This window comes from Salinimonas profundi, from assembly GCF_014750655.1.
Classification (GTDB): domain Bacteria; phylum Pseudomonadota; class Gammaproteobacteria; order Enterobacterales; family Alteromonadaceae; genus Alteromonas; species Alteromonas profundi_A.
Genome location: NZ_JABBXD010000004.1, coordinates 115343 through 173013, shown reverse-complemented (window position 1 = coordinate 173013; position 57671 = coordinate 115343). Strand labels below are relative to the sequence as shown.

50 protein-coding genes and 1 riboswitch (2 of these 51 running past the window's edge) are annotated in these 57671 nt (G+C 49.2%); of the genes, 27 read left to right on the top strand and 23 right to left on the bottom strand.

What is annotated here, in order from left to right:
• The 3 genes from HHX48_RS09660 to HHX48_RS09650 form a co-directional block, all read left to right on the top strand.
• Positions 1 to 1397 carry the 3' portion of a hypothetical protein gene (locus tag HHX48_RS09660; protein ID WP_191024566.1) on the top strand. Its footprint begins 31 nt before the window's first position, so 1397 of the gene's 1428 nt are visible here — the last part of the coding sequence; the start codon falls outside the window, past its left edge; it ends in the stop codon at positions 1395 to 1397.
• Between the two features lie 230 nt (positions 1398 to 1627).
• Entirely contained in the window at positions 1628 to 6157 is a 4530-nt protein-coding gene (locus HHX48_RS09655; RefSeq protein WP_191024564.1) for an EAL domain-containing protein, read from the top strand.
• Between the two features lie 18 nt (positions 6158 to 6175).
• Positions 6176 to 7660 carry a GAF domain-containing protein gene (locus tag HHX48_RS09650; RefSeq protein WP_191024562.1) on the top strand — a complete coding sequence of 495 codons (1485 nt, stop codon included), beginning with the start codon at positions 6176 to 6178 and terminating at the stop codon, positions 7658 to 7660.
• On the opposite strand, the gene HHX48_RS19060 is transcribed toward HHX48_RS09650, so the two are convergent.
• Entirely contained in the window at positions 7633 to 8856 is a 1224-nt protein-coding gene (locus HHX48_RS19060; RefSeq protein WP_191024560.1) for a GGDEF domain-containing protein, read from the bottom strand. The genes HHX48_RS09650 and HHX48_RS19060 overlap by 28 nt on opposite strands.
• Before the next feature lie 173 nt (positions 8857 to 9029).
• On the opposite strand from HHX48_RS19060, the gene HHX48_RS09640 reads away from it, so the two are divergent.
• Together HHX48_RS09640 and HHX48_RS09635 are read left to right on the top strand one after the other, a co-directional pair.
• Positions 9030 to 9707, top strand: coding sequence for an HAD family hydrolase (locus HHX48_RS09640; protein WP_191024558.1), 678 nt, complete (start codon positions 9030 to 9032; stop codon positions 9705 to 9707).
• Between the two features lie 86 nt (positions 9708 to 9793).
• Positions 9794 to 11086, top strand: a complete 1293-nt coding sequence (locus tag HHX48_RS09635; RefSeq protein WP_191024556.1) for a hypothetical protein — start codon at positions 9794 to 9796, stop codon at positions 11084 to 11086.
• A gap of 1 nt (position 11087) precedes the next feature.
• On the opposite strand, the gene HHX48_RS09630 is transcribed toward HHX48_RS09635, so the two are convergent.
• Positions 11088 to 11396 carry a hypothetical protein gene (locus tag HHX48_RS09630; RefSeq protein ID WP_191024555.1) on the bottom strand — a complete coding sequence of 103 codons (309 nt, stop codon included), beginning with the start codon at positions 11394 to 11396 and terminating at the stop codon, positions 11088 to 11090.
• Between the two features lie 111 nt (positions 11397 to 11507).
• On the opposite strand from HHX48_RS09630, the gene HHX48_RS09625 reads away from it, so the two are divergent.
• Entirely contained in the window at positions 11508 to 11699 is a 192-nt protein-coding gene (locus HHX48_RS09625; RefSeq protein WP_191024553.1) for a hypothetical protein, read from the top strand.
• Here HHX48_RS09625 and epmB read toward each other — a convergent pair.
• Complete coding sequence (gene epmB / locus HHX48_RS09620) at positions 11690 to 12727, bottom strand: EF-P beta-lysylation protein EpmB (RefSeq protein WP_191024551.1); 1038 nt, start codon at positions 12725 to 12727, stop codon at positions 11690 to 11692. The two genes, HHX48_RS09625 and epmB, sit on opposite strands and share 10 nt — an antisense overlap.
• A gap of 36 nt (positions 12728 to 12763) precedes the next feature.
• Here epmB and efp point away from each other — a divergent pair, with 36 nt between their 5' ends.
• The 5 genes from efp to HHX48_RS09595 all read left to right on the top strand — a co-directional run bounded on the left by efp (position 12764) and on the right by HHX48_RS09595 (position 18302).
• A complete protein-coding gene (gene efp / locus HHX48_RS09615; protein WP_191024549.1) occupies positions 12764 to 13333 on the top strand; it encodes an elongation factor P in 570 nt (189 codons plus the stop codon).
• A gap of 54 nt (positions 13334 to 13387) precedes the next feature.
• The gene (epmA, locus tag HHX48_RS09610) at positions 13388 to 14365 is read left to right on the top strand and encodes an elongation factor P--(R)-beta-lysine ligase (RefSeq protein WP_191024725.1); all 978 of its coding nucleotides are present in this window, start codon (positions 13388 to 13390) and stop codon (positions 14363 to 14365) included.
• A 195-nt stretch (positions 14366 to 14560) separates the two neighbouring features.
• Positions 14561 to 17050 (top strand): TonB-dependent receptor, encoded by a 2490-nt coding sequence (locus HHX48_RS09605; protein WP_191024547.1) that lies wholly within the window; start codon positions 14561 to 14563, stop codon positions 17048 to 17050.
• Positions 17051 to 17158: 108 nt separating this feature from the next.
• Positions 17159 to 17794 carry a gamma-glutamylcyclotransferase gene (locus HHX48_RS09600; RefSeq protein WP_317983498.1) on the top strand — a complete coding sequence of 212 codons (636 nt, stop codon included), beginning with the start codon at positions 17159 to 17161 and terminating at the stop codon, positions 17792 to 17794.
• A complete protein-coding gene (locus tag HHX48_RS09595; RefSeq protein ID WP_191024545.1) occupies positions 17787 to 18302 on the top strand; it encodes a GNAT family N-acetyltransferase in 516 nt (171 codons plus the stop codon). Before HHX48_RS09600 ends, HHX48_RS09595 begins: the two co-directional genes overlap by 8 nt.
• A gap of 11 nt (positions 18303 to 18313) precedes the next feature.
• Here HHX48_RS09595 and HHX48_RS09590 read toward each other — a convergent pair whose 3' ends face one another.
• Both HHX48_RS09590 and HHX48_RS09585 read right to left on the bottom strand, forming a co-directional pair.
• Positions 18314 to 18910, bottom strand: a complete 597-nt coding sequence (locus HHX48_RS09590) for a peptidylprolyl isomerase (RefSeq protein WP_191024543.1) — start codon at positions 18908 to 18910, stop codon at positions 18314 to 18316.
• A gap of 13 nt (positions 18911 to 18923) precedes the next feature.
• Positions 18924 to 20129, bottom strand: coding sequence for a methyltransferase (locus tag HHX48_RS09585; RefSeq protein WP_191024541.1), 1206 nt, complete (start codon positions 20127 to 20129; stop codon positions 18924 to 18926).
• Between the two features lie 30 nt (positions 20130 to 20159).
• Between HHX48_RS09585 and HHX48_RS09580 the strand changes: the two genes are divergently transcribed.
• From HHX48_RS09580 to HHX48_RS09570, 3 genes are read left to right on the top strand one after another with little or no spacing between them, the layout of a single operon-like run.
• Entirely contained in the window at positions 20160 to 20798 is a 639-nt protein-coding gene (locus HHX48_RS09580) for an alpha-ketoglutarate-dependent dioxygenase AlkB family protein (RefSeq protein WP_191024539.1), read from the top strand.
• Between the two features lie 14 nt (positions 20799 to 20812).
• Positions 20813 to 21130: a BolA family protein gene (locus HHX48_RS09575; RefSeq protein ID WP_191024537.1), complete on the top strand. Its 318-nt coding sequence runs from the start codon at positions 20813 to 20815 to the stop codon at positions 21128 to 21130.
• A gap of 40 nt (positions 21131 to 21170) precedes the next feature.
• Positions 21171 to 21470 carry a CPBP family intramembrane glutamic endopeptidase gene (locus HHX48_RS09570; protein WP_223858230.1) on the top strand — a complete coding sequence of 100 codons (300 nt, stop codon included), beginning with the start codon at positions 21171 to 21173 and terminating at the stop codon, positions 21468 to 21470.
• Positions 21471 to 21502: 32 nt separating this feature from the next.
• Here the strand turns inward: HHX48_RS09570 and HHX48_RS09565 are convergent, their stop codons facing one another.
• On the bottom strand, positions 21503 to 22435 hold the full coding sequence (locus tag HHX48_RS09565) for an AEC family transporter (protein WP_191024535.1): 933 nt from the start codon (positions 22433 to 22435) through the stop codon (positions 21503 to 21505).
• Positions 22436 to 22531: 96 nt separating this feature from the next.
• Here HHX48_RS09565 and HHX48_RS09560 point away from each other — a divergent pair, with 96 nt between their 5' ends.
• Positions 22532 to 23230 (top strand): phosphatase PAP2 family protein, encoded by a 699-nt coding sequence (locus HHX48_RS09560; RefSeq protein ID WP_191024533.1) that lies wholly within the window; start codon positions 22532 to 22534, stop codon positions 23228 to 23230.
• Between the two features lie 20 nt (positions 23231 to 23250).
• Here HHX48_RS09560 and HHX48_RS09555 read toward each other — a convergent pair whose 3' ends face one another.
• The gene (locus HHX48_RS09555; protein ID WP_191024531.1) at positions 23251 to 23535 is read right to left on the bottom strand and encodes a hypothetical protein; all 285 of its coding nucleotides are present in this window, start codon (positions 23533 to 23535) and stop codon (positions 23251 to 23253) included.
• 277 nt (positions 23536 to 23812) lie between these two features.
• On the opposite strand from HHX48_RS09555, the gene HHX48_RS09550 reads away from it, so the two are divergent.
• From HHX48_RS09550 to HHX48_RS09540, 3 genes are all read left to right on the top strand, one after another.
• Entirely contained in the window at positions 23813 to 25378 is a 1566-nt protein-coding gene (locus HHX48_RS09550; RefSeq protein ID WP_191024529.1) for a SulP family inorganic anion transporter, read from the top strand.
• A gap of 120 nt (positions 25379 to 25498) precedes the next feature.
• Complete coding sequence (locus HHX48_RS09545; protein ID WP_191024527.1) at positions 25499 to 26488, top strand: glycosyl transferase family protein; 990 nt, start codon at positions 25499 to 25501, stop codon at positions 26486 to 26488.
• 91 nt (positions 26489 to 26579) lie between these two features.
• A complete protein-coding gene (locus HHX48_RS09540; RefSeq protein WP_223858229.1) occupies positions 26580 to 27482 on the top strand; it encodes an aldo/keto reductase in 903 nt (300 codons plus the stop codon).
• Positions 27483 to 27539: 57 nt separating this feature from the next.
• Here HHX48_RS09540 and HHX48_RS09535 read toward each other — a convergent pair whose 3' ends face one another.
• The 10 genes from HHX48_RS09535 to ccoG all read right to left on the bottom strand — a co-directional run bounded on the left by HHX48_RS09535 (position 27540) and on the right by ccoG (position 38717).
• Positions 27540 to 28772, bottom strand: coding sequence for a permease (locus HHX48_RS09535; protein ID WP_191024525.1), 1233 nt, complete (start codon positions 28770 to 28772; stop codon positions 27540 to 27542).
• A gap of 75 nt (positions 28773 to 28847) precedes the next feature.
• Positions 28848 to 29438: an HD domain-containing protein gene (locus HHX48_RS09530; RefSeq protein ID WP_191024523.1), complete on the bottom strand. Its 591-nt coding sequence runs from the start codon at positions 29436 to 29438 to the stop codon at positions 28848 to 28850.
• Positions 29439 to 29509: 71 nt separating this feature from the next.
• Positions 29510 to 30136, bottom strand: coding sequence for a thiol:disulfide interchange protein DsbA/DsbL (locus HHX48_RS09525; protein ID WP_191024521.1), 627 nt, complete (start codon positions 30134 to 30136; stop codon positions 29510 to 29512).
• A gap of 98 nt (positions 30137 to 30234) precedes the next feature.
• Complete coding sequence (locus tag HHX48_RS09520) at positions 30235 to 31254, bottom strand: LLM class flavin-dependent oxidoreductase (RefSeq protein WP_191024519.1); 1020 nt, start codon at positions 31252 to 31254, stop codon at positions 30235 to 30237.
• A 118-nt stretch (positions 31255 to 31372) separates the two neighbouring features.
• Positions 31373 to 31744: a hypothetical protein gene (locus tag HHX48_RS09515; RefSeq protein WP_191024517.1), complete on the bottom strand. Its 372-nt coding sequence runs from the start codon at positions 31742 to 31744 to the stop codon at positions 31373 to 31375.
• A 261-nt stretch (positions 31745 to 32005) separates the two neighbouring features.
• Positions 32006 to 33511: a sensor domain-containing diguanylate cyclase gene (locus tag HHX48_RS09510; RefSeq protein WP_191024515.1), complete on the bottom strand. Its 1506-nt coding sequence runs from the start codon at positions 33509 to 33511 to the stop codon at positions 32006 to 32008.
• Between the two features lie 147 nt (positions 33512 to 33658).
• Positions 33659 to 35572, bottom strand: coding sequence for a TonB-dependent receptor plug domain-containing protein (locus HHX48_RS09505; protein ID WP_191024513.1), 1914 nt, complete (start codon positions 35570 to 35572; stop codon positions 33659 to 33661).
• Positions 35573 to 35630: 58 nt separating this feature from the next.
• Positions 35631 to 35847: riboswitch (cobalamin riboswitch) on the bottom strand.
• A 30-nt stretch (positions 35848 to 35877) separates the two neighbouring features.
• On the bottom strand, positions 35878 to 36303 hold the full coding sequence (locus HHX48_RS09500; RefSeq protein ID WP_191024511.1) for a YqaA family protein: 426 nt from the start codon (positions 36301 to 36303) through the stop codon (positions 35878 to 35880).
• A gap of 5 nt (positions 36304 to 36308) precedes the next feature.
• A complete protein-coding gene (locus HHX48_RS09495; RefSeq protein WP_191024509.1) occupies positions 36309 to 37280 on the bottom strand; it encodes a serine/threonine protein kinase in 972 nt (323 codons plus the stop codon).
• A 6-nt stretch (positions 37281 to 37286) separates the two neighbouring features.
• Positions 37287 to 38717 carry a cytochrome c oxidase accessory protein CcoG gene (gene ccoG / locus HHX48_RS09490; RefSeq protein WP_191024507.1) on the bottom strand — a complete coding sequence of 477 codons (1431 nt, stop codon included), beginning with the start codon at positions 38715 to 38717 and terminating at the stop codon, positions 37287 to 37289.
• A 246-nt stretch (positions 38718 to 38963) separates the two neighbouring features.
• On the opposite strand from ccoG, the gene HHX48_RS09485 reads away from it, so the two are divergent.
• The 4 genes from HHX48_RS09485 to HHX48_RS09470 all read left to right on the top strand — a co-directional run bounded on the left by HHX48_RS09485 (position 38964) and on the right by HHX48_RS09470 (position 46868).
• The gene (locus HHX48_RS09485; RefSeq protein WP_191024505.1) at positions 38964 to 39326 is read left to right on the top strand and encodes a hypothetical protein; all 363 of its coding nucleotides are present in this window, start codon (positions 38964 to 38966) and stop codon (positions 39324 to 39326) included.
• 168 nt (positions 39327 to 39494) lie between these two features.
• Positions 39495 to 40019, top strand: coding sequence for a DUF3016 domain-containing protein (locus HHX48_RS09480; protein WP_191024504.1), 525 nt, complete (start codon positions 39495 to 39497; stop codon positions 40017 to 40019).
• 196 nt (positions 40020 to 40215) lie between these two features.
• A complete protein-coding gene (locus HHX48_RS09475) occupies positions 40216 to 44634 on the top strand; it encodes an ExeM/NucH family extracellular endonuclease (protein ID WP_191024502.1) in 4419 nt (1472 codons plus the stop codon).
• A 176-nt stretch (positions 44635 to 44810) separates the two neighbouring features.
• Positions 44811 to 46868 carry a glycoside hydrolase family 97 protein gene (locus HHX48_RS09470; protein ID WP_191024500.1) on the top strand — a complete coding sequence of 686 codons (2058 nt, stop codon included), beginning with the start codon at positions 44811 to 44813 and terminating at the stop codon, positions 46866 to 46868.
• A 101-nt stretch (positions 46869 to 46969) separates the two neighbouring features.
• On the opposite strand, the gene HHX48_RS09465 is transcribed toward HHX48_RS09470, so the two are convergent.
• Entirely contained in the window at positions 46970 to 48730 is a 1761-nt protein-coding gene (locus HHX48_RS09465) for an acyl-CoA dehydrogenase family protein (RefSeq protein WP_191024498.1), read from the bottom strand.
• A gap of 265 nt (positions 48731 to 48995) precedes the next feature.
• Here HHX48_RS09465 and HHX48_RS09460 point away from each other — a divergent pair, with 265 nt between their 5' ends.
• Entirely contained in the window at positions 48996 to 49211 is a 216-nt protein-coding gene (locus tag HHX48_RS09460; RefSeq protein ID WP_191024496.1) for a TIGR02450 family Trp-rich protein, read from the top strand.
• A gap of 25 nt (positions 49212 to 49236) precedes the next feature.
• Here the strand turns inward: HHX48_RS09460 and HHX48_RS09455 are convergent, their stop codons facing one another.
• The gene (locus HHX48_RS09455; RefSeq protein ID WP_191024494.1) at positions 49237 to 50100 is read right to left on the bottom strand and encodes an alpha/beta hydrolase; all 864 of its coding nucleotides are present in this window, start codon (positions 50098 to 50100) and stop codon (positions 49237 to 49239) included.
• Positions 50101 to 50999: 899 nt separating this feature from the next.
• On the opposite strand from HHX48_RS09455, the gene HHX48_RS09450 reads away from it, so the two are divergent.
• Both HHX48_RS09450 and HHX48_RS09445 read left to right on the top strand, forming a co-directional pair.
• Complete coding sequence (locus HHX48_RS09450) at positions 51000 to 51851, top strand: serine hydrolase domain-containing protein (protein ID WP_191024492.1); 852 nt, start codon at positions 51000 to 51002, stop codon at positions 51849 to 51851.
• Between the two features lie 5 nt (positions 51852 to 51856).
• Positions 51857 to 52846, top strand: a complete 990-nt coding sequence (locus tag HHX48_RS09445; RefSeq protein ID WP_191024490.1) for a hypothetical protein — start codon at positions 51857 to 51859, stop codon at positions 52844 to 52846.
• Between the two features lie 62 nt (positions 52847 to 52908).
• On the opposite strand, the gene HHX48_RS09440 is transcribed toward HHX48_RS09445, so the two are convergent.
• Positions 52909 to 53334, bottom strand: a complete 426-nt coding sequence (locus tag HHX48_RS09440) for a Dabb family protein (protein WP_191024488.1) — start codon at positions 53332 to 53334, stop codon at positions 52909 to 52911.
• A 187-nt stretch (positions 53335 to 53521) separates the two neighbouring features.
• On the opposite strand from HHX48_RS09440, the gene HHX48_RS09435 reads away from it, so the two are divergent.
• The gene (locus tag HHX48_RS09435) at positions 53522 to 54271 is read left to right on the top strand and encodes an SDR family NAD(P)-dependent oxidoreductase (protein WP_191024486.1); all 750 of its coding nucleotides are present in this window, start codon (positions 53522 to 53524) and stop codon (positions 54269 to 54271) included.
• Positions 54271 to 55125 (top strand): amidohydrolase family protein, encoded by an 855-nt coding sequence (locus tag HHX48_RS09430; RefSeq protein WP_191024484.1) that lies wholly within the window; start codon positions 54271 to 54273, stop codon positions 55123 to 55125. The genes HHX48_RS09435 and HHX48_RS09430 overlap by 1 nt, the downstream gene beginning before the upstream one ends.
• On the opposite strand, the gene HHX48_RS09425 is transcribed toward HHX48_RS09430, so the two are convergent.
• The 3 genes in view from HHX48_RS09425 to HHX48_RS09415 are tightly spaced (at most 2 nt apart) and all read right to left on the bottom strand, a layout consistent with a single transcriptional unit that may run on beyond the window.
• The gene (locus HHX48_RS09425; RefSeq protein WP_191024482.1) at positions 55115 to 56482 is read right to left on the bottom strand and encodes a TrkH family potassium uptake protein; all 1368 of its coding nucleotides are present in this window, start codon (positions 56480 to 56482) and stop codon (positions 55115 to 55117) included. The genes HHX48_RS09430 and HHX48_RS09425 overlap by 11 nt on opposite strands.
• Positions 56479 to 57135 carry a potassium channel family protein gene (locus HHX48_RS09420; protein ID WP_191024480.1) on the bottom strand — a complete coding sequence of 219 codons (657 nt, stop codon included), beginning with the start codon at positions 57133 to 57135 and terminating at the stop codon, positions 56479 to 56481. The genes HHX48_RS09425 and HHX48_RS09420 overlap by 4 nt, the downstream gene beginning before the upstream one ends.
• 2 nt (positions 57136 to 57137) lie before the next feature.
• Positions 57138 to 57671: the 3' portion of a response regulator transcription factor gene (locus HHX48_RS09415; protein WP_191024478.1), read on the bottom strand. Its footprint extends 162 nt past the window's final position; 534 of the gene's 696 nt are visible here — the last part of the coding sequence; the start codon falls outside the window, past its right edge; it ends in the stop codon at positions 57138 to 57140.

Below are 57671 nucleotides of genomic sequence, written 5' to 3'. Positions count from 1 at the left end.
AAAATTATTTCGGGCTTTCTGGCAGGGAAAGAGAAGTGTTGGTTGAAACCTTGATCAACAAGCGCCTGATTTCAGTTGATAGCGCGGGGTTATTGAAACCATCGCCATTACTAGCAAAACAAGCTAGCAACTTTAATGAAGGTACTTCTTTCATTGAATATGAGGAACGCAACGAGTCAATCATTATTGATCTATTAACTTATCAACTATTACGCAGAAGAACTTTAGACCAAAGTCGTTTTGGACTACCAGAGATAACACTCGACGAAAACGCTATGCCTACCAAGGATGATGTTTGTTTACACTTTTCACGACAGTATCGGGCACATTTGGAATTTACTCGTTCAAGTTTATTTGAAGCACAAAGGACTAGGCTGTATAAAATCACATCAACAGCTCCCGATAGAATTGCGCAGATTCCTGTAGATGTAGACATTCAAATTGGTGTTTCTGATCAGGGACAGTTAAAAGTATATAGAACTGCATTAGAAAAGATTGGTGAAACCCGTTCGAATACTTTATCAAATGCTCTTGAAGCTAAAGTTGCTGACTACTTTGCAACGTTGAAGATTTCCGAGTCTGGAATGAGCTTCAAAGGGTTTTGTGACTTCGTTGAAGATGATGTGCTAACCAAGTTTATAAAAAACGATGAGTTTGATTTTGCGAGCTGGTTGTTGGCTAGAGCGGAACGTAAGACAGGTTATGGAAGCCGTGATACAACAGCAATGTTGGGCCCCATTTATTTACCCGAAAATAGAACAGAAATCTTTGACCTAATAAGGGCTTCCAGAAGGGATTGGAATCCTCAAGAAGCTAAGTTAGCTATCTGGGTGTCCGCTGACGTACCTCTTTGGGCGGCTTCTGCGGAGCTTCTTTCAGAGTTTAGCAGGAAATTAGAAATAGAACTTGGCGAGAGCCGAACTGTAAGAGGCACTCTAACAACAGTCTTACCAATTGACCTTGATTTAAGTCATGCCGAAAAAAGAAATATTTCAGAAAGGTATAAAAATAGAATACCCAACGGAGTAGGTACCGCGAGCAGTCCTTTTATGGGTAAAACCGAATTTTTCGTCATCCCCGGTGTGTTGGCGGTTTGTCAGTACCATATTCAAGTAAGTAAAAATAGCGGCATAACGGTGCCAATAGGTCACATCACAACAAACTGCGAAAAAGTGGACAGAATATATACTGGAATTGCAGAAAGTCTTATTAACTCTGATGTCGTTGAATTGTGGAGTCGGGCTGATAAAGGTGCAGCTGATCTTCTATTTGGGGCAGCTGACACATCAGGGCTCACTGATGTTCCACATTCCGAGATCAAAAATGAGAACCTGTCAGGCCGAACAAATATAAAACCGACGAGGCGGATCCTTAGTCTTAAACGAAAAGACTTATAACTTAGTTTGTCACTTTATGGTTTATTTTTAGTGTTTTTTTGTCACTTTATGCTTAAATCTGAAATTTGCGAGAATCAGCAATGCGTTATATGGTCAAGGTTTCTGTGGTTTGTTTTTGTCATCTTATGGTTTAATCAACACATCTGATGAATTAATACGCATACAATTATGTGCAAAAATTATCGAGTCTGCGTCAGGCAGCGAAAGGCGAGTAACCGGAATAAATGAACATGGCAAAACAAGAGTCATCTGAGACAGACAGCACTGCAGATAGCCCTTTCATTGTTGGCGTAGGATCGTCAGCAGGGGGTATTGAGGCGCTGATCAGTCTTGTTTCAAATCTGCCTAAAGATGTAAATGCCAGCCTGGTTATCGCGCAGCATTTATCGCCCAGTCATAAAAGCCAGATGTCAGATATTCTGGCCAGAGAAACCTCCTTTGATGTCAAAGAAATTTCAAATGACATCAAGGTAGAGAAAAATACTATTTATGTCGGGCCGCCCGGGCATCATATTGTGTTTCGTCAGGGGCATCTTAAGCTGGAGCAAAAGCCTGAAGATGTGACGCCTAAGCCGTCAGTAAATATACTGTTTGAATCACTGGCTGAAGAGCTGGGAGACCATAGTATTGGTATTGTATTGTCCGGCACAGGCAGCGATGGTTCCCGTGGCCTGAGAAATATTAAAAGTGCTGGTGGCTTTGCCATTGTGCAGAGTCCTGAAACCGCCAAGTATGACGGCATGCCTACTGCGTCGCTTAAAGCAGTAGATGTTGATCGGGTTCTGATCCCCGAAGATATGGGGCAGGAAATTGCGTCGTTCACCAGTAACATCGTTGAAAACTTCTTTCCTGATTCTGAAGAAGCTCGCAATAAGCTGATGAATGAAATGTACGACGTCGTGCGTGAAACTACGAAAATCGATTTTAGCTTTTACAAACAGGCTACCTTGCTGCGGCGTGTGAACCGCCGCCTCATTGCGACTGACAAAGATAATTTAAAAGACTACCTGAAGCAGCTTAAAAAAGATCCCGACGAAGTGCAGGCATTATCGAAAGAACTGCTGATTTCGGTTACAAACTTTTTCAGAGATAAAGATGCATTCAGCTCAATACAGCGTTACATCGCAGATACCGTAGAGGGCAAAAAACGCGGCGAAAATATCCGGGTCTGGGTGGCTGGGTGTGCCACAGGCGAGGAAGCCTATTCCATCGCTATTCTGTTTCTTGAAGAGATTAATAAGCAGGATAAAAATATTAACTTACAGGTGTTTGGCACAGATATCGATGAGAATGCGCTGACCATTGCCCGTAAGGGCAGTTACTCATCGCATTCGGTAAGTAGTGTGGAATCTGAGCTAGTAGAAAAGTATTTTCGCTTTGAGGATGATGCGTACCAGCCGAAGAAGAACCTGCGAGATGTCATTACGTTCTCGCGCCAGGACATTACCCGCGATCCCCCTTTTCTGCATCTGGACATGATTTCGTTCAGAAACGTGATGATCTACTTTAATACCGAGCTTCAACAGCGTGTATTGTCGCTGTTTCGCTACTCACTGGTGGATGCCGGTATTCTGTTTCTGGGTAAGTCTGAATCCATCGGGCTTAAAGAAGAGTACTTTGTCGCTGTGGATCGGCGTAGCCGGATATTCAAGGTCAGCGAAGGCTCTAAACGTCCAGCTGTCCCTCGCATGCTTAAAGGCGTGGTGACACCAACCCGTGTCAAAGAGTCCACGTCTAACAGCTATGAGCGTCTGTTTAATGAAACGTTGGTCAGAGAATTTGGCCCGAGCATTCTGATTAACTCGCGCTTCACCATTTTGCATTCACGTGGTGATTTACAGCCTTTTGTAAATTTCCCGTCGGGCTCTCCGGATCTGAATCTATCGAAGCTGATAGTGTCAGAGTTTTCGGCCGAGTTGTTATCCGCATTTAATAAAGTTAAGCGTGACGAAGACACGGCAATAAGCCGCCCACGGCAAGTCGAAAAGAAAAATCAGGAGCATTGGCGCCTGGCTGTCATCCCGCTGGAAAAAGAAGACTCCGACCTTTATATCGTCAATTTCCGCCAGGCGGATGATGAAAAAATTGTTACCAATGATGGTAACTACGATACTGAAAATGCGGATGTTGCAGAGCTTATCGCAGCTCGCGAGCAGCTTCAGACGCTGACCGAGGAAATGGCGGCATCGGCTGAAGAAATGCAGGCACTGAATGAGGAAGTGCAGGCCGCTAACGAAGAGCTTCAGGCCAATAATGAAGAGCTGGAAGCTACAAACGAAGAGCTTCAGGCGACCAACGAAGAGCTGATTAGCGTTAATGAGGAAAGCATGCGCAAGTCGGCAGAGCTCTCCTCAATTAACAGTGAGCTTGAGAGTGTATATGACACGCTCGACTTCCCGCTATTTATCTTTGATCAGGACTTGCGGTTAAGCCGCACCAATGAGGCGGCGGACAGAAAGTATCACCTCAATAGTGGTACACATAAGAAGCCTATTTCTCAGTTAAATCTGCCGGAATATTTTATTGATATTGATAGCAGGTTGAAATCCACAATGAAAAGTGGCGGCAAGCTGAATATCATTATCAAGCCCAGTGAACGGGAAACGCTGAACCTGTTCATCACGCCACTGTTAAACGCGAAAAACAAAGTGACCGGCGCTATTCTGGTTATTATTGATAACTCCGAGCTGGTTAAAGCACATGAAGATGTGGAAAAAAATCAGGATCAGTTGCTGTCGATCATGAACAACTCGCTGTCGGTCATTGCACTTAAAGACAGTTCCGGCCGCTATGAGTTTGTGAATGCCCGGTTTGAGGAAATCTTTAACCTCAGTGCGGAAGATGTCATTGGTAAAACCGATAATCACATTTTTGAAAAAGAGACGGCGCGCAGTCTGCGGGAAAAAGATTTAGATACCATGCGCTCGTTATCACCGGTCCGTTCCGTTGATGAGTTTGAAAACGAGCAGGGGCGTTGCGTACTGGATGCTGTGCGATTCCCGATTTTTGATAGCGATGGTACCGTTAAATCGATCTGTACACAGGCGAACGATATTACCCGGGCCAGACACGCGAATGAGCAGCTGAAGTTGGCGGGTAAACTTTTTGACCGTACCGGTGAAGCGATTCTGGTGACCGATGAATCCAAAAAAATCATTACCTCAAACGAAGCGTTCACCGAGCTGACAGGTTTTGACCTGCAATATCTGATTGGCAAAACACCGCGGGATTTGGCCGATGAGGAGCATTCTGAATCATTCTTTGCAGGTATCCGTGCGGTACTCGATGAGCAAAGTTACTGGCAGGGTGAAATCACTAACATTAATAGCCAGGGCAATAAAATCAGCTTGTGGCTGACTATCAACGTGGTGAAAGATGCAGACGGTAAGCATCTTAATTACGTGCTGACGTACAGCGATGTTAGTGAAATTAAGAATGTACAGCGCAAGATTGAGTTTTTGGCAACGCACGATGAGCTGACCCGCCTGCCAAATCGCAATGTGCTGATGGAGCGTCTGGAGCTGATGTTAAGCAACGCGCGTCGTCAGAAGCAGTTGTGTGCGGTACTGTTTTTCGATTTGGATGACTTCAAAAAGATTAACGACAGTTTGGGTCATAACATTGGCGACTTGTTGCTCAAACAGGTCACCCGCCGTCTGCAAAAGTGTGTGAGGGATACAGACATGCTGGCAAGGATGGGCGGTGATGAGTTTGTTGCCATTTTGCAGGCCGAAACGGTGGATGAAATTGATGAGGTAGCGAATCGCATCATCAATACCATCAATGCGCCATTTGAAATTAACGAACACACGCTGTTTGCCTCCTGTAGCATTGGTATCTCTGTGTTTCCTGAAGATGGCGAAGAAAACTTTACGCTGTTAAAGAACGCAGACACGGCGATGTACCGTGCTAAAGAGCAGGGGCGAAATCAGTATCAGTTTTTTACCGAAGAGATGAAAAAAGAAGCTGATGATAAGCTGGATATCGAAAAAGCGCTGCGCGACGCATTGAGAGACGACTTATTCTCTATCGATTTTCAGCCCCAAGTAGAAGTGGCTTCTGGTGCTATTGTCGGAATAGAAGCGCTGTTACGCTGTGATAGCGAAGCGTTGAAAGACACCTCAGCCCTGCGTTTTATTGAAGTGGCGGAAAAGGGCCGGTTGATTGAAGAAGTCGGCATACATGCCATTGAGCTGGTCTTTAAACAGATGAGTCAGTGGCGCAAAGAAAATGTCTCGATTCCGAAAATTGCCGTTAATGTTTCGGTCAAACAGCTTAAAGATTCGTCTTTCGTGAAGCATCTTAAGACGCTCATGGAAAAATACGGCATAAAGCCAGACACGCTGAAGTTTGAAATTACCGAAAGCGCGCTGGCCGAGCGACTGGATATTCTGGTTTCGGAGCTTAATAAGCTGGTGGAGCTGGGTATCACCCTCAGTGTTGACGACTTCGGAGTGGGTCATTCCTCATTATCGCAGTTACGCCAGTTGCCCATTCAGGAAGTGAAAATTGATAAGAGCTTTATCAGTGGCATTGCTGAAAATGACGATGACCGTGCTGTAGCCCTGGCGATCATTCGTATGGCCAGCGCAATGGGCTTACAGGTTGTTGCCGAAGGCGTAGAAACGGAGGAGCAGCTTGCTGTGCTTAAAGAAGAATCTTGTGAAATTGTTCAGGGCTTCTATCTTTACAAACCTAAAGGCAGTAACCAACTGACTGACATGTTATCGTCCCGCCCCAGTAATGCACTTGCCGAATAAATAAAAAAGGAGTCCCTGATGGATGTTGAAGAGTTACTAGCGAATTGTGAGAAGGAAAAACTTCATCTGTCAGGGCAGGTTCAGGCGTTTGGTGCACTGATTATTTTTGATGAAGAAAGCCAGACCATTACCCATGTCAGCCAGAACATCGGTGAATTTATCGGTCTTGAGGCGCAGGCGTTGCTGGGTGAGTCGATAGATAGCCTGGACTGGCTTGATGAGTCGATGCTCTCTGCGCTGGACAATCAACCAGGTGAGCGTAGTCTGCATTATCATCACAGTGTGGCCGATACCACATTACATATCCGGCTAATTCGTTCAGAAGGGGCGGTAGTGGTGGAACTTGAAAAAGATAATCCGCCTGAAAGCTTACCTTCCTATCAGTCCCTTGAAGCAGAGCTTTACCCTGACGCGCCGGGGAGCTGGGAAGCCACTGACTATTACCATCAACTGCTACAAACATTACACAGTATTTTGCCCTTCCACCGTCTGATGCTTTATCGCTTCGACAGTGACTGGGTGGGCGAAGTGGTTGCAGAAGCAACGTCTGACGACGATAACGGTTACATGGGCCTGAAGTTTCCTGCATCCGATATTCCTGCAATCGCGCGTCGATTGTATTTCCAGAACCCGTCGCGGATTATTCCCAATGTGGACGAGTCGCCGGTGGATATTGTTTCGCATCAACAGGAAATTCCGGACCTCACCTGGTCTGATTTGCGCAGCGTCTCTACCGTGCATATCCAGTATTTGAGGAACATGGATGTTGGCGCGTCTTTTTCAATTCCTTTGATTATATCAGGCAAGCTATGGGGCATCGTTGCCTGCCATCATCCCGAACCGCTATTCCTGGACTTACTTACGCGCAACACTGCTGAAAAGCTTGTCCGCCACTTTTGTACCGTATTTAATACATTCCGCTCCCGGCAGCGTCTGGCTCTGCTTAGCGACATTGAGAAGCAGGTTGATGAAATGGTGGAAAACCTGGCGGATAAATCCAGTCAGGACAGTTGTCAGTACCTTGCTGACATACTGCTTGAAGAGCTGGATGCCTCTTCCACCGCTTTGTATTTAAATGATACCTGGTATCAGGCAGGGCGCGAAATTGATACCAGTTTATTGAATAAGCTGGACCGTAAAGTACAGAACGATTTGTCAGATTATATTTTTCAGACGCAGAATGTGCTTAAACATTACGGTGAGGAGTATAGCGAAGATGCTATCAGAGGGATCCTTGCCATCAAGCCTAATTTTGAAACCCAGACATTACGGTGCTATGCCTTTCGTTTACCTGAAGCGCAGTACACTGAGTGGGCGGGTAATCCTGATAAGTCGGTACAGAAAACGGACTCGGCGGGGGTCCTGAGTCCTCGGTCGTCATTTAAAAAATGGACAGAAGTGCGCGGTGAAGCAAGTCGTGAGTGGACAAAAGAAAATCAGCTTCTGGCCAAAAAAGTACGGGCCGTCATCCTGCGTCAGGCTGACAAATTCTTACTAGCCTGATACTCGCTGCCGTTCGCTGCATGTTGTGGCGGGCGGCGTAAAACATCCAGCTGGGTCGTATTCCTGCCAGAGGCTTTCGCTTTATACAACGCGTTATCCGCTGCTTTAAGCAGCCCTTCCCATTCACCTTCGCCAGTTGCGGTAATAACCGCTACGCCCAGGCTGATTGAACAGTCAAGTGTGTTGTCTTCGTGAAGGTAGGGCGATGATTCCACGGCTTTTCTCACACGCTCCGCGACTGTCATTGCCTGCTTTTCATCGCAGTCGGGAAGCAGCAAAACAAACTCCTCACCACCCAGCCGGTAATGATACTCACAATCACGGGTGACACGGCGCATCTGGTGGCTGACATGAATTAACACCTCGTCGCCTACCGTATGACCGTAGGTATCATTGACCTGTTTGAACAAATCGATGTCCATCACAATACAGGCAAAGGGCTGACGATGATGACGGGTTAACGCAAACAGTTCCGGCATACGGTAGGTAAAATCACGACGGTTTAACCAACCTGTGAGTGTGTCTGTACGGGAGATTTTCTTCAGGCTTTGTTCCCGAACCCAGTTCACCAGGTAGGCTACACTCATGGCTAATGCCATAACGTAAAGCATCACTCCCAACGTCCCTGTATTGATAATCAGGCTATGGCTGAACACGTTAATACCAACGTTTTCCAACACCAGCGCGAAAAAGCGCAAGGCCAACTGGGCGGTGAAAGCACCCATCACAATGGTCAGAGGAAGTAGCCCGAATAACCGGGTCTGCCATTGACGACGACATAAGATCACAATGGCCGATAAGCAAATTGCTATGATAAGCGGATAGGTAACCAATATCCGGCTTTCAATGTTTTCATGCATAAAGGGGAAGAGGTGTACCAGAAACGTAATAGCGGCAATTGAGCAGACCAGGGGCCATTTGTGCTGACCATGGAGATATCGGTAAATACCACTGAATATCATGGCATTGCCTGCAACAAACAAGGTATTAGCCACTGCTGGCGTAAGCCAGTGATTTAACAGGTTTGCCGAGAGCGCCAGGCCAGCAATATTGGTAACAAAAAAGCAGCAAATTCCGCCCAGCCAGTCCAGAATAGACTTTTCAGACGGACTCGTGCGATAAAGCGCGACGAGCGTCACAATCATCATCGCGTTGATTATTGTAGTGCAAACTACGAGTGTAAAAGTGTCGAGCACGACAATTCCTTTGTCAGCAATCTCAAACTATACAATGCCAAAATGGCAGATTAGGCCCATAAACTGCATTAATATTGGTCTAAACGCAAGAAAATTAATTATTACAATAAATGTATTGAGTGAACCTGTTCTTAAGGGCAGGCCTGCATTTTATGCTCATCGGGGGAAAACTATTGCCTGAACAGTCAGTCATCACGCCATCCACAACACTTATTCTGTTTGACCATGATGGCACGCTGGTCGATTCAGAAGCTGTACATTTCTCTCTGTGGAAGTCCTTGCTGGATAACTATGGAATAGCACTGAGCGAATCATTGCATAACGAAATGCTGGTGGGGATGCCGGTCGCCCAAAACGCCATTGATGTGACACGCCATTTCTCGTTGTCAGCAAAGCCTGAGGATATTGCTGCGCAAAAACATCAGCTCACCCGCGATTACCTTAAAAATCGTGCATTCCCCCTGATAGAGGATGCCCGGCAGGCAATTATACGCTGCCATCAAGCGGGCTATCAGTTAGGGATTGTAACCGGGGGCAGCCAGTTATCCGTTGAGCAGACAATGCAGCATCATCATTTGCGCAAGTACATTAGTCTGACAGTCAGTGTAGAGGATGTTGAGCACAGCAAACCTCATCCTGAAAGCTATCACAAGGCACTGGCTATTGCCGGGTTGTCCGCCGGGCAAGCTGCAGCGGTAGAAGATACCATGCATGGGATGAAAGCCGCTGTTGCTGCAGGTATTCGCTGCGCGGTGATTCCTACGGCACAATCTGCAGCCCATGACTTTAGTGCTGCGCAGGCGTCATATCCAAGTCTTACCAAGTGGCTGGACAACGAATTAGCAACATGAGCCCCCGTTAAACGGGTTAAATGTCATTGAATTTATGCGCGTGATAGCCAAAAATACGCGTCTAACAGAAAAGTAGGTATTAAGGTTTGTCAGTCATACGTTTTTTGGGCGCACTGATCACAGGTTTGCTCGCGGCCATTGTGCTCCTGATTGTGTTGATTTTGGATACCAGCCCGTCCGTCAGTGCCAATGCTTCTGAGCAAATAGCTGACGCTGACACCGTAAAAAAGCTGTTGGCTCAAATTCGCCGCAGTATTAATGACCGTGAGCGTGGTCATGTCATCACAATCAGTGAACAACAGGTAGAAAGCCTGATTGGTTTCGTACAGCGAGCCGCCCCCTACATTCACGGTACGTCTGCCATCCACCCGGATCATGGCACCATTGAAGCAAGCGTCGCAGTGCCTGCAGCTGTTACCACCTTGTATTTAAATCTTGAAATTAAGGTGTTGCCAGCAGACAGGCTGGCTATCGATCATGTCCGGATGGGCAGTCTTAGCCTGCCGGGTCCCTTCGCGGTCGGGTTGGTAGAGTCTGCACTGAATATTTATACCGACAGTGAAATCGGGACGCAGGCGAAAGAACAGATTACGCGCGTGGCGATGACAGAAACACAGGTGGCTGTGACCTTACAGCCAATGGACAGCTTTTTAAGGCAGTTGAATGAAATTCGCGCTGGCTTTGATGAAGAAGAGCGCGATGAACTGACGAAGCTGACCGCCTACTACCTTCGCTATATCGCCGGGCGCGAGATTGCGCTGAAGAAAAAACCGCAGCCATTTAACGCGTATCTGAATCTGATAATGGCGCGAGCGCGGGAACAAAGTACCCAGGATAATGTGCTCCAGCACAACAAAGCAGCTGTGCTGGCGCTGGCTATTTTTATCGGTCACCACCGTATTGCTAATTTTGTCGGTGACGTACAGCCGGATGTTGAGCATGCGCTGAAGCCCGCTTCCTCGGTATTACTGCGGGGACGTTCTGATTTGTCGAAACACTTTATTATTTCTGCGGCACTGAAAATGCTCAGCGAACAGGATGTCACTGTAGCTATTGGTGAATTTAAAGAATTGATGGATCGCGGCATGGGCGGCTCTGGTTACAGTTTCGTGGATTTAGCCGCAGATTTGGCAGGGGTTGAGCTCGCCCGTGTCTTGGCTGATCCGGACACCGCATTGCGGGCGCAGAATACGCTGGCAAGCACACCCGATGAAAGTGTCTACATGCCTGAAGTTGACGGCTTGATCGAAGGATTATCCAAGCAGGAGTTTACCCGCCGCTACGAGAAGGTAGACAGTGAAGCGTATCTGCAGGAAGTCGAGCAGATCCGCGCGAAGCTGGCGCAAATGCCATTTTACAATCGCGAATCTGCCGGCTGATCTACTTTAGCGATTGCTGGAAGCGGGTGACCGTTTCCAGCGCTAACTGAAGCTTAGCCACCAGTTGCGGTAGCGCGATTTTGGCTTCATCTTCGTCCATATCTTTGAGCTGTTGCCAGTCTTCGGCAATTTCCTGCACGTAAGGTGTAAAGCGTTTGGACTTACTTCTGAATCCACTGTCTGTGCTAAACACTGCGGTAAATTTACCCTGTTGTGCCTGCTGTAACTGGTCGAGCTTATTATCCGCATCCACTGCTTTGCGATAAAGCGCCTGAATCGTTTCCTGTAATTGTGCGTGCACTGCTTGCATAATGGCCTCCGGAATTGACACTAAAGAATCGGGATGTCCGGCCGATAGCCAGAAGAAGCGGGCAATTCTGCCTGCTTTTTAGCGTTGCGACAAGCAACAAAGGAAACTGGTATGGATATACAAGGCGCAAACGCCTCTGCAACATCCGGTGCGGCGCTTGAATTAGTTTCTGCGAAGCTGGCAAAAAGTCAGCAGGAGCAGGAAGGCCAGGCGGCGCTTCAGTTGCTCAAATCAGCTGCTGACGTACCACAACCTGCATCTGCAAACCCGGCGTTAGGAGGTAGCGTTAATACCTACGCCTGATTGGCGGGTTGCAAATGCAAATCGACCGGCGTTTTACCGGGCTGTCCGCCGATCTCTCTGGCGAGCGTTGGCACCAGATAGCCTGGTAAGCGCTTTATCATTTGGGTCATGATCATTCTTGCCCTTTCTTCACAGACATCAAAATGCGCTGCACCCTGCACTTTATCCAGCATAAACAGGTAGTAGGGCAGGATACCCGCTGAAAACAGGGCTTCGCTTAATGCGACCTGCGCCTCCGCGCTATCATTGATCCCTTTTAAGAGCACTCCCTGGTTTAACAGGGTAACTCCAGCCTGACGAAACACCCGAAGCCGCTCAATCAGCGTATCGCTGATTTCATTAACGTGGTTGATATGAAGCACCAGTACGGTATTGAGTCGTGTCGATGTCATCCATTCCAGCATGGAATGTTCCAGCCTTTCTGGTAACACCACCGGCAGACGCGAATGCACGCGCAGACGCGTAATTTGTGGTAGCGCAGCCACTTGTTCGGTCAACCAGTGCAAAAAATCGTCTTTGGCCATGAGTGGGTCGCCGCCAGAGTAGATGACCTCATTGACATCAGGGTGCTGGCGAATGTACTCAAGTGCGTCTTCCCATTGGTGACGACTGACCGCATTATCTGCATAAGGAAAATGACGCCTGAAGCAATAACGACAATTGACAGCGCAGCCTCCCCGTACGATAAACAGCACCCGGCTCTGGTATTTGTGTAAAAGGCCTTTGCCAGCGGTATCCTGCTCTTCAAGCGGGTCGGTGCTGTATCCTGGTGTCTGAATAAATTCGCTGTCCAACGGCATGACCTGTTGCAGAAGTGGATCCTGCCAGTTACCTTTTTCCATCAACGACGCGAAATGGCGTGGTACGCGCAAGGGAAATAAAGCCCTGGCTTCACCATGATGTTTCAGCGCGTTTACATCTAATTCAAGGTATTCAAGCAGCTTTACCGGGTCGGAAAAGCTCATGGCTAACTCTTTTTGCCAGTTATGCTCTACAGTCATCGGTTTTTTAGGTATTATTTGCGCCACTTGTATTTTTACACCTTATGTTTTATCAGAGGATTTATGGCTAATTACAGCACCAACGAATTCAAAGGTGGCCTGAAAATTATGTTGGACGGCGAGCCTTGTAATATTTTAGAAAACGAATACGTCAAGCCGGGCAAAGGCCAGGCCTTCAACCGCGTAAAAATTCGTAAACTGATTTCCAATAAAGTACTGGAAAAAACATTCCGCTCCGGTGAAACCGTCGAAAGTGCTGATGTACTGGATACCGAACTGGCGTACCTGTACACCGACGGCGAATTCTATCACTTTATGAATAACGATACATTCGAACAAATCGCTGCCGATGAAAAAGCGGTAGGTGATAACCTAAAGTGGCTGGTTGAAAATGATGTTTGCACAATTACGTTGTGGAACGGTACGCCGATTACCGTCACACCGCCTAATTTTGTTGAGCTGGAAATCACGGAAACAGACCCGGGTCTGAAAGGCGATACTGCTGGCACAGGTGGTAAACCTGCAACACTGAGCACCGGCGCTGTAGTACGTGTCCCACTTTTTGTTCAGACTGGTGAAGTCATCAAGGTCGACACCCGCTCTGGCGAATACGTCTCCCGCGTACAAAAGTAAGTGGCTTTGCAGACAGCCCGTCCGGGTTGTCTGCCCACCATTCTTATCTTAGTGATGACATCCTCAGCTTCTTGGCAACCTACTACCACGCCCTGTGCCCGGCAAGCCCGTGCGCAACTGCTCCGGCAGATCCGTGAGTTTTTTTACGCACGTAATGTGCTGGAGGTGGACACACCGCTGCTGAGTCAGGGGTCGGTCACTGATGTGCACCTAAACGCCTTTGAAACAGACTTTACTTACGGTCACTTAGGAAAAGCGCAGTCGTTGTATCTGCAAACCTCTCCCGAATATGCCATGAAACGTCTTTTATGTGCACAAAGCGGTCCGATTTATCAGTTATGCAAAGCGTTCAGACATGAAGGGGCCGGGCGCTGGCATAATCCGGAATTTACCATGCTCGAGTGGTATCGCCCTGACTTTGATCACCTCATGCTGATGGATGAGGTCGATGCACTGTTACAGCATACCCTTGGCACGGATTCAGGTGAACGCTTCACCTACCAGCAAATTATGGTAAGGCATACAGGCCTTGATCCGTTAACGGTTACCCACGCTCAGCTTACTGATGCGCTGCCAGGCCTGGGCATTGATATTGATGCGCCGGAAAGTCTTAGCCACGATGATTTGCTTCAACTGATTTTTGCGATGGTTGTAGAGCCACGCATTGGTCAGCATCGTCCGTGTTTTGTGCATGGTTTTCCTGCTGGGCAGGCAGCACTGGCCAGAATCAGTACACAGGATCCGCGTACCGCAGACAGGTTTGAGGTGTATTTTAGAGGTGCCGAGCTGGCAAACGGCTTCTTTGAGCTTGCTGATGCTGATGAGCAGCGCAAACGCTTTGAGCAGGATAATCAGACGCGAAAGCAAATGGGAATGCCCTCAATTGCCATTGATGAACATTTTTTGCAGGCGCTCGATGCAGGCCTGCCAGATTGTGCCGGTGTTGCGCTGGGTGTTGACCGCCTGTTAATGCTGAAGACTGGCGCCACCCATATTGAACAGGTCATTAACTTTCCGGTCAGCCGCGCGTGAAAAACTGACTGTTTTCCTCAAATTGATATTATCTGGCTGTCCATTCCGCCTGACTTCTTAGTGAACTTAAAATCCGGTATCTGACTGTTTTGATGAATAACCTGACAACACGATGACTTACCGTTGACATTGTCCTGTAAAATCGTAAAAATGTTATAACATAACATTAGGCAAAACCAGAAACGAAGGACTCACATGTTTTCACGCTCGATACTGACCGCTGCTATTTTATCTGCCTTTTCAGGCGTCGCGCTGGCGAATGATATTACCGGTCAGGTTACTGATGAGAAAGGCAATCCGATTGCCGGTGCTAAAGTTACTGTGGAAGGCTCCAGAAAAGTCGTCACCACGGATGAGCAAGGCCGCTATACCTTGCTGGATGTGCCAGCTGAAGATGTCCATATCCATGTTTCATCAGACAAGTACCTGCACGGTGACAAAGATCTGGGGCCCGTCACAGGTAATCCGGAAGTGAACTTTACTCTGGCCGCTTCTTCAGTTGAAAACATTCTGGTCACCGCCACCGCGATGCAGGCATCCGTGCTTGAATCGGTAACACCGGTTTCGGTGCTCGGCCAGGCAGAGTTAAGACGCCAGCAGGCGCCTACACTGGGTGAGACACTCAATAATACACCAGGGGTGCACAGTACCTATTTTGGACCTGTATCCAGTAGCCCGGTTATTCGGGGTAACGATGGTCCGCGGGTAAAGATTGTGCAAAATGGTCTGGATGTGTCTGATGTCTCTCGCATTGGACCAGACCATAATGTCGCTACCAGCACTTCAAGCGCGACGCAGGTTGAGATTTTACGGGGGCCGGCCACCTTGCAGTATGGCAGTGGTGCGATAGGTGGGGTGGTCAACGTAGTGGATCGCCGTATTCCGTCGGAAAAGCCACTGGGTATCGAAGGCGAGGCCGAAGCGCGTTATTCAACAGCCGATAACGGTAAATTCGGTAAAGTGGATGTCACCGGTGCACAGGGTGATATTGCCTATCACGTTGATGGCTTTAAGCGTAAAACAGACAATGTGGACATTCCCGGCTACGCCTCTGTAGAGCCTGATGAGGATGAGCCCTCCGGTGTGCTTGAAAACAGTCAGATGGATACCACCAACATCACAGCGGGCTTAAGTTATATTCAGGATGAAGGTTTCATCGGTTTTGCCGTTGAAAAACTTGATAATGAATACGGCGTTCCCGGTCATCATCACCACCATGAAGAAGAAGGTCATGAACATGACGAAGAGCATGAAGGTGAGCATGAAGACGAGCATGCAGAAGAAATAGCTGAAGAAAGCGGCACACGCATTGACGTGGATATGACCCGCTATCAGATGGCCGGCGAGTGGCATTCACCAATCAAAGGGCTGAATAATATCAAGTTTGGCCTGGCGCACACTGATTATGAGCACGTTGAATTAGAGGGCGGCGTGACCGGCACGCGCTTTACCAATGACAGTACCAATCTTCGTTTAACAGCGAATCACGTTAAGATTGATGGCTGGCATGGTGTGATTGGTGTGCAGGCAAGCACCAGTGAGTATACCGCGGTGGGGGATGAGGCATTCACGCCGCCCACTGACACTGACACGATGGCGCTGTTTTTAGTGGAGCAGAAACAGTTTGGTGATCTGACGGTTGAATTAGGCGCACGAATTGAAAATACCCAATACGATGTGGCTGATACCCAACTGAATTTAGATGCAGGCCACGAAGAAGATGTGCATCATGATGACCATGCCGATGAACTCCCCGGCGAGCATGAAGAGCACGACGAAGCGATGCATACCTATTCCTTCTCCGGGTACGACTTCACCTCTGCCTCACTGTCAGCTGGATTTAACTGGGAATATGAAGACGGGTATTCCTTGGCTTTCACAGCTTCTCGTAATGAACGGGCACCAAGTCAGCAAGAGCTTTTCGCCGGTGGTCCGCACCTGGCAACACAAACCTATGAAGTGGGTCTGGTCTATGGTCTGGATAACGACGGTGAGTTGGCAGAAGACCTGCAATCCGTAAATGAGGAAGTCAGCAATAACATCGATTTGACGTTCCGTAAATTCACCGGCGACTGGGGCTATACGGTCTCATTTTTCTATAACCAGTCTGATGACTATATCTACCAGAGTGGAACGGGATTGCTAGCCGCTGATGGCCATGACGAGCACAAAGAAGAAGCCGTCGAGCCAGAGCATGATGAACATGCAGGAGAAATAGAAGAGGCGCACGAGGAAGGGCTTGAAGTCTTTAGCTTTCGCCAGGCCGATGCCGATATTTACGGGATGGAAGCGCAGGTGTATGTGGACCTGAATACCGAATGGCGGGTTGAAGTCTTTGGCGATATGATCCGCGCTAAACTGGATAACCAGGACTTGCCCCGCATTCCACCGCTTCGGGTCGGATCAACATTGTCCTATGAACATCAGGGGTTGCGCGCTGATGTGGGCTTTACCTTTAACGATGAGCAGGACTATGTTGCGCCTTATGAAACCACCACGGATAGCTACACGATGGTGAATGCCGGGGTTGAATACGAGCTGCCCGGTGCTGGTGCGGACTGGGTGGTCTTCGCTAATGCAGACAACCTGTTAGATGAAGAGGCCAGAGTGCATACCTCTTTTCTGAAGAATCAGGCACCGCTGCCAGGCCGTAATTTCACAGTGGGTGTTCGCGCACTGTTCTGATCATAGGTATATGAGGACTCACCCTGATGCGTCTGTGCTAAGGGTGAGTCATTGCCGCTTACCTGATACACTGTGTAACAACATCATAGTTATCAGGAGGTTGTCAGTGTGACTCTGACACAGCTTAAAAACTGGTTCGCAACGTTCGATTATTCCCACCTCGTGCTGGGCTATGGTTCACTGATGAACGCCGACAGTCGGCAACGTTTTTCTGATATACAACATCAGGGTGTAATGGTAACGGTCGAGGGCTTTTACAGAGCCTGGGTAACACGTAGCTGGCAGGAGCAACAAACCTACGTTGGCGCATTACCTGAAGCCGGGGCTACCCTGAACGCGCAACTCATCCCTACGCCGTTGAGCCCGGCGCTGGCAGAGCGCGAAAAAGACTATACCTTCGCGCAGGTCTCTGCCGACGCTATTGCCACTGACTTTACCCCCGACGCTCACGACTACTTACTTAACCGGCTTGCTGATAAGCAGCTATGGATATGCCAGACCCTGGATGTGCATCCTGCAGCGCCAGAGTTTCCCGTTTCACAAACCTATATTGATACCTGTCTTGCCGGATGCCTGAGTCATGGGGGGCAATCTCAGGCTGAGGCGTTTGTACGTCTTACACGTAAATGGCCTGCCCACATTAAAGCTGATCGCGAGATGCCTTCTTATCCGCGTCCCGGGCGAGTCAGTGAAGATGAGCAAAAACAGATAGACCAGCTTTTACGTGAGGTGTCACATGACTGACGTTACCATGACCACCGGCCGACTGACGCTCAGGAAGCCGGCGTCCCACGATGCGCAATGGATATACGAGCTGAACAATGATCCGGTCTGGGTGCGTTTTATCGGTAATCGCGCCGTGCACTCGGTGCGTGACGCGCGCCGTTATATCGACAACACGCTTGCGCACTTCGATAAGTGGGGATACGGCCTGTGGGTGATCGAAAGATTGGATAATCGCAAACCACAAGGTATGTGTGGATTACTGAACAGGGATATTTTCACCTGCCCCGACCTTGGCTTTGCGCTGCTAAGCGATGCCAGGGGGAAAGGCTACGCACAGGAGGGCGCAGAAGCGGTACTGCACTGGGCTGGTGAGCACTTTGATTTTGATTACATTACTGCGATGGCGCACCGCGACAATAACAGTTCGCGCAAGTTATTAGGGCGTCTCGGTTTTGAACAACGCGGCACGATTTTTATGGCCAATGTTGAGCGCCAGGTGTTTTACTGGCGCGATATGGCAGAATAAAAGTAATAGCCTCAGGTCGCAGGTAATACCGTCGCCTTTTCTAACACGATGGGCTCAACAGGGCTGTTGGGCTCGCGCAGGCGCATCTGATATTCAGTTTCAACTTCCATCATTTTATCAACCACTTCCTGGCCCTCTACCACCATGCCAAAGACGGCGTAACCCCACTCTTTTCCGGGATCCAGACTCGGATTATCGTTCACATTAAAAAAGAACTGGCGGGTGGCAGAATGCGGCTCATTTTGTCGGGCCATCGCCACTGTGTACAGTTCGTTTTTCATGCCGTTACCCGACTCGTTAAAAATCTCCGGATAACTGGGTTTTTGCTCAAAGTCTTTATTATAGCCTCCCCCTTGTACCACAAAGTTAGGGACCACCCGGTGAAACAGCGTACCGTTGTAACCGTTTTTGCTGACATAGCGCAGAAAGTTGTTGGTCGTGATTGGCGCACGCCGACGGTCCAGCTCAACCACTATTTCACCCATTGAGGTTTCAAGTTTCACTCTGGGGTAGTAGTTGTCCGGCTGGACATTTGAACCATCATCTTTGTCCTTGGCCATTGTCTGGCTGGCCACAAGAATAAGTACAAAAAGTAGATAGCGAAACATAAGAGCTCCTGATTTATCGCTTTGCTGCGCTTAAAATAACGAATTTACGATTGCTTGCAAGCACTGTCACACCTTTGAACAGACGCTTAAGTGTTACGTGGTAGCCCAGATGTCGGTTTGCTACCACAATCAGGTGACCACCGCGACGAAGTATCTCTCGGCTGTCATGGAACATCTGCCAGGCAATGTGATCTGTCACTGCATTTTGCTGATGAAACGGCGGGTTGCAGAGCACCTTATCAGCGGTACCAGCTTCGCCCTGTTCCAGCAGTGTTTCAAGGCAATTATCGGCCTGGAAGCGACAGCGGGGCAGTGCATCGGGAAAGGTCGCCTCAACACTGTCACGGGCGCTTTGCAGTGCCATAAATGACTCATCAGCAAAGGTTACCCACGCCTCCGGTGCCAGCGCCAGGGCATTTAATCCCAGCACACCATTGCCACAACCTAAATCGATAACACGCTCATTATTGGTCACAGCCATGTGGTCAAGTAAAAGCCGCGCACCAATATCCAGAGACTGGCGGGAAAACACATTGGCATGATTTACCATTGTCATTGCCTGACCGTTTGACGCCGCCTGCTGCCAGATAGTGGGGTAGGGCGACGCGGGATGATTGGCCAGTGTTTTTGAGTCCGGCTCACAAAAAATCAATCGTGATTTCTTTTTCGCCAGCGAGGTGGACGTGCCCCCGATATATTTTTCGAATAGGGCCAGCACAGTACGGGTGATGTTTTTCACTTTGCCCGCAGCAATAACCATCGTTGTAGGTGTCACCAGCGAACTCAGTGTAATTAACTGCTCTTCGAGCAACGCCAGGGTGCGGGGGATTTTGATAATAACCAGCGTCGGGTAAGCGGATAACTCTGAAAGACTGGTGCACGCGGTGACAGGCTGACTCAGTGTGCCGGATGTATCAAACGTGGTCTCACAGTCATTTGCCTGCAGGTTTTTTGTCAGTGACCGGTGGGCAACCCAGGAGTCGCTGTACCACACCGGCTTGATGGCATCTGGTGCACAGGCATACCATGTGCCCAGTGCGCCGAAATCGTCGTTGAGTATGATACACTTTGACGTATCCAGGTCGGTCTGGTTTGCATTGATGTGTTCGATAATTAACTCATCAGCGCTGTCCCAGGCTTGCAGGCTTTTATGCTGATGCTTTTCTGGATACCTGGCCAGATATAACTGACGTTCCAGCAGTGAAAAAGTGGTATTCATAACTTTTGTTCAGTTGAGGTGGAAAGACGCATGCAACCTGATTTATTTGATAACAGCAGCGCCGTACAGCCACAAATTTTACCCCTACCCGATGCAGATGTGACCTACTACCCCGGCTGGTTATCAGCCGATGAAGCGTCACGTATCAAGCAACAGCTGGAAGGTGAATTAGAATGGCATCAGGATACCATCAAAATCTATGGCAAGCTGGTAAAAATTCCCCGGTTGCAAGCCTGGCACGGTGATCCCGATGCACAGTATAGTTATTCCGGCCTGTCGATGACCCCGGCGCCCTGGACCAACACGCTAAGGGATTTGCGTCGACAACTGACGGCGCATTGTCAGGCGTCGTTTAATAGTGTTCTGGCCAACTGGTATCGCAATGGGCAGGATAGCATGGGCATGCATGCCGATGATGAGCCCGAACTGGGCAGTGAGCCTGTTATTGCCTCGCTCACACTGGGGCACGCACGGCCATTCGTTTTTATGCACAAGCGGTCAAAACGAAAAAGCAAAGTGATGCTGGAGCATGGCAGCTTGCTCGTTATGAAGGGTACAACCCAGCAATGTTACCAGCATGGCATAGCGAAGACCGCGCGTAAAATCGATGATAGAATTAATCTGACCTATCGGTATATTTACGCTTCCGAGCAGCCCAACAACGCATAAGCAGGTGTACAGACATGCAAGTAAAATCCTATATTGAGCAGCAGCTTAACGCGCACCTGACCCCGGCCTTTCTCGAGGTGCAGGATGAAAGCCATATGCATAATGTCCCCGAAGGCGCGCAGAGTCACTTTAAAGTTACCGTTGTCAGCGAGCAGTTTGAGGGTAGCCGGCTGATTGGCCGTCACCGTCAGGTGAATACGCTGCTGGCAGAAGCGCTTGAAGGGCCGGTGCACGCATTAGCGTTGCATACCTATACGCCAGCAGAATGGGAAAAACGGGGCGGCGTAATCAATGTTTCACCCCAGTGTCGCGGCGGTGATAAATCTATCTGACTCAGTCATGATGAGATAATGCAAAAGCATTCGCATCGTTTTGCTTTTCCTGACCGTCGTTATCATTGCACCAGTCAGTGAAGAGGTCATCTTCAGAGGCGTCGCTTTTTACCGGCTCAAAGAAACACGTATAGGTGTGACTGGCGCTATCATCATTCCCAGCGTGTTATTTTCACTTATTCACTTACAATATGAGCAGCCAATCATATTTGTCATACTGTTTTTAGCGGCGGTGATGTTCGGTGTTATTCGGCATATCACCGGTAACCTCTGGTATTGCATTGTTAGCCACATGCTGATGAACCTGATCGTATTTATCCAGTGTATTTTGCTTCTATAGGTGTAGTTACATTTTGCAGTGGCGGCGGGCGTTTAAAGTAGGTTGGCAGAAGCAAGTGCCGAGAATGCCAGCGCAGTCACAGGTAATGAAACGATGGTAGTCAGTGCGATAATACTGGCTGCAAGTCTCGGATCACCGCCAAGATTACGGGCCATGATATAACTGGCAGCAGCGGTGGGTGCAATACTCAACAACATGACGATACCCAGTTCCATATGCCTGAAGCCCACCCAGTACGCGCAACCCGTCAAAAAAAGCGGGTAAAGTAAGCACTTGCTTACCGTGGCGATAATAAGGTTTCTGCTATCACCGGAGAACGACCGGAATTCCAGCGTGGCGCCAGTACAAATGAGCGCCAGCGGCAAGGTCAGCTGAGCAAAATATTCGCCGGTGGATTCAATAAAATCGGGCAAAGACACTTTAAAATAAGAAAGTGGCAGCGCACAGGCGATGGCAACAATGAGCGGATTAGTCAGAATGCCGCGGATATGCTGTGACACTGAACGTTCACCATCAAGATAAAAATTAAGCACAAAGACCGAAAGAATATTAAACAGGACGGTAACGCCGCCTAAGTAAACCGATGCCACGGCTAGCCCCTGCGAACCATAGGTATTGGCACAGTAGGCCAGCCCGATGATCCCCATGTTTGCTCTGAACCCACCCTGAATCACTACGCCGCGCGCATTTTCAGGCGTGACGAAGAAATGGCTGAACGCCATAAGCGCCAGAAAATAGGTGAAGGTGCATACGATACCCAACACAATGAGGTGGGGGTTTGCAGCTTTTGAAAAGTCGGCGGTGGCTATTGCCAGGAACAATAAGGCAGGTAATGCCAGGTTAAAGACAAGTTTTGAACCTGTTTCGATAAATGTATCGTTGAGCATGCCACGCCGATAAAGCAGGTAGCCCATCATCAGTAGCACCAGAACAGGGCCCAGCGTATTGGTTATAAATCCGTACATAATGAGGTAAACAGGAAAAAAAACGTAGTCTATCAGATAGAAGGTGACGATGGGCTAATCTCTGACGCGGGATAGGCAGTATTCATTGATAACGGAATGAACAAGTTTGCGGTGCCTATGTCTCACAGTATGTATTTTAAAAAGCCGAGTAACCAGCAGTTATTCTGGACAGCTACACTATCTTTGGTCCTGTTTGGTCTGCTGGCTGTCTGGGTAACCATGGATCATACCCCTGCCATTGATACTATCATTATCAAAGGCCTGCGTGTTGACGGCAATCTTGCAGATCCGCTGGGCCCGGGCTGGCTCGAGGAAGGCATGCGGGACATCACTGCGCTAGGCAGCAACTGGGTGCTGCTTTATCTGACTGGCCTTGGGGCGTTATTATTATACCTGGTGGGTCGCACAAAGCTGGCGGTGCAAATGGTGGTGGGGATATTGCTGGCGCTGGCCGTCACCTTTGCCCTGAAACATGGTTTTACACGCCCACGTCCGGATCTTGTGGGACACGGGACCCGGGTTTTTACCAGCAGCTTCCCGTCTGCGCACGCTATGATGTCAGCGATTACTTACTTCACACTGGCGGCTGCCAGTTTGTGTGTGACCAGTTTAAGAAAGGTGCGACGTCTGTTTTTCATCGTGGCGGGCATCACCACACTGTTCATCGGCTTTAGCCGCGTCTATCTGGGAGTACACTGGCCCACTGATATTCTGGCGGGCTGGTTAGGCGCCACAGTGTGGGTCGTTATCTGGTATCGCATTGCTGTACAAAATAATAAGGCTGAGAAAAGTTAACGGCAGGCGAGTGCAGTCCGCTATCGAACCGCACGTAAGAACCAGCCAACAAAAATCGAAATCAACAGGCCGAAAAAGGACACCAGGCCCGTGACCAATAGCAAAGAATCAGTGATGTCTGCGCTTTGTCCGGTTTCTTCACTGACCAGTAACCCTGAAGACTGAAAAATGAAAAGCGCAGCAATTGACAGCAGCAAGATTGTTGCCGTTGAAGTCAGTGTTGCGCGCCAGAACGCATGCGGTGCGCTCCAGTGAATTACACCGGCTACCAGTACCGACAGACCGGTTAATAAATAAGGTACCACGGGCCATCCCCTTTATTGAAAATTGTATCTGTATGCCTGATTGTGCAAACGGCAAAAACAGGCTAAAAGCGTTAGTGTGCCTTTACTGCGGACGGTATGCAATGGTCTCTGGGGCACCCGTGCGACTGATCATGTAGAAATCGGATTACCACTATACTGGCAAGATACCATCGGGCTTGCCAAAAACATCAGGTTTAACATTCTGTTAAAGGACTTTATCCACAGATGGTGATAGAATCGCCGCCCGATTTTTAACCATTCATCTCATTGGAAAGTCATGTTTGATTTGATTAATAACAAAGACAGCAATGTGAAAAATGACGTGCTATCCGGAATTACAGTTGCACTTGCACTGGTTCCCGAAGCAGTCGCTTTTGCATTTGTTGCAGGTGTGGAGCCGATGATAGGCCTTTACGCCGCATTTATGATGGGACTGATTACCTCTGCCATCGGCGGTCGGCCGGGCATGATATCAGGTGCAACGGGCGCGATGGCCGTGGTGACGGTTGCGCTGGTGGCCGAGCACGGTGTGCAGTATCTGTTTGCCGCTGTGGTCCTGGCCGGTGTACTGCAAATTCTTTGTGGTGTTTTCAGGTTAGGCAAGTTTATCCGCTTGGTCCCTTACCCGGTCATGCTGGGCTTTGTAAACGGGCTGGCAATTGTCATCTTCCTGGCCCAGTTGGGGCAATTTAAAGTGCAGAATGCTGTAGGTGAATGGCAATGGATGGAAGGCACCATGTTATACATGATGCTGGGGCTGGTAGGCCTGACCATGGCTATCATTTATCTGCTGCCTAAGCTGACCAAAGCGGTACCTGCCTCTTTGGTGGCGATTATTGTGATTACTGTACTGGTTCACAGCATGGGGCTGGAAGCTCGCACGGTTATCGACTTTGTCAGAGACTTGCTACCGGCAGATCAAAAAGCCACGGCAACACTGGCCGGTGAACTGCCTAGCTTTGCTGTACCCATGGTTCCGCTGAACTGGGAAACTGTCATGATTGTACTGCCAACCTCGGTAATTTTGTGTCTGGTTGGCCTGATTGAATCGCTACTGACACTGACCCTGATTGATGAGATGACAGATACCCGGGGCAGAGGAAACCGCGAGTGCGTCGGTCAGGGTGTCGCAAACAGCGTAAATGGCTTCTTCGGTGGTATGGGTGGTTGCGCGATGATTGGTCAGAGCATGATCAACATCAACTCCGGCGGGCGCGGACGCTTATCGGGTATAACAGCAGCACTGGTTCTGTTGGGCTTTATACTGTTTGCTGCGCCGCTGATTGAGATGATCCCTCTTGCTGCGTTGGTCGGCGTTATGTTTGTGGTGGTTATCGCAACATTCGAATGGGCATCATTCAGAATAGTACGTGGTGTGAACCGCGAAGATGCGTTTGTGCTGTTTCTGGTGACCGGAGTAACAGTAATCGCCGATCTGGCCATTGCCGTTATCGTTGGTGTTATTGTTTCTGCTCTGGTTTTTGCCTGGAAACATGCGCGACATATCGGTGCGAAAACGCATATCGATAATGATGGCTGGAAAGTTTATGAGCTGGACGGGCCGCTCTTTTTCGGCTCAATCAGCCATTTTAAAGACTTGTTTGATGTGGCTAACGATCCGCAGGATGTGGTGATTGATTTCAACAAAAGCCGTGTCTGGGACTCATCCGGTGTGGATGCGCTGGACACCCTGGCGGATAAATATGAGCAACAGGGGAAGAAGTTGCATATCCGTCATATCAGCAGTGACTGCCGTGAGCTGTTGAAAAAAGCCAATAAATTTGTAGAAATCAACGTTGTTGAAGATCCGCGATATAAAGTGGCTTCTGATCAACTGGGCTAGCTAGTGTCGATAGTCATATAAACAGCCCGCTTCGGCTTTGGTCGCAGCGGGCTTTTTTATCACTACTGTTTATTGATAATGGTTGATACAGTAATTATTCACATCGGGTAGGGGAACAGCTTGTCGGCAATATTCAGTCAATATATAAAAATCATCGGGAAAGGGCAGAAAGGAAGTCGCAGTCTGACGCAGCGTGAAGCGTACGATGCGATGAAAATGGTATTGGCAGGACAGGTTACCGGCGAACAGCGTGGTGCCTTTTTAATGTTGCTTCGCACCCGAGAGGAAACACCAGAAGAGATTGCTGGTTTTCTGCAGGCATGCAGAACGTTAATTCATCATGATGTTGCTGCGCTTGACAGCTCGCTGGATGTTGGCTGTTATGCAGGCAAGCGACGCCAGCTGCCGTGGTATCTGCTTAGTCTGGCCTGCCTGGCCGGCGCCGGATATAAGGTATTTATGCATGGCGCACATGAGCCGGGTTCCGGGCGCCTGTACGCCAGTTATGTGCTGCCCGAACTTGGTTTGCCACAGGTTATGTCTGTGGAGCAGGCCAAGCAACAGCTGCAGCAGCAAAACGCGACCTACCTTGACCTCTCCGTAGTGTTAAAGCCGCTGGATGACATTATAAAACTCAGGGAAGTTTTTGGTTTACGCTCGTGTGCGAACACGCTGGGACGATTATTAAATCCAACGCAAAGTATGTTCAGTGTTCAGGGCGTATTTCATACTGGTCTGGATGAAAAGCATGCACGCGTTAATGAACTCTTCGGTGACTACGATGCGCTGTGCTTTCGCGGCGACGGGGGAGACCCGGAGGTCAACCGGGAGCGGGATACCGTGTTGCACATCACCCGTAAAGGAGCAACCGAGAAGGTGAACTTTGCAGCGTTTAATGGCGACTGGGCCCTCAAAGAACGATACATGACGGCAGACACCATGCTGGCTGTGTGGTCAGGGGAGCAGTCCCACCGCTATGCCGGGCAGTCAATAGCAGGCACGTTAACCGCTTTGCTTATGTTGCGGGAGTCGTTGGATTTGGTGACCGCGCAACAACAGGCTGAAGCGTTGTGGGCGCAACGTGATAAAAGCGCATTGCCCTTTGCCTGACGCATTTGTGAACTGATCTTCTGCCTTACGCATCCCTTATCAAACAAAGCACGACAGAAGTGCGGTTTATCTGTCAGGCAGGTGCTCAATCATGTCTGAAAATAAGGAGAACGCGATGCAGAATATTCATTTACGCGACGGGCGATCAATCCCCCAGGTGGGCTTTGGTACAGCTGCAATCGGCGAAATGCATCAGGACGACGGGTATGTTAAAGATACTATCCTGAAGGCTATTGATGCCGGTTACCGTCATATTGATACCGCCTCTTTTTACGGTAATGAACGTAGTGTCGGGCAAGCCATAGCCGAATCCAGGCTGCAGCGCGAACAGTTTTTTATTACCACCAAAGTATGGGATACCCAGCAAGGCTATCAGTCTACGTTTAAGGCGATGGATGAGAGCCTGGAGCGACTACAGATGGACTATGTTGATCTGTATCTTGTCCACTGGCCTTATCCGGAAAAGACCAGACCCACCTGGCAGGCGATGGAAAAGCTACATGCGGAAGGTATTGCCAAATCTTTGGGTTTGTCGAATTTCAGAAAGCAGGATATTCAGCAGCTCTTTGAAATCGCTGAAATTAAGCCGGTCTATAATCAAATTGAATTACACCCGTATCTGACACAAAAGACCCTGGTTGAATACTGCGAGAGTAAGGGTATTGCGGTTTCATGCTGGTCACCTTTAGGTTCTGGTTCCTGGAGCGATGTGAAAGCGGAAGATAAACCGGTTGCGGAAAACGTGATCAAGGAGATGGCAGAGAAATATGAGGTCTCGACAGGCCAAATTATTCTGAAATGGGATATCCAGCAAGGGCGCATTGTTATTCCTAAATCGGAAAGCGATAAGCATATTGCGGCGAACCTAGCACTGGATGGCTTTACGCTTACAGATGATGAATTGCGTGCTATTGATAACCTTAACAAAGATCTTCGCTTCGGTGGCGACCCGGATAACGCGTGGCAGGAAAATCTGGAACGCCCCGTTCCCTGATTCGCCCGAACGCGATAAAAACGCCCCTTGGCAGAATTGCTCAGGGGCGTTTTTTTATCAGCGGGCCAGTAGCAACCCCCCACCAATCACAAGCCAGATGATACAGCCGGCGACCAAAATAAGATTGAGCCACTCACTCAGTGAGCGCGATTGCTTTGTGTCACCATGATCGTGTCCGTGAGACTGATGACTTTTTTTCGCCGCGCGCCAAAAGTAGATAAGTACTGCACTTAACACGATAAAGATAAGATTCAGCACGAAGCCATAATCTACTGCGAACATGTCCCGATCGCTGATACTGCCCGACGACGTTGAATCTGGCAAAAAACCCAGCAGATTAAATCCGTAATGGAGCAGCAGCGAGGTAGCAACGAGCGCAGCCAGTAGCAAGCCCAGAATATAAAGTGCCATCTTCCACCCGTAGTAACGGGCATTTATGCGTAGAACCGGATAAACAACCAGATCTGAAAAGATAAAGGCCATAACGCCGGCGAAGCTAACACCTTTGTCAAAGAGCAGTGCCGCCAGAGGAATATTTCCCATTGATCCGATAAAGGTAAAAAACGCTGCCAACGGACCGACCAGCGTTTGCAGAAGTATCTGCCAGAATGGCAAAGGCGCATCGCTGCCGGTGCCGACAAAGAGCGATTCGAAAAATGCATCGGGGACAAAAGCGGCAATAAGTCCAGCCACCGTAAAGCCGATAAGCACATCCTTCCAGATCATTTGCCATTCCATAACATATTTCATGCCGAGCTTTTGCCAGCCAGATTTGGATGTTATGAGTTCACCGAACGAGGGAGGATTGTCTCCATTGTTATCACTGTTGTCGGACAGCCGTTGCCGTACCTTCTTAATAAGCTTATCGGGCCGGGTCAGCCAAACAAACAGCCATACACTCAGAATCAGCAGGATGCCACCCACATATTCAGCAACCACGAACTGCCAGCCCAGAAAAATAGCGATGACAAACCCCAGTTCGATGACCAGGTTGGTAGAGGCCAGCAAAAACGCCATGGCAGGGATGAACCCTGCTCCCTTGGCGAACAGCGCCCGGGTGGTAGCAAGTGCCGCAAAACTACAGGAAGAGGAAATGAAGCCGAAAAATGTGCCCAGCGATACACTTTTAGGATCGCCGCCATGCATCACTTTCTGCATTTTTTCGCGGGTTACCAGCAGTTGTATCAGGCTGGAGATGACGTAACCAAGAGCGAACGCCCACAGCGCCATCCAGAAAAAGCCAAGGCTGGTGCGGGCAGCCTCAGCCCATCCATTAAGAAAACTTTCCATAGCAATACACAAGTTAAATGCAAACCAATGACTATTGCTACCCACCAGTGACTAAGCTGGTTCAGAATAATGGTTTCAGGATGCCAGCCAGCCGTTGCTCTCTGCAATATCCAATTGTTCGTTGACGTACTGCCATAGCAGTGGTGCAGCGGTTTCCAGCATCTGGTTTCTGTCCAGAACTTTTTGTTTTGTCACCTTGTGACGCGCCCAGCTTCCGCCGTTATTTTTCATATTCTGAAACAGAGGTAAAATACGATCCATCGCTTTGGCAAAACGGGCGTCGTTGGTTTCGGCGGCTTCAAATTCCAGCCACAGCGTCAGATACTGCTGACCCTGTGATTCATTAAGCAGCCCGAAAATACGTTTTGCCGCAGCCAGTTCTTTGAGTTCCTGCTCGGCATGATCCTGCTCATCGGCGAAAGCGAACATATCGCCGGCGTCGATTTCAACTAAATCGTGTAGCAGTATCATTTTGATGACACGGTCAATGTCTACCGGATGTTCGGCATAGTCTTTTAGCATCAGGGCAGTGAGCGCGACATGCCAGGAATGCTCGGCACTGTTTTCCTGACGATTGTCTTCATCGGGTAAAAGCATCTGGCGCTTCACCGCTTTAAGCTTATCCAGCTCATTGATAAATGTCAGTTGGGAGAGGGATACAGTCATTTTTCACTCCATTTTCATACCACAAACAAAAAACGCGCCCATTGGGCGCGCTTTATAAACGGTTGCCAGAATTAATCCTGCTTGCTCAACCACACGATCAACTCAACGATATCATCTTCTGACATATCGGAGGTAAACTGTGCCTGATAACGACCATTGACAATAAAGTTGGGTACACCGCGTACATACTGGCGGTAATCTTCCAATACTTTATTGTTTCTTTTCATCATGTTGTTCACGCCAAAGCTGTTAGAAAGTTTATCAAACTCAGCTTTATCAACACCGTTCACAACAAAGATATTCCGCAGATCTTTGATTCCGGTGACACTGGCGCGTTGCTTGTGGATATAATCAAAAATGGCAGCGTTCAGTGCATCTTCCTGTTTCACCGCGCGCGCCACCATCATGGCACGGGTCGCATCGTCCTGGATGCTTTGCTCGGTAAAGCCCATGAAGTTTACATGGATTTTTTTAAACTCAGTATTATCAGAAATTTTCGATTTTATTTCTTCTACCAGCGGCTCAAACTGATAGCAGTGCGGACACCAGAAAGAGAAAAACTCAAGAATCTGAGGCTGCTCGGTAGCCGCTTCATCCAGCACCCGATAGTGCTTTCCTTCTTCCCATTTCGCGTCTGCAGCGCAAGCCTGCAAAGGAAGCAAAATAGCCATAACAAAAAACAATGCGATTTTTTTCATGCAACATTTCCTTTATCCATATCTGTGGGTGAGGTTACCACAGCATTGTTACTTCGCCTAGTCGCTATCTTTTCCCCAAGGCAGGCAATTGTAAACCCTCATGCCTGCCAGGACGGTGCGGCTTTAATGGCCTTCATCTCACCCACTAACCGGATAGACTCCAGACATTGTTTGTCGTCGTATACCGGAAATGACAAAATCACTTCATCGACACCCGTTGCAGCAATGAATTCGCTGAGCTGTTGCTCAACACTATCGGGTGTGCCTTTGACAGCGTATCGTAACGTCCGGTTGATGGTTTGCACTTCTGCTTCACTCAGGTGCTGATAGATATCATCTACCGGTGCCGGCATCGGGGCGTTTGCACCGCGGCGCAAATTAGCAAACTGCTGCTGTACCGAACTGAAATGGTAATTCGCCGCATCGTCGGTATCGGCAACCACTGCCATGACACCGGCCATCACATAAGGCTTATCGAGTTGCGCAGAAGGCGAAAAGTTCATTTTGTAAATATTGATAGCATCAAATAGCGCATCCGGTGCAAAGTGAGAGGCAAACGAAAAGGGCAGTCCCAACTTTCCGGCCAGTTGTGCAGAATAGAGGCTTGAGCCCAACAAATACAAAGGAACATGGCTGCCTGCACCTGGCACCGCGAGGACCTGCGCATCACCGCTGTCATCTGATAAGTAGCGCTGTAACAACTGAATATCGGCCGGATAATCGCCGACATTTTTGTTCAGATCGCGTCGCAACGCGTTAGAGGTTGCCGGATCGGTACCAGGAGCACGACCCAGACCCAAATCAATGCGTCCCGGATAGAGCGCATCCAGCGTGCCGTATTGCTCGGCAACCACTAAGGGCGAGTGATTAGGTAGCATAACGCCGCCAGAGCCCAGACGGATTGACTGCGTCAACGCGCCGAGGTTCGCCAGCAGGGTGGACGTGGCCGCACTGGCGACGCCGCGCATACCGTGGTGTTCAGCCAGCCAAAGACGCTCAAACTGGCTGTCTTCAGCCAGAACGGCAATAGCCTGACTTTTGGCCATGGCTTGTTGCACACTTTGACTCTCACCAATATGTGCAAGATCCAGAATTGAAAAAGGAATGGGAGATGTCATGTCGCCTCCGGTAATACTGTCATTAGCTGAAACGGTGGGGGCAGACACCCGATGAAACAAGTGACAACGTCACCCTAACACGCCGGGCAGAGTGTATGGCCCGACAAATGACATCAATTCAGACCGGCGAAGAGGACTGCGCCATGCGCGGTGCAAGTTGGGCAGCTTTGGGTGTCATCGTGCCTGCTATATCATAGCTGTTACGTTCAATGAATTGCCATGCATTATTGTGCTGGCTGAATGTAAATACCGTTAGCCGAAATGCATCTTCTATTTCGATTAGCACGTTTTCGTCCACATCGATATAACCGTAGCCGATGGTCTCATCGCTGAATGTAACTTTCACATACCCTTCGTCAGAAATCGTATCGATTTCCTGCACGCGCCGTTCAAACTTCTCACAAAACAATGACAGCACGGTAGTCACTTCCTGATTCAATAGTGCAGGGCGCTCAGAAAGATTATTCAAATGGGCCAGTAAGCGTTTCATAATTTTACCTCCGGTAATCGGATGGATATTACTTGCTGACTAGACAAGCGCGAATAGCGCAAAATTACCGATGCGTCTGATGCACATCTTCATATATGGCTGCAGTGAAACGATAACATATCTGTGTTTACATTTCAGGGGGCAGTGACCGCACCAGGCGTCGCATTTAACGACAAGAAACAGTGCCAACACCTCAATGGCAGTGAATTTGGAGTCTCTAGCGAGGCAAACTCGATGAATTAACAGATAGATGAATTTCTTCTATTTATAAACATCCGTAGCCACCTGGCTGGGGGATGCCAACTGTGTGGAAGGGAAGCGGACCACCTTGTTTCGGCCGGATTGTTTGGCATTGTAAAGTGCAGCATCAGCCTGGTTGATCAACGATTGCGGTGAGGTAGCACTATCGCTGTCAGACAGACCAATACTGACGGTCACCCGGTCAAAGTCTGCACAAGCCGAGAACTCGATATTAAGAGTGCTGATAGCACGCATAACCCGAAAGGCGGCCGTGATGGCCCTTTTACCCTGATGTCCGGGTAAAATAATGGCAAATTCTTCGCCGCCGTAACGTGCAGCCAGTCCGTTCAGGCTACTGGCAACATCGTCCAGCACACTGGCGATAGCCTGAAGCACTTCGTCGCCAGCCTGATGGCCGTAGCTGTCGTTATACTGTTTGAACGAGTCAACATCAATAATCAACAAACTGAGGCCATGATCGGTTATGTTTCGCCACTGCAAGTTAAGCGTCTCATCAAAGTGACGACGATTGGCAATGTGGGTGAGTCCATCCAGATTCACCAGCACTTTAAGCCGTGCGTTAGCCTGCAGTAGTTCCTGCTGCACCCGATGCAGGGATTGTCGTGTACTGATACTGGCAAGTGTTTCACTGACCATTTCACCGATGAGCTTCATTGACTTGATTTCATGATCCGTCCAACAATGCGTCCCGGTCAGAAAATCGCAGCCAATAAACCCGAACAGTTCACCGTTGACGTGAACAGCCACGCACAACACGGCGCGGATCCCTTCTCGCTGAAACTCTGCCTTTTCAAGCGCAGCACTGGCCGGAAGCTGGTTTACATCACTGACCACAAACGCGTGGTCCTGTTTAATGACGGTATTGAAATATGGTAACTGTTCTGCGACCGGTACGTGCTGCAGATCTTCTTTAAAGGGGGTAACGCCCTCTTCGACCCATTCATGGGTATTATCCATCAGTAAATTATCGTCAGAAAAGCAAAACAGGTAGCAGCGCTGGGCTTTTAAATACGCGCCAAACGTACCAAGACTTTGCTCAATAAGAGCGTCTGCCTCACTTGCTTTGACATTAATCAGTCGGGTAGAAATGGACGAAAGCATCATGCTGAAAGAAAGTTTTTCCTGCCAGTCTGACTGGCGGTGACGGGTCTGATCATGCTGCTCAAAGCTAATGTCTGTGATGATCCAGCGGGTACTTCTGTCATCGACAGTTTTGCTCTGCAACCGCGTGTAAAAGCGCTGGTCACCGGATTGCAGCACAACGTGCTGACATAAAGAGCCGGCACCCTGGGACAATGTAAGCGGTGAAGCATCACCGGTGAGCTCAACACCTGTCCGGGAACAATAGAACCGGACCGGGCAGGCCGCCTCATCTGAAAATGTGACCTGCGTCAGCTTCAGATGTTGAGCCAGCGTGTCAGACAGGTAAACCGTGCTGCTGTTGTGCTGTTTGTAAATCAAACAGGAGGGCAACTGTTGTAAAAGATTTTTATAATTATTCGTCATTTGGCCCGATAACCCCGTGCCAACGTCCATTGCAGGCATAGCGGATTTATTTTTTATAACTTCACACTATAGTCAGGAATTTCGGTTTATGACAAAAAAACGGGAATATTCTTTATTAATGCGTATTCCCGTTTATAGGTGGGGGAGTTAGCCTTGCCAGGTAACCGACAACACAGCGCGCCGCTCGCGGGCTGAAAAGCCGACAATATCCTGGTATTCCTCATCCAGCAGATTATCAACGCGCAGGGCGGCTGACCAATGCGCGTTAGCCTGATAATTCAGACTCAAATCAACCAGCGTATAGGCTGACAGAGCAACACGCTGTGCCGGCTGTGGGTAGGGCGGATAATAAATATCTTCCCGGCTGCCGGTATAAGCTGCTTTGGCATAAAAAGACAGGTTAGCAACAGGCAGCGGAGCAAGCACACTTACCGACGCCTGATGATTCGCCCTGCGCAGTTCATTAATACCATCTTCCTCACTGTTAACGTAGCTATAACCTGTACGTACCGTGACATCGTTTTGCTGATAGGTTAGTTCAGCCTCAACGCCTTCACGTTCACTCTCGGTGTCTTTATTTTTTGCAGTAGTGATAAAGGTTTCAGGATCATATACATAGCCATTGATTTCATCTTCCAGCTGCGTTGAGAAGATACTCAGCTGACCCTGCAGCGCTGACGTAAAGGTGGCCCGTGCGCCGGCTTCCCACTGCTGACTGGTTTCAGGCTGCAGATCAGGGTTACCCGTAAATGTCTGTGGATAATAGCCAAAGCGCTCGGTAAACGACGGAGTTTTCACCGCCTGACTGACACTGGCAAATACAGCATAACGCTCAGTAACCGGCCAGTTTACGCCCGCCCGATAACTCACCGCATCGTCAAATTCTGAATTGTCATCAAACCGGGCAGAAAGTGATACCAAAACATTGCCTGCAAGCTGTGTGGCTGTCTCTCCAAACACACTCATTGTATGGTCCTGCTGCTCCTGATTCGGGTCGCCAAAATTTACGATACCGCGCTGTCTGAACTGGCGTGTCAGGTATTCCAGCCCGCCGGCAAGCTGCCAGTCACCAATATCGTAGCGATTGAGCCAGGTCAGTTGAAAGCGCTCTCCGGTTGTGCCGCCATCAAAACGACCGCTGGCCGTACTGTTATTTTCATCTTTACGGTAGCTACCGGTCAGTGTGCTGCTGTAAGCCGTATCCTGTGGAGCAAAGTCCCATCCGACCAGCGCATTAATTTGCTTGCCGTCAGTGACATTATCCGCATCAACCGGCAGCCCGGTCACAATGCTGTCAATGGCATCGAAGTCACTGGCATAATCAACCAGGCGAAGATTGGCTGAAAAACGGTGTTGTGAATTTGCCTGCCAACGCAAAGCACCGCCTGTGGCGATATTCCGGTAACCGTCATCTTCATTCCCTGTCAGGGCAATATTATCGCCAGTGGTATTTAGCCAGTTTGCATAGGCATTATAAGACACCGACTTCTGCGTGCCGCTGGCCGATGCTGACGCGGAAGTTGTTCCCTGTGTGCCGACACCCGCTTCAACACGCACATTATCTTTTTGTCCTGCGCCAGCGATAGTGGTGATGTTTAATACACCGGCCACGGCGCCGCTTCCCCACAGCGCGCTTTGTGCGCCACGCAGCAATTCGATGCGGGCAATGTTGGCGGTGGTCAGATGCGCCAGATCAATGGTACTGCCCTGGCCAATGTCGTTGGCAATGACACCATCAATCACCACCAGTAAGTGATTTGTTTCGCTACCGCGTAAGCGTATTTCGGTGAGCGCACCGGTACTGCCGGATTGCGAAATAGTCACTCCGGGCAATGCACGTAGTAAATCGGTAATCTGCAGGGCGCCAGACCCCTCAATTTCTTGCTGATCAATGACGGTGGAAACTGCGGCAAGCTCTGAGCGACCCAGGGCAAGCCGTGAACCGGTTACCGTCAGGGTCTCTGCATCGTTGGGAAATGACACCGCAAATGCCGGTGAAAAAATGCCGGACAACGCGAATGCCGCCGACAACGAGGTCAGTGTAAAAAATTGGTTTTTCATGAAATGATTCCATAACAGCACTCCGCCCGAGTGCAGCTGATAGGAAAAGCTGATGTACTTGTCAGCCGCGTATCAGGCCGGTATCCGGGCTGGCTCGCTTCGTCGTATCGAAGTCATTTACGTCTTCCCATGAGTGCTCACAGTGACGTATAGCATTTGCTAATGTAAATGAAGATCTGAGATCTGAGCTTACCGTTGCGGGGGCAGCGTCAGCTTTTCACTGACTTCCCGTTTAACTTGTAATAAAAACAGGCACCTGAATAGCGCCGGAGTATACGTGATAGCAGGCACAAAACAAACCACCGTTATCCGGCTAAATGGGAGATAACGATATACCGTCCGGCCTTTCCTGCCGTAACCAGCACCACAAACCAGGCAAGACGGATGCGAAGTATGCCGGCAATAAAGGTTAAGGGGTCGCCGATCACAGGCACCCATGCCAGACACAGACTCCATCTGCCCCACAGGCGAAACTGGTTTTCGGCTTTGACAAGGCGATGTTCTGAAACGTTGGTAATGCGCATGATACCGGCCCGGCCATAGCGACGACCGAGCCAGTAATTCACCATTGAGCCGCCGACGTTACCCGCCGTGGCGGTAATAATGAGAGGGACGACGGGGTAATCAGCGTAAAGCAGAGCAAGTAATACCGCTTCAGAGCCTAGCGGCAGAAGGGTCGCAGCCAGAAAGGCGCTGACAAACATGCCGACCAGCCCGGCTTGTGCTAACATTGCTGTTACATGCCTAGTGTCAGCGGCGGCTCCTGCAGGGCGGACATTTGCTCTTTTAACGCCAGAATCTGGCCTTCCCAGTATTTATCGTCGGCAAACCATGGGAACGCCCGGGGAAACGCAGGGTCCTGCCAGCGCCGCGACAGCCAGGCCATATAGTGAATCATCCGCATAGCGCGCAGCGGTTCAATCAATGCCAGTTCACGCTTGTCCAGCGAATGAAATTCTTCATAAGCTTCAGCCAGGATATCTAACTGCAACAACTGCTGCTGACGATCGCCGCTGAGCATCATCCATAAATCTTGTATGGCAGGCCCGCTGCGACAGTCATCCAAATCCACAAACATGGGGCCGTCGCGCCACAGAATATTGCCCGGATGACAATCACCGTGCAGCCTGATTTCACTGACAGGACGATAATGTTTTTTGGTCAGGTCAATAAGCGGCTCGGCAATTGCAAAAAACGCTGATTTGAGATGCTCAGGCAACAGCGCGCTTTGCTGCAATTCGCGATAAGGCATGTCCAAAAATGACTCGGTGCAGATAGCCGGGCGATGCGTAAAGGTTTCTGTCTGGCTGACCCGGTGCATCCGTCCGATGAAGCGGCCCATCCACTCAAGCTGATCAAGATTATCAATTTCAAACTGGCGTCCGCCTACAGAAGGGAAGACGGTAAACCGGAACCCTTGATACGTATGCAATGTTTGATTATCAATTTTTAGCGGTGCTACCAGCGGTATCTCCGCATCGCTAACCTGCCAGGAAAAGTCATGCTCTTCTTGTATCTGTGCGTTGGTCCAGCGGTCCGGGCGATAGAATTTAACCACCAGCCGGCGACCATCGTCAGCCTGAAACTGGTATACGCGATTTTCATAACTGTTTAGCGCAAGCAGTCCGGATTGTGGGTAAATGCCGCAAGCCTCAAGTGCATCAAGCACCACATCAGGCGTCAGGCCGGTAAAGGTGAAATCGGTCATACATCCCTATTGGTATAAAAATTTAGAAGGCTCTGTAACCTGGATCATTTCGCCCTGCGAAGTGGTCGTAGACACCTTGAATTGGATTTCTGTGACGGCATCTTCCAGATTATAGGCATCGGTGGCAACCGAAATCGGTAATGTCGCCACCTCACCTCCCCCGACGGTGACGGTATTGCTGCCGATAAGCTCATGCGATGGCAGACCCTGAACATCGATGGTGTAAGTCAGTGATTGCTGTGATTTATTCAACACTTTCAATGTGTAAACGTTTTCGATGAGTCCTTCGTTGGTTTCACGATACAGCGAGTTACGGTCCCGGATGATATCTACCTCAAGCGGTACCCGATAGATGATGTTTGCGGCAAATACCGCAAGCATTATCAGCAAAACCACGAAGTAGCCAATCAACTTGGGTCTGAAAACCCGGGTGGTACCACCGGCCAGTGCGTCTTCCGACGTAAAGCGAATCAGCCCCTTAGGATAATTCATTTTATCCATAACCCCGTTACAGGCATCGACACAGGCCCCACAGTTAATGCACTCATACTGCAGGCCATTTCGAATATCGATACCGGTAGGGCAAACCTGCACACACAGGTGGCAGTCAATACAGTCACCGAGCCCTTTTTCGCTTAGCGCGTCATGAGGAATCTTGCGGGGGCGGGGACCCCTGGCCTCGCCACGGCGTGCATCATAAGCCACTGTAATCGTGTCGCGGTCAAACATCGCTGACTGGAAACGCGCATACGGACAGATGTGCGTACACATGATTTCTCTCATGTATCCGGCATTCCCCCAGGTGCACACGGCAAAAAACAGAATCGAGAATGTCGCCCAGAAACTGGTCTGAAAGGTGAAAAAGTCAATGAACAACTGCCGCACCGGTGTGAAATAACCCACGAATAATAAGCCGGTGAGAATAGCCACTGTCCACCAGCAAACCTGCTTGAGGGTTTTGCGCCAGAATTTATCCCAGTCCATAGGGCGTTCGTCCAGCTTTATGCGCTTGTTACGATTACCCTCTATTTTTTCTTCAAACCAGGTGTAGATGTAGACCCAGGTTGTCTGCGGACACATAAAGCCACACCATACGCGGCCTGCAAAAGTAGTAACAAAAAACAGGGCAAAGGCCGAGATAATAAACAGGTAAGCCAGCAGGGTCAGATCCTGGGGCCACAGCGTGAGCGAGAAAAGCGTAAATCGCTGCTCACTGATATCCAGTAATATCGCCTGTTGGCCGTTATACTGAATGAACGGCAGTATCGCGAATAACGCCAGAAAAAACAGACCAAAAAAGCGACGAAAGGTTTCAAGCGGCCCTTTTACAGCGCGAACATAGATACGACTGCGAGAAGGATGGCGTTTTTTGGTGGTACGGCGGGGCTGGTGGACTTCCACCTTGGACACATTTTTTACCGGAATACGTTCGCTCATGCAAAACCCTTTTGCGTAGGATAGCGCCCTTATCATAACAGCGTTTAATCATAATAGTTTAATGCAGATCAAATAATCCGTGTGCACAGGGCAGTGCGCATTGCACAGGAGTTCGGGGGAGGACTTGTGAGCCTGGAGGTGCCATGCCCAGATGTTCAGAATTTATATATAAGTATAAAAATACCTATTTTTTCTGCTGCAATTGTGAACTAACCTTTCACGCATACAGGAGGAATAGATAATCTTATGATTCGTAAGTTACTGGTCTTTATTGAAATAGCCGCGTTAGTGATTGTATTGCGCATGCCGATAGTGCAGGATTTTCTCTCCAGCGCACAGCAGACGGTTACGCACTGGCTTATCACGATAGAAGCGTTGCCTGATAAAGTCGCACTGCACGATCTTCGAGAACAGTCAGACGGCCTGTATGCGTCCATGCGCCCTTTCCAGCAAGACTATTTTGATTCTGTCACGTCGAGTCGTCAGAATGTTAAACACTTTCACGAAACGTATTGTTTAAAAGACGATAAAAACCCGTTTATCAGTGGTGATAAACGTCATCAGTTTTGCACTTATCTTTCTGAATCTCCGTTATTGGCGAAACGATAAACGTATTCATCTTCTGTTAAGTTTCGCCAGCATACTCTTACCTGACACGCATTGTGGCAATACGATGGTTAGTATTAAATTATGACCATTAAATGAACTTGCCATGATGAGCGCGCTCTAACATCCAGACGTAATCATTCATGTGTCAATCTGTGTGAGGTATCCACAATGGCAAAGTTTGCTGTGGCAGTGCTGAGTATTGCCGGGCTGTATGCTGGGTCTGCCAGCGCGGCCGCTGAAGTAAGTGTGACCTGGCAGGAGCCTGAATCTTATCAGGACATCCGCCCCTCCAATCAATCCCGCACCTCCTTTCGCGAGATGGTTTTCAAAGACATGGAAGCGTATATCACCGAACTGGCTGAAACATTACCTGACGGTCAGAAACTTTCCATGACGGTGACTGACCTGGATTTAGCTGGTGAAGTCTGGCCTGCCAGCTTTCTTGGTGGCGTGGGCGGTGCCGATATCCGATTGGTTAAACCGCTGTATATTCCCCGCATGCATTTTAGTTACACGCTGACAGATGCAACCGGTAAAACATTGCAAAGTGCAGATGTGAAATTAAAAGATATGGCCTTTATGGACCGGGGTTCACGTATTAACCGGCGCTCGGAAAATCTTACTTATGAAAAAGCCATGATTAAAGATTGGTTTGAAAAGACGCTGGAACAGACCGCAGCGACGCCACGATAAAAAAATCATGGGCGTTATCGACGGCAGTCAGGTAGCTGATTGCCGCATAAACACTTGGTTGGTGGTTGATCTTTACATCTTCAGGGTCAAATTTCCGTCACAAATTGTCGGTTTTCTGTCACTTTTCTGTAGCAAATCCCTTATAGTCTTCCTGCACCGAAGGACAGTTTTTAAATAAAAAGCAGGAACGACAAAAATGAAAAAATCTACCCTGCTGCCCCTGGCATTGTGTTTATCAACGCCGGTCAGCGCTGATGTGCTGATTTCGCAATATGTTGAAGGAAGCAGCTATAACAAAGCTCTCGAGCTTTATAACTCGACATCTGAACCGCTCTCCCTGGATGGCTACACGCTCTCTGTTTATTCTAACGGGCAGACCGATGCCAGCGCTATCATAACGCTGGAAGGCACGGTCGAGGCCAATGCTACCTGGGTCATTGCTGATAACCGCAGTGACCCAGCGTTGAGTCAGCTGGCACAGCAATTAACCTCACAAAACTTATTTAATGGCGACGATGCGGTTGTACTGACCAAAGACGGCGTGGTGGTAGACAGCCTGGGTCAGGTTGGTTTTCGCCCCGACCCGCAGTGGGGCACCAGTCCGGTCAGCACGAAAGACAACACGCTGGTGCGTAAACCGACGGTGTTAACCGGTGATACCAATCCGTTTGATGTGTTTGTACCGGCGCAGGAATATACTGGTCTGCCCCAGGATGATTTCACCGGACTGGGTGAGCATACCTTGTCAGATAATGCTGACACGGGCGACAGTGATGGTATCCCTGAAGGTGTCTGTACCAACTGCCCGGCACTGGACAAAGTCGCTGATGCTGCTTCCTTTGATGCGTCAGTCTATTATGCTGCTGTTCAGTCACAAATTGACGCAGGTTATGACGTCGCGACCATTCGCGCCACACTAAGTGATGTGATTGCCACCGATCAGCGCCAGCTTACCTATTCGCAAGTCTGGTCAGCGCTGACTGCCACCGACCAGGATCCGGCCAACCCGGATAATATTATTTTGTTTTACTCTAACCGCTCACTGGCCAAAGCCTCAAACGGTTCAGGCGCGGCATCAACCAATCCGGATAACTGGAACCGTGAGCATAGCTGGCCCAAAAGTCATGGTTTCAGCAGCAGTGCGACAGAAGCCTATACGGATATTCAGCATCTGAGACCGACTGATATCTCCGTAAACGCCAGTCGTGGCAACCTTGATTTTGACTTCTCTGACTCGCCGTTAGCCGAGGCGCCGGACAATCGCATTGATGGCGATTCGTTCGAGCCGCGCGATGACATTAAAGGCGATGTTGCTCGAATGATGATGTACATGGATGTGCGTTATGAAGGCATGGGTAATGACATTACCCCAGACCTGTCGCTTGTCAATCGCATCACTGATTCAGGCAGCCCGGAGCTGGGCAAGCTGTGTACGCTGGTTGAGTGGCATAATGCTGATCCGGTAGATACCCGTGAGCAAACACGCCAGCAGGCCATTTATGAGTATCAGGGCAATCGCAACCCGTTTGTGGATAATCCGGACTGGGTAAGCATGTTCTATGATACAGACAGCTGTGATGACACCACGCCTACTGAGCCGGAAGACCCGGTTGAGCCGGAGCTGCCAACCGCAGCACCACTGGTGCTTAGCGCTGTGTTCGACGGCCCGCTTAGTGGCGGCGTACCCAAAGGCATTGAGCTGTATGTTGCCCAGGATATCGCTGATTTAAGCGTATGCGGCGTAGGTTCGGCCAATAACGGTAATGGCTCATCGGGTGAAGAATTTGTTTTTCCTTCTGTTTCAGCAAACGCAGGTGACTATCTGTATATTGCCAGTGAAAGCACCGGCTTCACGAACTTCTTCGGATTCGCCCCTGATTACACCAGCGGTGCAATGTCGATAAACGGCGACGATGCCATTGAAGTTTTCTGTAACGGTGATCGCATTGACCTTTATGGTGAGACCGATGTTGATGGCAGTGGACAGGTTTGGGAATATGCCGACAGCTTCGCGTATCGTACAGCCGGTGTACCTGATGGTGAGTTCAGTGCCGATGACTGGATGATTCCCGGCAAAGATACGCTGGATGGCCAGGCCGATAATGCCACCGCGGTGACACCTATTCCGGTAGGCACCTATAGCCTGAGTCCGGCGCAGCCGTTCTTTTCAGAGTACGTGGAAGGCGGTAGTTACAACAAGGCGCTGGAAATTGTGAACCTGGGTTCTGCAACTCTTTCCTTGTCTGATTATGCGGTACAGATATTCGCCAATGGTAGTGAAAACGGAAACTCTCCGATCACCTTAAGCGGCGACCTGGCACCAGGCGATGTGTTTGTACTGGCTAATAACCAGTCTGATGCGCCGGTTACCAGTGTGGCCGACATGCTGACCTCACAGGTTAGCTTTAACGGTGATGATGCGGTGGTATTGCTGCATAATGGCGAAATTATTGATGCTATTGGCCAGATCGGTGTCAGAACCGAGTGGGGCAGTGGCGATACCAGCACGAAAGACAACACGCTTCGCCGCAAATCCTCTGTCAGCGCTGGCGATGCTAATGCCTTTGATGCGTTTGATCCTGCCGAGCAATGGGACGGCTTTGCCAAAAATACCTTCGACGGACTGGGGCAATACGGTAACGGCGATAATGGCGGTGACCCTGAACAGCCTTCGGCCTGCTACACGCCTGCTACCCTGATTCATGATGTACAGGGCGACAGCTTTGCCTCACCGCTGGCGGGGCAGACTGTCGAGGTGGAAGCCGTGATCACTCACATCACACCGGATCTCAGTGGGTTCTTCATTCAGGAAGAAGATCAGGATGCTGATAACAATCCGGCGACCTCTGAAGGGGTATTTGTTTATTCGCCCGGTGATAACAGTGCATTGACGGCCGGGGATGTGGTGCGCTTTACCGCCAGTGTTTCTGAGCGTTATGGCCGTACACAGCTCAGCGTACAGTCAATTCCTCAGGTATGTGGTACCGACAGTGTGTCTGCGGTATCACTGTCTCTGCCGGTCAACGATGACGCCGACCTTGAAGCGGTTGAAGGTATGCTTGTTACCAACCAGTCTGACTGGGTGATAAACAACGTGTATAGCTACAGTCAGTATGGTGAGGTGACGGTATCTTCTAAGCGCTTGTACATCCCGACTCAGCTTTTTGCGCCTGATTCTGACCAGGCCAGTGCACTGGCAGCAGCAAATGCGCGCGATATGCTGATCATTGATGATAATGCCGATGGCAGCGGTAACTCACAGTATCTGCTTGGCGCCGGAGGCATCGACCCCTACAACCCGATTCGTTTGGGCGATAAGGTGTCGCAGGTAGTAGGAGTGATGGATTACGGGTTTTCAAATTATCGTGTGCGTCCACTTGGTTTAGTGGATGTTATAAAAGAAAACGCCCGTACTGATGAGCCAGCACTTATTGAAGGCAACCTGACACTGGCCAGCTTTAATGTACTGAACCTGTTTAATGGTAATGGTCAGGGAGAGGGCTTCCCGACATCTCGCGGTGCCGATACCGAGGCAGAGTATGAGCGTCAGCTGGAGAAAATTGTCAGCGCCATGACAGAGCTGGATGCTGATGCCATCGGCCTGATGGAAATTGAAAACGACGGTTTTGGTCCGCTAAGCATGATTGCACAGCTGACCGATGCGCTGAATCAGCAGATGGGTGAGGACGTCTATGCTTTTGTTGATGCCGGTGTAGACACCATTGGTACCGACGACATCACCACCGGACTGCTTTATCGCAAAGATCGGGTAGCGCCGGTTGGCAGCGCAAAAATTCTGACGCCGCAACACAGCATCAGCGATGAAAACGGCCCGCTGTTTAGCGATAGAAACAGACCGGCACTGACCCAGCGCTTTGCCCATAAAGACACCAACCGTGAATTTGTTATCAGTGTTAATCACCTGAAATCAAAAGGCTCTTCATGTGGCGCCGGTGATGACGATCCGCTTGCCGGGAACTGCGATGTAACGCGTACGCGTGCCGCTATTGCGCTCAATACCTGGCTGGAAGCGCAGTATGCGGATGTGTCAAAAGTCATTATGGGTGATATGAATGCCTACGCGCAGGAAAACCCAATCACTTACCTGACCAGCTCAGGCTATATCAATACGCTGGAACAGGTAAATGGCAAACAGGTCTATACGTATACCTTCCGTGGCGAGTCCGGTACGCTGGATTATCAGTTAGTGAGCGGGCCTATGAAAGATGCATTAACTGACGCAACAGCATGGCACATTAATGCTGATGAAATGCCGGCAGTAGATTACAACAGTGAGTATAAGCCGGATGCCTGGCTTAACACGCTGCTGTATCGTGCCTCTGACCATGATCCTGTTGTGACCAGTTTTAATCTGACATTGCTGGGCGATATGGACGGCGACAACGATGTCGATACGTCTGACTTCCGTTTGTTCATCAAGGCTGTGCTATTTAAGCAGTCTGTCGACCCGGAACTGGACCTGAATAATGACGGGCGTGTGAACAATAAAGACATACGCTTCTTCCGCGACCTGTGCACCCGTAAAGGCTGTAAGCGTGAAGATCGCGGACGTGGACCTGCAAAGGTCAGTAATTTGCGTTCATTGTTTAACTAAACACGCGTGACCTTTTAAAAACCAGGCTTCGGCCTGGTTTTTTTTATGTCAGACAATCTGTCTGGCTATTGCGGTCGTTAAATTATGATCCTCGTATATGTTAACTGCTTAATATTAAAACTGTATTTACGTTGTCTCACTGCTATGCTTTGACAATCACAATGAAGAGGAAAGCTATGCGATATTTCACACTTGCACTGGGTGTACTCGCCTTTACCGCCCATGCCGAAGACATCTCAGTAAAATCGCCGGATGGCGATTTGGTACTGACATTTTCTGATGAAAACGAACTGGCTGAATATTCACTGACGTTTAAAGGCAAAAAGTTAATTGATGCCAGCAAGCTGGGTTTCACCTTTGAACAGGCCCAGCCAATGTATCGTGACTTTTCAGTTAAAGAAGTCAGTCGTGACAAACACAACGATTCCTGGGAACAGCCCTGGGGTGAACAGCGCATTATCGAAAACACGTATAATGAACTGGCTGTTGAGTTTACACATACTGATGATGCGCAGCGCAAGTTTGTGGTTCGTGCTCGTGTTTTTGATGATGGCATCGGCTTTCGTTATGAAGTCCCCGGCAGCGGTCAGCGCAATATCACGCGCGAGCTGACGCAATTCCACCTGACCAATCCGGACGCCGCAACGGCTTACTGGATCCCCGGACAGGGCCGTGAGCGCTATGAGTATCTTTACCGTGAAACGCCTTTGCAGGACGTTGACCTGGCGCACACACCCTTCACCGTTAAATATGAAGACGGTACCCATCTGGCTATTCACGAAGCGGCGCTGGTGGATTATGCCGGAATGAGCCTGCAGCGTCAGGATGGTGGACGCTTAGAAGCTAACCTATCCCCACGAGCTGACGGTACGCTGGTCCACAAAGAAGGCAGTTTCACCACACCGTGGCGCACAATAACGGTGGGTGAGCAGGCTGTTGACCTGATTAACTCCTACATTTCACTTAACCTTAACGAACCCAATAAACTAGGTGAAGTTGATTGGATCAACCCGGGCAAATATGTGGGTATCTGGTGGGGTATGCATATCGGCAAATACACCTGGGGATCAGGCGATAAGCATGGCGCAACCACCGAACGCACTAAACAATACATGGACTTTGCCGCCAAATATGGCTTTGACGGTGTATTGGTGGAAGGCTGGAATAAAGGCTGGGATGGCAACTGGATAGAAAACTCTCAGTTATTCAGCTTTACCGAAAGCTATCCGGATTTCGATGTAAAAGCGGTAACCGATTACGGTAAGAAAAAAGGCGTGAAGCTGATTGGTCACCATGAAACGTCCGGCGGCATCACCAATTACGAAGAGCAAATGGAAGATGGCTTCAAGTTGTATCAGGATCATGGTGTTGAGCAGATTAAAACAGGCTATGTGGCTTTTGGGCAAAATCTGAAACGTCGTGACGAAAACGACATCATGCGCTATGAGTTTACTGACAGCCAGCCGGTGGTAAATCATTTTATCAATAACGTCAGCACCGCCGCTAAGTATGAGCTTGCCATCAATACCCATGAGTCAGTGAAGGACACCGGATTGCGTCGTACCTATCCAAACTGGATTTCGCGGGAAAGTGCCCGGGGTCAGGAATACAACTCGGGTGTGGGCGCGCCTAATCCGGCTAATCATATTCCTACTATGTCATTCACCCGCATGTTGGCCGGGCCCATGGATTTCACACCGGGCATTTTCGACTTCGATTACAAGCGTCCGGAAGTACCTGAAAATGACACCGTTGATTTTGAACGCCGCCCAATGTCGACGTTAACACGTCAGTTGGCGCAGTATGTGGTGTTATACAGCCCGATTCAGATGGCAGCTGATCTGCCTGAGAATTATCTCAAGCATAAACAGGCATTCCAGTTTATTCAGGATGTGCCCACTGACTGGGAAAAAACTGAGGCGCTACAGGGTGAAGTTGGTGACTTTATCGTTATTGCCAGACAAGAGAAAAAGGACCGCGATTATTCAGGCGATGACTGGTATCTGGGAGCCGTTACCAATGAAGAGCCGCGTACAGTCACGGTGAAGCTGGACTTTCTTAAGCCGGGCAAAAAGTATGAAGCACAGGTGTATCAGGATAAACAGGACACAGACTGGAAAGATAACCCGTATGCAATGAGTTATGAAACCAAAACGGTGACAGCAAAGGACAGTATGGATCTGTACCTGGCCACTGCTGGTGGAGCCGCTGTTCGCTTTAAGGCACTAAACTAAAATTGCATTAAGTGACTGACATAAAAAAGCCCCGCACGCGCGGGGCTTTTTATTGCCTGCTTTACACCACCAGCTTCAGTTGGTGGGTATCATAACTGGGATTACAGATAATCGAACTCGCTGCCAGAAATTGACAGCACCGACGCTTTGCCTGCTTTCATCGCGACTTTGTGAGCATCACGACGCGGTAAAATACGTGCGATATAAAAGTCACGCGATTTAACTTTAGCGCTGGCGATGGTTTGGTTTTCACTACGTGACGCACTATCCGCCATGCTGTACCAAAGCACACCAATTAACGAATAAGCAGTGTAGGCAAGGTAATCGCACGCGGCACTGGCGACATCAGCCGGGTCCAACGCCAGACAATCGGCAGAGCTTGCCCGCCAGTCATCCAACAATGCCTGCGCCTGTGCTTTGACAGTATCATCCTGAATGTTCGCCACCAGCTTGCCAAACTCGATATAAGTGGTTTCCATCATCTGACCTTTGTCGCGGGTCAGCTTACGACCGATAAGATCCAGTGCCTGAATACCATTGGTGCCTTCATAAAGCTGCGCGATGCGCACGTCACGCATCAGTTGCTCCATGCCCCATTCGCGGATATAACCGTGGCCGCCAAGCACTTGTACGCCCAGGCTGCTTGCTTCCAGCCCCATATCAGTCATAAAGGCTTTGCACACGGGAGTTAAAAACTGCAAAACCTGAGCGGCTGTTGTTTTGTCTTCATCATTGCCGAGACGCTCGATATCCATATATTTTGAATACAGAACGGCTAACGCCCGGCAGCCTTCAGTTTGCGTTTTCTGGGTTAACAGCATTCGCGCAACATCAGGCTGAAAAACGATAGGGTCGGCTTTGCCATCTGGATTCTGTACACCTTGTGGCGCACGTGACTGCACACGCTCACGGGCATATTCCAAAGCGCCCTGAAAAGACGCTTCAGCTGCGCCCAGACCTTCCAGACCAACCTGAAAACGTGCATCATTCATCATCGTGAACATGCATGCCAGACCTTTGTTTTCCTCGCCAATCAGCCAGCCTTTTGCACCATCGTAATTCATCACGCAGGTGGGACTGCCTTTGATGCCCATCTTGTGTTCAATACTGCCTACTGAAACCGCATTGGCTTCGGCTGGCTCATTGTTCTCATCCAACAAAAACTTGGGCACCAGAAATAAGCTGATACCCTTAACGCCCGCTGGCGCATCTGGTAAACGAGCCAGCACCATATGAATGATGTTACTGGTCCATTCATGATCGCCACCGGTAATAAAAATTTTGTTGCCGGTGATTGTATAACTGCCGTCACCCTGTGGCTCAGCTTTAGTGTTAAGCAATGCCAAATCGGTACCGGCATGCGGTTCGGTCAGGTTCATTGTTCCGGTCCACTCACCGCTTATCAGCTTGGCCAGATACTGCGATTTAAGTTCCTCGCTGGCATGGCGGGTTACAGCAAGCACAGCGCTTTCGGTGAGCATACTGGTCAGGCGCCAGCTCAGGTTTGCAGAATGCAGCATTTCATGCACCGGAACAGCCATTGAATAGGGCAGCTCCTGGCCATCATAGTCGGCTGAACCCAGCATGCTGTTCCAACCGTTTGCAATATACTCTTTGTATGCCTCAGCAAAACCATCTGGGGTGGTTACCTTGCCGTTTTCCAGCTTACACCCTTGTTCGTCACCGGTGCGGTTCAATGGCGCTATCACATCTTCGGCAAATTTTGCGCCCTGAGCGATAACTTCATTTGCAAGCTCAAAGTCAAAGTCGCTGATACCCAGCTGTTGATAGTGCGTGTCTAATGACAGCCACTCTTTAAGCAGAAACTGATAATCTGCCATTGGGGCCTGATACTGAGGCATAACCCACTCCTATTGATTTAAACGGGTGTTTGAATTTGTAATTATACGCACAATTCATTCACCGCCAAGCACCCGCCGCCTATTTGTAAAAAAATTTAACCTCGACACCGGCAAGTTTACGTTAATCTTACTCTTCTGTTTTTCATGTCTCAGGCTAAATCGTTGAGTTTGCCGCTAGAGAACCTTTTACTGTCAGTGTCTGGCGTCAGCTTCTTTGTCGCCAGAGCGCGTATGTGTTGTGTACCGGAAAGGAGTGAGGCACCAAATGAATTCTGTTAGTCCGGCTAAGCTGTTAAACAGTAAGTGGACCGCCGTTCGCCCGGCCAACAAAGAAAAACACTTCATCGTGACAGAAATTGAGTACAGTGAGACCGGAGCCGTTGTTCACTGTCTACTTGAGGCGGTTCACTCTCATAATGAATACGCGATTGACTGGCGGGCACTGAAAGATGCTGAAACCTGGCGCCAGGGCTGGAAATAACAGCCCGTGTTCGGGTTGGGTCCTGTTACTTTGACTCGGGCGTCTTCAAATGATGTTGGATGAACGTCTGCATATCGTCAGCCACAGGCAAGCCATCGGGGTTCGCCCAGCTTAGTGCAGCCACCGTGCCGGTGTGTTCGCCCTTTTCATAAATGTAGGTACTGACCTGGCCATCCACCGATTCTATTTTTGCCTTTAGTCGTTTCAGGTTCCGTTCGTGCACCGTCCCATCATTCGATGAATACATCAGCGCGAAGGGTGGCTCACTGCCATCAATATAATGACTGACCACCATTTTATCGAACTCGTCCGGCGGCCCGAACATGTCGCGAAGGTCATCTGCTTTGGGCGTGAAATCATAAGGGCCCGCCATTCCTACAAATGCGTCAATACCCGATGGGTCACCGCCGGCTTTTTTCAGATACCTTTCATCGGCGACCACTAGCGCACCAATATGCGCGCCGGAAGAGTGCCCGCTGATAATCAGCTGCTCATTGCCACCATACTGATGAATGTTTTTTTGCACCCAGGCCACAGATGCTGCTGCATCTTCGACGAATATCGGAAATTTTACTTCCGGGTACAGCCTTGTATTAGGTAATACCGCGACGTAACCCATCGAGGCCAGGCGAATACCAACAAACTGATACTGATCTTTTGAACCAAAGCTCCAGCGTCCACCATGAAAGAAAATGACTACCGGCGCTTTCTTATTGTTAAGCCCCTCAGGCACAAAAATATCCAGTTGCTGACGAGGCAACGTGCCGTAAGCAACGTCCTCGGTAATGTCGCCATCAAAGGTAAGTGTGGTGGTGTTAGCTGTGGCAAACATAAGTTTTGCACAGCCGCCCAGTAGCACCGTTGTAAATATAATCAGGAGCAGTTTCATACAGCTTTTTACTGCAGGACAAAAAGAAAGTTCATGCGCAGTGTCGCCAACTGGCTGGTATTACAGGAAATTAATAATACCGTGCGTAGACCGCATGTTTAGCCTGCTTCTCATATCAGCAATAAAAATATGGACGTAGTTGAAGAAAATAGACTTAAGTACAGCGTAAAGATGCCTTGCAACAATTTACAGTAATATCACCCGCCAGGGTTGCGGCAATGAGGTAACACAGGCTGAATTTTTGGTATGAATAAATTGAGGTGAAATAAATCAATGCTAAAGCGAACAAGTCTCAGACCATTATGATTTAACTTCTCTGGCGCCAAACTTCACTAGCTACTATCGGATAGGGCATCTATTAAGGGGCAATTACGTTGGGTAAAAAAACAGGAATTGAAATTTTTGGCTTTTGGTTTTTAACGATTTTTGTATCGCTCATGCTGATTGATTATATGTTCTTTTAATCATGTTATTTTCAAAAAGACAAAATCATTACCCAATGAATAGTCAATTCCAGGCGTAGTGATTACATTGCAGGTGTAACAGAGCCCGTAAATTGAGTACGCGTCGAATATCTTCTCGCCTACCGCTTTATTCTTGCCAGAAGCAGTCATTTTCAGTCGAACAGAATGATTTCTTCAATAAGTGATAAAGCTTGCATCGCTATTAAATAGCAGGTGATTTTTCCACCCGTTCTGATAAAGTGGATAACGATAATTACTTAAATTTCAAACGCTCACGCATTTTTGGCAGAACAAACGTTACGTTTTTCTTTTCTGCTTGTCACAGCGTAGTGTTATGGCTGCCATCCTCAGATAAAAATGAATGACAATTGATGTGCGGCCAGCGATCCACGCAATGGATCAGTACAGGATGTTAATTTAAAAAGGAAGTACATCATGTTAAAGCCGATAAGGTTACTGGCAGCGGCGATGGCTGTCAGTGGGTGGCTGTTTTGCCTCCCCGTAGTGGCCATCGAAACCCCTCCCGTCACCCTCGATACGCTCGACAAAAGCATGGCCGAACTGGTCGAAGAGCAAAACCTCCCCTCCCTGTCCTACGCCATTATTCAGCCTGATGAACCTGCGCATATTAAAGCCATAGGCACATTGCAAAAGGGGCGGGAAACGCGTGTGACTCCCGACACGGCTTATCGAATCGCCTCCATTAGTAAAATGTTTGTGGGCATCGCAGCCATGCAATTAATTGAAGCAGGCCAGATTAACCCTGAATCGAGGGTGGCCGATGTCTTACCGGAATTTGAATTTAAAAATCCATGGGAGTCGACGCATCCGCTTAAGGTAAAACATTTTCTGGAAAGCACCTCAGGCTTCGACGAAATGTCGCTCTCAGAATTTGTTTACGACAATCAGCCAGTGATGCCTCTAAAAGAAGCGCTGAGTTATCACCCCGACAGCCATGTCAGTCGCTGGGCACCCGGTACCCGCCATGCTTACTCAAATACTGCGGCGGCAGTAACGGCGCTACTCATTGAAAAAGTTACGGGTCGGCCGTTTACCGAATACGTGCAGAGCAACATATTTACGCCTTTAAAGATGAACCACACCTTTTACGGCACCGCACCGGAGTCGGTTACGATGGCAGAAGGGCACAGCGGGGGAAACATTGTAGAGCATGAGCATTTACTGATGTACCCCGCCGGGGGCGCCTCATCCAGCATTACCGACATGCATCGCTTGCTCACCTTTTTTGTAGAGCGGGCGCGCCTTTGCTTAACACCGAAACCGTAAAACGTATGGAACAGTCACAAACCACCAATGCGGGTGAGTTTGATGCAGGCTATGGCGTCTATAACTTCGCTCGCTATTATGATGGGTGGGGCTATCGGGGCCACGATGGCTCGTTACCAGGATGGACATCGGAGCTGGCTTATTCACCTGACAACGGGACTGGCTTTGCGCTACTTCTCAATGCTGAAAATCCCAGGGCTTTATACAAAGCGGCACGATTACTGGCAGACTTCATTGCCAGGGACAATGAATTGCCAATGGTAAAGACCGAGTCGGTGCCCGCACAGTGGCAGGAAATGTCAGGTTACTATCGCCTTATCAATCCGCGCATAGAAAAACAGTATTTTATTGAGCGAATTGTTTCACCCATTAAACTGAACGTTACTGACAAAGACGCGCATTTATCCATGGTGGCAAACCCTGGGTGGGAAAGAGACGTTGTGTATGTGGGTAATGACAGATGGCGTAATGACAAAGGGGAGATTGTGATGACTCGCGCCACTGACCCGGTGGCTGGCGATGTTCTTCATTACGGTGATCGGGTTTTCGTTAAGATTTCAGCATTTGATGCGATGGCAGATAAAGCAATCATTTTCGCGTGGCTACTGATGCTGGTGAGTACCTTGGTTTACACACCTGTCTGGCTGGTCAATAAGGCGCGAGGAAAAATCACCGGAACGCACAGTACTCAGTTGCGCAAATGGATGTCTTTGTCAGCCGTGATGGCCTTACTATTTATAGCGCTCATAGGCATAGGACTAAGTAATCCGTTTGATAATCTTGGCGCGCCAGGACCAATTTCAGTAGGGTTATTTATTGCTTCATTACTGTTTGCGTTGGTGACCGTGTGGGCATGCTGGAAGCGGATTAAATATCGCGGCGTCTCGACATCGCGATGGATACGTGGATTCGTAGCCGTGTATCTCATTTTACAGCTTGTGGTGGTTATCTATTTGGCATACTTCGGCGCGATTGGCCTGATAAGCTGGACGTAGTCGAATCCGTTGAGCGGCGATGCTCATTGCCGCTCATTACCTTCTGTTGGTTGTTCGGACAGTTACGCACTGACGGAATCGTACACCACGACCTTTTTCCACAGATGGCTGTAGTCCTCAATAAACTTTTTGTGAAGCGGATGGCTTTGATAGGCATCCTGATCTTCAATGCTGTTAAACATCATCATCTCAGATACCTGATAGCTGCTGTCAATGACATCCCGTGACTCAGTAGCAGCAGGCACGCCCACATGCAGAGCCTGAATATGTTTAATTTCACGCAGGCTGTTCAGACCCTTAATCAGGGACTGCTGATCGGCTTTTGACTCTGGTTGCTTCAGCCAGAAATACACCATATGAACTACCGGCGACACCTGCTCGCAGGGTGAATCGCTGTGGGCTTTTACCGGAAGAGCCGCTGCGGCACACAGTGAACCGGCAGCCATACCGGCAAAAGATAAAAACTTACGTCTGTCAGGTTGATTCATCGGATTTTCCTTGTCTCAGGTAACAGTAGAACAGCTTAAAATTAATTGTTCAGCATTTAATCAGCCATAATACGCATAAATCAGCATATACCAACCATTTCGCACAAACTCTCTGGCATCCCCACACTTGCTTTTTAAGCAGTCGTTGGTCATGCTTGAGCGACAATTTTGATGATAAAGGGTGGCAATGACCTACGTATCTCCGGTGTGTGTGGTAACTGGCGGGAGTCAGGGAATCGGGCTGGCTGTCTGTGAGAAAATGTCGGCCAATGGTTATCGGGTATTTAATCTGGACCTGGAAGATTTCGCCCGGCCGGTGGAAAATGGCCAGTGGGTTAAATGTGATGTGGCCCAGGTCGGTGAAGTTAAGCAATGCATTGAAACCATCATAGCGCAGGCATCTCGTATCGATGCCCTGGTTTCAAATGCGGGTATCCACTTCTCCGGCACGATTGAGCAAACCTCAGAGGCAGAGTTTGATCGTGTATTTGCTATCAATGTGAAAGGGGCCTACGCCGCCATTCAATCTGTCTTGCCTGTTATGAAATCGCAGCACAGTGGGGCCATTGTCGTGATGGGCTCAGATCAAAGCCTGATTGGAAAGCCCGGGTCGTTCGCTTATAACCTGTCAAAAGCCGCGCTGGCGTCGATGGTAAAAACCACCGCGCTGGATTATGCCGAGTATAATATTCGCGCCAATGCCGTCTGCCCCGGTACAATAGAAACACCACTTTTTCACAACGCGATAAATCGCTATGTGGAAAAATCAGGCGCCAAAAAAGCTGATGTTGTGGCCGATGAAGCAGCGCAGCAACCACTCGGTCGGTTAGGCCAGCCTGAGGAAGTTGCTGAGCTGGTGCTGTTTCTTGCCGGGGACAAAGCAACCTTTATCACCGGTAGTCTGCAGGTGATCGATGGCGGCTATACGGCGCGCTGATGCATCGGCTGATTGATTCTCACGTTCACCTGTTTGATTTAAAAACCGGTGACTATCACTGGCTTCGGCCAGAAAATCCGCCGCACTGGGGTGACAAGTCTTTTATCAACCGCTCGTTTTCTCAGCAGGATATCAGTGTCACCGATCCGGTTACCTTAAGTGGTATTGTTCATATAGAAGCGGGATATGATAATCGCAGACCCTGGCGGGAAATTGATTATCTGGAGCAAGCGGTATCTCTGCCGCTTCGCACCGTGGCGGGCGCTGATATCACCAGCACGAGTTTTTCAGACACGCTGGATAAGCTGGCAGCGTTTAAAAGTGTGTGCGGCATCCGGCATATTCTGGATGACCAGGCGGTATCAGTACTTGGTCATTCCCTCACAGCGAATAACATGCAATATTTGGCTGACAGTGACTGGCATTTTGAGGCGCAGTTTTCTGCCAGCGACAGCCGGGCCACACAGGCGCTGCTCAGGCTACTAAATACAACCGGCGCCAGATGTATTATCAACCACGCGGGGATAATACCGGGCGAGACGGTGAACACTCTCAAGTGGCGAGAAAACCTGCAGCTACTGGCGCAAAGTCCGAATGTGGCAATCAAGGCCTCCGGCTGGGAAATGATGGGGGCGACAAGACAGTGGCGCGTAGCGCAAGTCGCTGAGATTGTCGATACGCTAATCACGCTATTCGGAGTGCCGCGGGTCATGCTGGCCAGCAATTTCCCGCTATGTTTATTTACGTGTAATTACGGTACTTACTGGCAGCAGATGACGGGCTGTCTCCCCCTAGCCCACCTCAAAGCACTGCTGTATGAAAACAGCGTTAACTGGTATAGGTTCAACCAATAGGCAAACGCGCCTCAGGGTAACGAACACGGCGCTGGCGCGGACTTGCCAGAAAATAAGCCAGAGTCAGCGGGCCCAGCCGTCCGGCGTACATCAATAAAATAATGATGAACTCGCCAGGCTGACTCAGGTTGCCTGTAAGTCCTCGCGAAAGCCCTACTGTGCCCAGCGCGGAGACTGCCTCAAAAACGATATCCGAAAATGCTGCATTATGCTCAGTGATACTTAGCAGAAAAATGGCAATCCAGGTCACACCCAGGGATATCAGTGTCAACGCAAGCGCTTTCGTTACCGTTTCCGGCTTTATGGTACGGTTAAACAGTGTAGGGGCAGGGTCGCGCCGAAAATAATTGTAGGTAGCAAGTAACAACACCATGAATGTGACCAGCTTGATGCCACTTGCTGTGCTCATTGACCCGCCACCAATAAACATCAGCAACAACATCAGCGTCACAGATGCATCTTTCATCTGACCAATGTCCAGAGTATTAAACCCTGCGGTTCGCGGTGTGACCGCCTGGAACCATGCTGCCAGCCATTTGCCAAGAGTATCAAGTGACGCCAGCGTGGCCGGATTGTTGTATTCAATGGCATAGATCAGCAGCAGCGCGACAATGTTTATAATGAGCGTGGCGCTTAGCATTGCTTTGCTATAGGAGGATAGCGTACGCCAGCGTCGTTTTTTCACAATATCCAGCCACACTGAGAAGCCCAGGCCGCCGGTGATAAATAACGCAGTAATAACGATGTTGATGGTAGGGTCGCTGACGTAGGGCATCAATGAGTCAGCAGACAAGGCAAAGCCTGCATTGTTAAATGCCGAGATGGTATAAAAGAACGCATGAAAAAGGCTTTTTTGCCACCCCATATCAGGCAGCCAGTAAAGTGTCAGAATTACAATGCCCAGAGATTCCACAATAAAAGCAAAAAGCAGTACGCCCTTAGCTGTACTGACCAGTGATGCGGTGTCGGTCTGATTAAACGCTTCTTTTAAGGCGCTTTGTTGCAGGAAACTGATTTTACTGCCTACGGCCACCAGTGTCACAACAGCAAACGTCATCAAACCCAGTCCACCAAGCTGTATTAATACAGCGATTATGCTCTGTCCAAGTGGTGTAAAGGCCGTACCAGTATCAACCACCACAAGCCCTGTTACCGTGACTGCAGAGGTCGCGGTGAACAGACTTTGAACCCAGGTAATAGATTCGGTGGTCGCAGCGGGAATCTTCAGCAGGAGCGTACCCAGCAAAATAATGGCAATAAAGCTCAGCGACAGAATAAGGGGAGGAGCCGCCTGTATTTTACGGGCACCACCCGGACGTCTTTCAAGCGGACGATGCGTCGGTGACCACTGAATCACTGGTTAAACCGCGGCGCAATTCTGATCAGCGACTCACGCGTGCCGCACAGTAAGACTACATCTGCTTCTGCGATTTCAAAGGTCAGCGGCGGAGATTTAATCAGGTTATCTTTTCGTTTGATCAGCAGGCAGGATATTGATGCTTCAAAGCCAATAATCAGGGTTTCCACAGTAGCAGGCTTTCTCAGGCGTGGCAGCTTAATCTCTACAACATACAAGCCATGCCCCAGGCTGAGGTAATCATTGACCATTGGATAGTTAAGCGCCTGAGCGACGCGTGCACCCATCTCTTCCTCGGGATGGATAATTCTGCTAACCCCTAATTTAGACAAAATCGTATGGTGAGCCGTCGAATTGGCTTTCACCCAGATTTGCGTGACCCCCTGATTTTTAAGAAGCAATGTGCACAATAAGCTGGCCTGCATATCTTCGCCAATGGCAACGAGTACCGCTTCGCTATTTGCCAGGCTGATTTCAGCCATGGCGCGTTCATCGGTAGCATCACAAATCAATGTCTGCGTCAGTTCAGCGGCATATTGTTCAGCCAGTTTCTCATCAATATCAATGCCGGTTACAGTATGCCCCAGATGCATAAGTTCCAGGCTTGCAGTAATGCCAAACCGCCCGAGTCCGATGACTGTAAAATGTGCCATGGTCACTCCACTTTGTTGTTAATAAACCGATATCCCTTACCAGCGATAGTTTCAATATATTCGGGGGCATTGGGTTCATCGTTAAGTTTTTTTCGCAGCTGACTGAGTAAAATTCGCAGATAGTGATTATCCTGCTTATGATAGTTTCCCCAGATTTCGCGCAGTAACTGTTGTTGACTAAACAACTGGCCCGGCTTGCGGGTCAGCACCTCAAGCATGCTGAACTCTTTATTTGTCAGCGTCACAGGCAATCCGTCAATCCACACCTGGTTATTAGCAGGCGCGATTTTTAGTCTGCCAAGAGACCTGATGTGCGGGTTGGCAGGTGTTACGTGATGAGCGTCCCGTAACAGCACGTTAATCCGGGCAATCAGTTCACCAATGCCGAAAGGTTTACTTACATAGTCATTGGCCCCTGCATTTAATAATTCTATCTTACTGGCCTGGGCATCACGTGCGGATAACACCAGTACCGGCACGCCACTATCCTGGCGTACCCGTGACAATACCGATATTCCTTCCTGGTCTGGTAAGCC

What these genes read in the sequence shown, in the direction of transcription:
- HHX48_RS09655 (WP_191024564.1), top strand. Translation starts at nt 1,628, where the DNA reads ATGGCAAAACAAGAGTCATCTGAGACAGACAGCACTGCAGATAGCCCT.
- HHX48_RS09650 (WP_191024562.1), top strand. Translation starts at nt 6,176, where the DNA reads ATGGATGTTGAAGAGTTACTAGCGAATTGTGAGAAGGAAAAACTTCAT.
- HHX48_RS09630 (WP_191024555.1), bottom strand. Translation starts at nt 11,396, where the DNA reads ATGCAAGCAGTGCACGCACAATTACAGGAAACGATTCAGGCGCTTTAT.
- HHX48_RS09625 (WP_191024553.1), top strand. Translation starts at nt 11,508, where the DNA reads ATGGATATACAAGGCGCAAACGCCTCTGCAACATCCGGTGCGGCGCTT.
- efp (WP_191024549.1), top strand. Translation starts at nt 12,764, where the DNA reads ATGGCTAATTACAGCACCAACGAATTCAAAGGTGGCCTGAAAATTATG.
- epmA (WP_191024725.1), top strand. Translation starts at nt 13,388, where the DNA reads ATGACATCCTCAGCTTCTTGGCAACCTACTACCACGCCCTGTGCCCGG.
- HHX48_RS09605 (WP_191024547.1), top strand. Translation starts at nt 14,561, where the DNA reads ATGTTTTCACGCTCGATACTGACCGCTGCTATTTTATCTGCCTTTTCA.
- HHX48_RS09595 (WP_191024545.1), top strand. Translation starts at nt 17,787, where the DNA reads ATGACTGACGTTACCATGACCACCGGCCGACTGACGCTCAGGAAGCCG.
- HHX48_RS09590 (WP_191024543.1), bottom strand. Translation starts at nt 18,910, where the DNA reads ATGTTTCGCTATCTACTTTTTGTACTTATTCTTGTGGCCAGCCAGACA.
- HHX48_RS09585 (WP_191024541.1), bottom strand. Translation starts at nt 20,129, where the DNA reads ATGAATACCACTTTTTCACTGCTGGAACGTCAGTTATATCTGGCCAGG.
- HHX48_RS09580 (WP_191024539.1), top strand. Translation starts at nt 20,160, where the DNA reads ATGCAACCTGATTTATTTGATAACAGCAGCGCCGTACAGCCACAAATT.
- HHX48_RS09575 (WP_191024537.1), top strand. Translation starts at nt 20,813, where the DNA reads ATGCAAGTAAAATCCTATATTGAGCAGCAGCTTAACGCGCACCTGACC.
- HHX48_RS09565 (WP_191024535.1), bottom strand. Translation starts at nt 22,435, where the DNA reads ATGTACGGATTTATAACCAATACGCTGGGCCCTGTTCTGGTGCTACTG.
- HHX48_RS09560 (WP_191024533.1), top strand. Translation starts at nt 22,532, where the DNA reads ATGAACAAGTTTGCGGTGCCTATGTCTCACAGTATGTATTTTAAAAAG.
- HHX48_RS09550 (WP_191024529.1), top strand. Translation starts at nt 23,813, where the DNA reads ATGTTTGATTTGATTAATAACAAAGACAGCAATGTGAAAAATGACGTG.
- HHX48_RS09540 (WP_223858229.1), top strand. Translation starts at nt 26,580, where the DNA reads ATGTCTGAAAATAAGGAGAACGCGATGCAGAATATTCATTTACGCGAC.
- HHX48_RS09535 (WP_191024525.1), bottom strand. Translation starts at nt 28,772, where the DNA reads ATGGAAAGTTTTCTTAATGGATGGGCTGAGGCTGCCCGCACCAGCCTT.
- HHX48_RS09530 (WP_191024523.1), bottom strand. Translation starts at nt 29,438, where the DNA reads ATGACTGTATCCCTCTCCCAACTGACATTTATCAATGAGCTGGATAAG.
- HHX48_RS09525 (WP_191024521.1), bottom strand. Translation starts at nt 30,136, where the DNA reads ATGAAAAAAATCGCATTGTTTTTTGTTATGGCTATTTTGCTTCCTTTG.
- HHX48_RS09520 (WP_191024519.1), bottom strand. Translation starts at nt 31,254, where the DNA reads ATGACATCTCCCATTCCTTTTTCAATTCTGGATCTTGCACATATTGGT.
- HHX48_RS09515 (WP_191024517.1), bottom strand. Translation starts at nt 31,744, where the DNA reads ATGAAACGCTTACTGGCCCATTTGAATAATCTTTCTGAGCGCCCTGCA.
- HHX48_RS09510 (WP_191024515.1), bottom strand. Translation starts at nt 33,511, where the DNA reads ATGACGAATAATTATAAAAATCTTTTACAACAGTTGCCCTCCTGTTTG.
- HHX48_RS09505 (WP_191024513.1), bottom strand. Translation starts at nt 35,572, where the DNA reads ATGAAAAACCAATTTTTTACACTGACCTCGTTGTCGGCGGCATTCGCG.
- HHX48_RS09500 (WP_191024511.1), bottom strand. Translation starts at nt 36,303, where the DNA reads ATGTTAGCACAAGCCGGGCTGGTCGGCATGTTTGTCAGCGCCTTTCTG.
- HHX48_RS09495 (WP_191024509.1), bottom strand. Translation starts at nt 37,280, where the DNA reads ATGACCGATTTCACCTTTACCGGCCTGACGCCTGATGTGGTGCTTGAT.
- ccoG (WP_191024507.1), bottom strand. Translation starts at nt 38,717, where the DNA reads ATGAGCGAACGTATTCCGGTAAAAAATGTGTCCAAGGTGGAAGTCCAC.
- HHX48_RS09485 (WP_191024505.1), top strand. Translation starts at nt 38,964, where the DNA reads ATGATTCGTAAGTTACTGGTCTTTATTGAAATAGCCGCGTTAGTGATT.
- HHX48_RS09480 (WP_191024504.1), top strand. Translation starts at nt 39,495, where the DNA reads ATGGCAAAGTTTGCTGTGGCAGTGCTGAGTATTGCCGGGCTGTATGCT.
- HHX48_RS09475 (WP_191024502.1), top strand. Translation starts at nt 40,216, where the DNA reads ATGAAAAAATCTACCCTGCTGCCCCTGGCATTGTGTTTATCAACGCCG.
- HHX48_RS09470 (WP_191024500.1), top strand. Translation starts at nt 44,811, where the DNA reads ATGCGATATTTCACACTTGCACTGGGTGTACTCGCCTTTACCGCCCAT.
- HHX48_RS09465 (WP_191024498.1), bottom strand. Translation starts at nt 48,730, where the DNA reads ATGCCTCAGTATCAGGCCCCAATGGCAGATTATCAGTTTCTGCTTAAA.
- HHX48_RS09460 (WP_191024496.1), top strand. Translation starts at nt 48,996, where the DNA reads ATGAATTCTGTTAGTCCGGCTAAGCTGTTAAACAGTAAGTGGACCGCC.
- HHX48_RS09455 (WP_191024494.1), bottom strand. Translation starts at nt 50,100, where the DNA reads ATGAAACTGCTCCTGATTATATTTACAACGGTGCTACTGGGCGGCTGT.
- HHX48_RS09450 (WP_191024492.1), top strand. Translation starts at nt 51,000, where the DNA reads ATGTTAAAGCCGATAAGGTTACTGGCAGCGGCGATGGCTGTCAGTGGG.
- HHX48_RS09445 (WP_191024490.1), top strand. Translation starts at nt 51,857, where the DNA reads ATGGAACAGTCACAAACCACCAATGCGGGTGAGTTTGATGCAGGCTAT.
- HHX48_RS09440 (WP_191024488.1), bottom strand. Translation starts at nt 53,334, where the DNA reads ATGAATCAACCTGACAGACGTAAGTTTTTATCTTTTGCCGGTATGGCT.
- HHX48_RS09435 (WP_191024486.1), top strand. Translation starts at nt 53,522, where the DNA reads ATGACCTACGTATCTCCGGTGTGTGTGGTAACTGGCGGGAGTCAGGGA.
- HHX48_RS09430 (WP_191024484.1), top strand. Translation starts at nt 54,271, where the DNA reads ATGCATCGGCTGATTGATTCTCACGTTCACCTGTTTGATTTAAAAACC.
- HHX48_RS09420 (WP_191024480.1), bottom strand. Translation starts at nt 57,135, where the DNA reads ATGGCACATTTTACAGTCATCGGACTCGGGCGGTTTGGCATTACTGCA.